Annotated in this window: 53 protein-coding genes (1 of these 53 only partly in view); 30 read left to right on the forward strand and 23 right to left on the reverse strand. The window is 60.3% G+C overall.

Annotated features, from left to right (window positions below; all coding sequences use genetic code 11):
- Both HX823_RS13180 and HX823_RS13185 read left to right on the forward strand, forming a co-directional pair.
- Positions 1 to 199: the end of a glutathione peroxidase gene (locus HX823_RS13180; protein ID WP_017735027.1), read on the forward strand. 284 nt of this gene lie to the left of the window's left edge; 199 of the gene's 483 nt are visible here — the last part of the coding sequence; its start codon lies off the left edge, out of view; its stop codon occupies positions 197 to 199.
- Between the two features lie 132 nt (positions 200 to 331).
- A complete protein-coding gene (locus tag HX823_RS13185) occupies positions 332 to 1,435 on the forward strand; it encodes an NADH:flavin oxidoreductase (protein WP_177075130.1) in 1,104 nt (367 codons plus the stop codon).
- Between the two features lie 334 nt (positions 1,436 to 1,769).
- Here HX823_RS13185 and HX823_RS13190 read toward each other — a convergent pair whose 3' ends face one another.
- Together HX823_RS13190 and cysZ are read right to left on the reverse strand one after the other, a co-directional pair.
- Positions 1,770 to 2,948, reverse strand: coding sequence for a glycosyltransferase family 1 protein (locus HX823_RS13190; protein WP_177075154.1), 1,179 nt, complete (start codon positions 2,946 to 2,948; stop codon positions 1,770 to 1,772).
- Positions 2,949 to 3,020: 72 nt separating this feature from the next.
- The gene (gene cysZ / locus HX823_RS13195) at positions 3,021 to 3,770 is read right to left on the reverse strand and encodes a sulfate transporter CysZ (RefSeq protein WP_177075131.1); all 750 of its coding nucleotides are present in this window, start codon (positions 3,768 to 3,770) and stop codon (positions 3,021 to 3,023) included.
- Positions 3,771 to 4,053: 283 nt separating this feature from the next.
- Between cysZ and trxB the strand changes: the two genes are divergently transcribed.
- Positions 4,054 to 5,016 (forward strand): thioredoxin-disulfide reductase, encoded by a 963-nt coding sequence (gene trxB / locus HX823_RS13200; protein WP_010206474.1) that lies wholly within the window; start codon positions 4,054 to 4,056, stop codon positions 5,014 to 5,016.
- A gap of 55 nt (positions 5,017 to 5,071) precedes the next feature.
- Here the strand turns inward: trxB and HX823_RS13205 are convergent, their stop codons facing one another.
- Genes HX823_RS13205 through HX823_RS13230 form a run of 6 tightly spaced genes read right to left on the reverse strand, consistent with a single transcriptional unit; the run spans position 5,072 to position 8,000 of the window.
- A complete protein-coding gene (locus tag HX823_RS13205) occupies positions 5,072 to 5,410 on the reverse strand; it encodes a HopJ type III effector protein (RefSeq protein ID WP_016971057.1) in 339 nt (112 codons plus the stop codon).
- Positions 5,403 to 5,699 (reverse strand): DUF1244 domain-containing protein, encoded by a 297-nt coding sequence (locus HX823_RS13210; protein WP_038842191.1) that lies wholly within the window; start codon positions 5,697 to 5,699, stop codon positions 5,403 to 5,405. The genes HX823_RS13205 and HX823_RS13210 overlap by 8 nt, the downstream gene beginning before the upstream one ends.
- Before the next feature lie 23 nt (positions 5,700 to 5,722).
- Positions 5,723 to 6,094 (reverse strand): dihydroneopterin triphosphate 2'-epimerase, encoded by a 372-nt coding sequence (folX, locus tag HX823_RS13215; protein ID WP_177075132.1) that lies wholly within the window; start codon positions 6,092 to 6,094, stop codon positions 5,723 to 5,725.
- A gap of 2 nt (positions 6,095 to 6,096) precedes the next feature.
- Positions 6,097 to 6,651: a GTP cyclohydrolase I FolE gene (folE, locus tag HX823_RS13220; RefSeq protein WP_033896195.1), complete on the reverse strand. Its 555-nt coding sequence runs from the start codon at positions 6,649 to 6,651 to the stop codon at positions 6,097 to 6,099.
- 20 nt (positions 6,652 to 6,671) lie between these two features.
- Complete coding sequence (gene folM, locus HX823_RS13225; RefSeq protein ID WP_177075133.1) at positions 6,672 to 7,382, reverse strand: dihydromonapterin reductase; 711 nt, start codon at positions 7,380 to 7,382, stop codon at positions 6,672 to 6,674.
- Positions 7,383 to 7,439: 57 nt separating this feature from the next.
- Positions 7,440 to 8,000 carry an antibiotic biosynthesis monooxygenase gene (locus tag HX823_RS13230; RefSeq protein WP_038842197.1) on the reverse strand — a complete coding sequence of 187 codons (561 nt, stop codon included), beginning with the start codon at positions 7,998 to 8,000 and terminating at the stop codon, positions 7,440 to 7,442.
- A gap of 215 nt (positions 8,001 to 8,215) precedes the next feature.
- Between HX823_RS13230 and HX823_RS13235 the strand changes: the two genes are divergently transcribed.
- Positions 8,216 to 9,160 (forward strand): MerR family transcriptional regulator, encoded by a 945-nt coding sequence (locus HX823_RS13235; protein ID WP_177075134.1) that lies wholly within the window; start codon positions 8,216 to 8,218, stop codon positions 9,158 to 9,160.
- Between the two features lie 2 nt (positions 9,161 to 9,162).
- On the opposite strand, the gene HX823_RS13240 is transcribed toward HX823_RS13235, so the two are convergent.
- Both HX823_RS13240 and HX823_RS13245 read right to left on the reverse strand, forming a co-directional pair.
- On the reverse strand, positions 9,163 to 9,768 hold the full coding sequence (locus HX823_RS13240; protein ID WP_038842201.1) for a hypothetical protein: 606 nt from the start codon (positions 9,766 to 9,768) through the stop codon (positions 9,163 to 9,165).
- A gap of 58 nt (positions 9,769 to 9,826) precedes the next feature.
- On the reverse strand, positions 9,827 to 10,294 hold the full coding sequence (locus HX823_RS13245; protein WP_177075135.1) for a PAS domain-containing protein: 468 nt from the start codon (positions 10,292 to 10,294) through the stop codon (positions 9,827 to 9,829).
- 138 nt (positions 10,295 to 10,432) lie between these two features.
- On the opposite strand from HX823_RS13245, the gene HX823_RS13250 reads away from it, so the two are divergent.
- Entirely contained in the window at positions 10,433 to 10,888 is a 456-nt protein-coding gene (locus HX823_RS13250; RefSeq protein WP_038842206.1) for a flavodoxin, read from the forward strand.
- On the opposite strand, the gene HX823_RS13255 is transcribed toward HX823_RS13250, so the two are convergent.
- On the reverse strand, positions 10,869 to 11,765 hold the full coding sequence (locus HX823_RS13255; RefSeq protein WP_033896202.1) for a LysR family transcriptional regulator: 897 nt from the start codon (positions 11,763 to 11,765) through the stop codon (positions 10,869 to 10,871). The two genes, HX823_RS13250 and HX823_RS13255, sit on opposite strands and share 20 nt — an antisense overlap.
- Positions 11,766 to 11,863: 98 nt before the next feature.
- On the opposite strand from HX823_RS13255, the gene HX823_RS13260 reads away from it, so the two are divergent.
- From HX823_RS13260 to HX823_RS13295, 8 genes are all read left to right on the forward strand, one after another.
- The gene (locus tag HX823_RS13260; RefSeq protein ID WP_038842210.1) at positions 11,864 to 12,235 is read left to right on the forward strand and encodes a CidA/LrgA family protein; all 372 of its coding nucleotides are present in this window, start codon (positions 11,864 to 11,866) and stop codon (positions 12,233 to 12,235) included.
- Positions 12,225 to 12,911, forward strand: a complete 687-nt coding sequence (locus tag HX823_RS13265; RefSeq protein ID WP_038842213.1) for an LrgB family protein — start codon at positions 12,225 to 12,227, stop codon at positions 12,909 to 12,911. Before HX823_RS13260 ends, HX823_RS13265 begins: the two co-directional genes overlap by 11 nt.
- A 150-nt stretch (positions 12,912 to 13,061) precedes the next feature.
- Positions 13,062 to 13,844 carry a class II aldolase/adducin family protein gene (locus tag HX823_RS13270; RefSeq protein ID WP_038842216.1) on the forward strand — a complete coding sequence of 261 codons (783 nt, stop codon included), beginning with the start codon at positions 13,062 to 13,064 and terminating at the stop codon, positions 13,842 to 13,844.
- Positions 13,844 to 14,746: an alpha/beta fold hydrolase gene (locus HX823_RS13275; RefSeq protein ID WP_177075136.1), complete on the forward strand. Its 903-nt coding sequence runs from the start codon at positions 13,844 to 13,846 to the stop codon at positions 14,744 to 14,746. Before HX823_RS13270 ends, HX823_RS13275 begins: the two co-directional genes overlap by 1 nt.
- Positions 14,747 to 14,863: 117 nt before the next feature.
- Complete coding sequence (locus tag HX823_RS13280) at positions 14,864 to 15,775, forward strand: SDR family oxidoreductase (protein WP_038842221.1); 912 nt, start codon at positions 14,864 to 14,866, stop codon at positions 15,773 to 15,775.
- A 484-nt stretch (positions 15,776 to 16,259) separates the two neighbouring features.
- The gene (locus HX823_RS13285; protein ID WP_177075137.1) at positions 16,260 to 18,050 is read left to right on the forward strand and encodes a DUF1302 domain-containing protein; all 1,791 of its coding nucleotides are present in this window, start codon (positions 16,260 to 16,262) and stop codon (positions 18,048 to 18,050) included.
- Between the two features lie 26 nt (positions 18,051 to 18,076).
- Positions 18,077 to 19,435, forward strand: a complete 1,359-nt coding sequence (locus HX823_RS13290) for a DUF1329 domain-containing protein (protein ID WP_038842226.1) — start codon at positions 18,077 to 18,079, stop codon at positions 19,433 to 19,435.
- Between the two features lie 223 nt (positions 19,436 to 19,658).
- Entirely contained in the window at positions 19,659 to 22,160 is a 2,502-nt protein-coding gene (locus tag HX823_RS13295) for a LuxR C-terminal-related transcriptional regulator (protein WP_177075138.1), read from the forward strand.
- Here HX823_RS13295 and HX823_RS13300 read toward each other — a convergent pair.
- Positions 22,157 to 23,032 carry a helix-turn-helix domain-containing protein gene (locus HX823_RS13300; protein WP_038842230.1) on the reverse strand — a complete coding sequence of 292 codons (876 nt, stop codon included), beginning with the start codon at positions 23,030 to 23,032 and terminating at the stop codon, positions 22,157 to 22,159. The two genes, HX823_RS13295 and HX823_RS13300, sit on opposite strands and share 4 nt — an antisense overlap.
- A gap of 138 nt (positions 23,033 to 23,170) precedes the next feature.
- On the opposite strand from HX823_RS13300, the gene HX823_RS13305 reads away from it, so the two are divergent.
- Complete coding sequence (locus HX823_RS13305; RefSeq protein WP_177075139.1) at positions 23,171 to 24,073, forward strand: DMT family transporter; 903 nt, start codon at positions 23,171 to 23,173, stop codon at positions 24,071 to 24,073.
- A 110-nt stretch (positions 24,074 to 24,183) separates the two neighbouring features.
- On the opposite strand, the gene norR is transcribed toward HX823_RS13305, so the two are convergent.
- Positions 24,184 to 25,707, reverse strand: a complete 1,524-nt coding sequence (norR, locus tag HX823_RS13310; RefSeq protein ID WP_177075140.1) for a nitric oxide reductase transcriptional regulator NorR — start codon at positions 25,705 to 25,707, stop codon at positions 24,184 to 24,186.
- Positions 25,708 to 25,854: 147 nt separating this feature from the next.
- Here norR and hmpA point away from each other — a divergent pair, with 147 nt between their 5' ends.
- The 10 genes from hmpA (at position 25,855) to HX823_RS13360 (ending at position 36,825) form a co-directional block, all read left to right on the forward strand.
- A complete protein-coding gene (hmpA, locus tag HX823_RS13315) occupies positions 25,855 to 27,036 on the forward strand; it encodes an NO-inducible flavohemoprotein (protein ID WP_038842236.1) in 1,182 nt (393 codons plus the stop codon).
- Between the two features lie 211 nt (positions 27,037 to 27,247).
- Positions 27,248 to 27,754, forward strand: coding sequence for a disulfide bond formation protein B (locus HX823_RS13320; protein WP_033896215.1), 507 nt, complete (start codon positions 27,248 to 27,250; stop codon positions 27,752 to 27,754).
- A 791-nt stretch (positions 27,755 to 28,545) separates the two neighbouring features.
- Positions 28,546 to 29,487 carry a ubiquinol oxidase subunit II gene (cyoA, locus tag HX823_RS13325; protein WP_028617882.1) on the forward strand — a complete coding sequence of 314 codons (942 nt, stop codon included), beginning with the start codon at positions 28,546 to 28,548 and terminating at the stop codon, positions 29,485 to 29,487.
- A 3-nt stretch (positions 29,488 to 29,490) separates the two neighbouring features.
- On the forward strand, positions 29,491 to 31,509 hold the full coding sequence (gene cyoB / locus HX823_RS13330; RefSeq protein ID WP_033896216.1) for a cytochrome o ubiquinol oxidase subunit I: 2,019 nt from the start codon (positions 29,491 to 29,493) through the stop codon (positions 31,507 to 31,509).
- Between the two features lie 3 nt (positions 31,510 to 31,512).
- Positions 31,513 to 32,139 carry a cytochrome o ubiquinol oxidase subunit III gene (locus HX823_RS13335; RefSeq protein WP_010206435.1) on the forward strand — a complete coding sequence of 209 codons (627 nt, stop codon included), beginning with the start codon at positions 31,513 to 31,515 and terminating at the stop codon, positions 32,137 to 32,139.
- A complete protein-coding gene (gene cyoD, locus HX823_RS13340; RefSeq protein WP_010206434.1) occupies positions 32,139 to 32,480 on the forward strand; it encodes a cytochrome o ubiquinol oxidase subunit IV in 342 nt (113 codons plus the stop codon). Before HX823_RS13335 ends, cyoD begins: the two co-directional genes overlap by 1 nt.
- An 11-nt stretch (positions 32,481 to 32,491) precedes the next feature.
- Positions 32,492 to 33,379, forward strand: a complete 888-nt coding sequence (gene cyoE / locus HX823_RS13345) for a heme o synthase (RefSeq protein ID WP_003194050.1) — start codon at positions 32,492 to 32,494, stop codon at positions 33,377 to 33,379.
- A gap of 145 nt (positions 33,380 to 33,524) precedes the next feature.
- Positions 33,525 to 34,616 carry a pyridoxal phosphate-dependent aminotransferase gene (locus HX823_RS13350; RefSeq protein ID WP_177075141.1) on the forward strand — a complete coding sequence of 364 codons (1,092 nt, stop codon included), beginning with the start codon at positions 33,525 to 33,527 and terminating at the stop codon, positions 34,614 to 34,616.
- Positions 34,617 to 34,758: 142 nt separating this feature from the next.
- Positions 34,759 to 35,451 carry a LuxR family transcriptional regulator gene (locus HX823_RS13355; protein WP_033896218.1) on the forward strand — a complete coding sequence of 231 codons (693 nt, stop codon included), beginning with the start codon at positions 34,759 to 34,761 and terminating at the stop codon, positions 35,449 to 35,451.
- 174 nt (positions 35,452 to 35,625) lie between these two features.
- On the forward strand, positions 35,626 to 36,825 hold the full coding sequence (locus HX823_RS13360) for an MFS transporter (protein WP_177075142.1): 1,200 nt from the start codon (positions 35,626 to 35,628) through the stop codon (positions 36,823 to 36,825).
- A gap of 46 nt (positions 36,826 to 36,871) precedes the next feature.
- Here the strand turns inward: HX823_RS13360 and HX823_RS13365 are convergent, their stop codons facing one another.
- Positions 36,872 to 37,594, reverse strand: a complete 723-nt coding sequence (locus HX823_RS13365; protein WP_038846720.1) for a hypothetical protein — start codon at positions 37,592 to 37,594, stop codon at positions 36,872 to 36,874.
- Positions 37,595 to 37,694: 100 nt separating this feature from the next.
- Positions 37,695 to 37,982: a type II toxin-antitoxin system Phd/YefM family antitoxin gene (locus HX823_RS13370; protein ID WP_177075143.1), complete on the reverse strand. Its 288-nt coding sequence runs from the start codon at positions 37,980 to 37,982 to the stop codon at positions 37,695 to 37,697.
- A gap of 230 nt (positions 37,983 to 38,212) precedes the next feature.
- Here HX823_RS13370 and HX823_RS13375 point away from each other — a divergent pair, with 230 nt between their 5' ends.
- Positions 38,213 to 40,237: a c-type cytochrome gene (locus HX823_RS13375; RefSeq protein ID WP_177075144.1), complete on the forward strand. Its 2,025-nt coding sequence runs from the start codon at positions 38,213 to 38,215 to the stop codon at positions 40,235 to 40,237.
- Here HX823_RS13375 and HX823_RS13380 read toward each other — a convergent pair.
- Positions 40,234 to 41,484: an aspartate aminotransferase family protein gene (locus HX823_RS13380; RefSeq protein ID WP_177075145.1), complete on the reverse strand. Its 1,251-nt coding sequence runs from the start codon at positions 41,482 to 41,484 to the stop codon at positions 40,234 to 40,236. The genes HX823_RS13375 and HX823_RS13380 overlap by 4 nt on opposite strands.
- Before the next feature lie 83 nt (positions 41,485 to 41,567).
- Positions 41,568 to 42,467: a LysR substrate-binding domain-containing protein gene (locus HX823_RS13385; protein WP_177075146.1), complete on the reverse strand. Its 900-nt coding sequence runs from the start codon at positions 42,465 to 42,467 to the stop codon at positions 41,568 to 41,570.
- A 144-nt stretch (positions 42,468 to 42,611) separates the two neighbouring features.
- On the opposite strand from HX823_RS13385, the gene HX823_RS13390 reads away from it, so the two are divergent.
- Positions 42,612 to 43,640, forward strand: coding sequence for an amino acid ABC transporter substrate-binding protein (locus tag HX823_RS13390; protein WP_177075147.1), 1,029 nt, complete (start codon positions 42,612 to 42,614; stop codon positions 43,638 to 43,640).
- Positions 43,641 to 43,652: 12 nt separating this feature from the next.
- Here HX823_RS13390 and HX823_RS13395 read toward each other — a convergent pair whose 3' ends face one another.
- From HX823_RS13395 to HX823_RS13405, 3 genes are all read right to left on the reverse strand, one after another.
- Complete coding sequence (locus HX823_RS13395; protein ID WP_038846705.1) at positions 43,653 to 44,666, reverse strand: diguanylate cyclase domain-containing protein; 1,014 nt, start codon at positions 44,664 to 44,666, stop codon at positions 43,653 to 43,655.
- Positions 44,667 to 44,806: 140 nt separating this feature from the next.
- The gene (locus HX823_RS13400; RefSeq protein ID WP_038846703.1) at positions 44,807 to 46,690 is read right to left on the reverse strand and encodes an alkaline phosphatase D family protein; all 1,884 of its coding nucleotides are present in this window, start codon (positions 46,688 to 46,690) and stop codon (positions 44,807 to 44,809) included.
- Between the two features lie 449 nt (positions 46,691 to 47,139).
- Positions 47,140 to 47,928, reverse strand: a complete 789-nt coding sequence (locus HX823_RS13405; RefSeq protein ID WP_177075148.1) for a VacJ family lipoprotein — start codon at positions 47,926 to 47,928, stop codon at positions 47,140 to 47,142.
- A gap of 164 nt (positions 47,929 to 48,092) precedes the next feature.
- On the opposite strand from HX823_RS13405, the gene HX823_RS13410 reads away from it, so the two are divergent.
- Positions 48,093 to 48,803, forward strand: coding sequence for a response regulator (locus tag HX823_RS13410; RefSeq protein WP_177075149.1), 711 nt, complete (start codon positions 48,093 to 48,095; stop codon positions 48,801 to 48,803).
- Positions 48,800 to 50,116, forward strand: a complete 1,317-nt coding sequence (locus tag HX823_RS13415; RefSeq protein ID WP_177075150.1) for a cell wall metabolism sensor histidine kinase WalK — start codon at positions 48,800 to 48,802, stop codon at positions 50,114 to 50,116. Before HX823_RS13410 ends, HX823_RS13415 begins: the two co-directional genes overlap by 4 nt.
- A gap of 115 nt (positions 50,117 to 50,231) precedes the next feature.
- Here HX823_RS13415 and HX823_RS13420 read toward each other — a convergent pair whose 3' ends face one another.
- From HX823_RS13420 to HX823_RS13430, 3 genes are all read right to left on the reverse strand, one after another.
- Positions 50,232 to 52,475 carry an ATP-binding protein gene (locus HX823_RS13420; protein ID WP_177075151.1) on the reverse strand — a complete coding sequence of 748 codons (2,244 nt, stop codon included), beginning with the start codon at positions 52,473 to 52,475 and terminating at the stop codon, positions 50,232 to 50,234.
- Positions 52,472 to 53,086 carry a biliverdin-producing heme oxygenase gene (locus HX823_RS13425; RefSeq protein ID WP_177075152.1) on the reverse strand — a complete coding sequence of 205 codons (615 nt, stop codon included), beginning with the start codon at positions 53,084 to 53,086 and terminating at the stop codon, positions 52,472 to 52,474. Before HX823_RS13425 ends, HX823_RS13420 begins: the two co-directional genes overlap by 4 nt.
- 195 nt (positions 53,087 to 53,281) lie before the next feature.
- Positions 53,282 to 53,662 (reverse strand): response regulator, encoded by a 381-nt coding sequence (locus HX823_RS13430; RefSeq protein WP_038841617.1) that lies wholly within the window; start codon positions 53,660 to 53,662, stop codon positions 53,282 to 53,284.
- 200 nt (positions 53,663 to 53,862) lie between these two features.
- On the opposite strand from HX823_RS13430, the gene HX823_RS13435 reads away from it, so the two are divergent.
- Complete coding sequence (locus HX823_RS13435) at positions 53,863 to 54,240, forward strand: cytochrome c family protein (protein ID WP_038841615.1); 378 nt, start codon at positions 53,863 to 53,865, stop codon at positions 54,238 to 54,240.
- 78 nt (positions 54,241 to 54,318) lie between these two features.
- Positions 54,319 to 54,878 (forward strand): hypothetical protein (locus tag HX823_RS13440; RefSeq protein WP_177075153.1); only part of this gene is annotated, 560 nt, incomplete at its 3' end.

Genomic DNA, 54,878 nt, shown 5'->3' on the forward strand with positions numbered 1-54,878 from the left:
GCTTGACGTGAACGGCCCGGATCGTCATCAGCTCTACCGCTTGCTGGCGGGGGAGGGTGCGGAGTTTCCTGGGGACATCACCTGGAATTTCGAGAAATTCCTGCTGGGCAAGGATGGGCGAGTGCTTGCACGTTTCTCCCCGCGCACTGCACCGGATGATCCGACGATCGTCCAGGCCATCGAAAAAGCCTTGAGCTGAGCAACCCTTCTGCAGGAGCCCGGCGGGCTCCTGCACTTTTACCCCTTAATCACCCAGATCAATAGTGCTACCCAGCACGCTGCGCTCCCCATATTATCCACATCATAAACCCCGTCTTCCGTGGAGTGCCCCATGCCCGTCCAAGCCTTGTTCAAACCCTTCCAGCTCGGTGCGTTGCAGCTGTCGACCCGCGTCGTCATGGCACCGATGACGCGCTCGTTCTCCCCGGGTGGCGTACCCAATTCGAAAGTCATCGAGTACTACCGCCGCCGCGCCGCTGCCGGTGTGGGCCTGATCATCACCGAAGGCACCGTGGTCGGCCACCAAGCCTCCAATGGCTACCCCAACGTCCCGCACTTTTACGGTGAGGCCGCTTTGGCTGGCTGGAAGAAAGTCGTCGACGCGGTACACGCCGAGGGCGGCAAGATCGTCCCGCAGCTGTGGCATGTGGGTAGCGTGCGTCGCATCGGCACCGAGCCGGATGCCAGCGTGCCAGCCTACGGTCCGATGGAAAAACTCAAGGATGGCAACGTGGTCGTGCACGGCATGACCCATCAAGACATCAAGGAGGTAATCAACGCCTTCGCCCAAGCGGCCAAGGATGCCCAGCGCATCGGCATGGACGGCGTTGAAATCCACGGCGCCCACGGCTATCTGGTCGACCAGTTCTTCTGGGAAGGCAGTAACCAGCGCACTGACGAATACGGCGGCAGCCTGGCCAACCGCTCGCGTTTTGCCATCGAGTTGATCCAGGCCACCCGCGCCGCAGTCGGCCCGGACTTTCCGATCATTTTCCGGTTCTCCCAATGGAAGCAGCAGGATTACACCGCGCGTCTGGTGCAGACCCCCGAGGCGCTGGGCGAATTCCTCAAGCCGTTATCTGACGCGGGTGTGGATATTTTCCACTGCTCCACGCGCCGTTTCTGGGAGCCCGAATTCGAAGGGTCCGACCTCAACTTGGCCGGCTGGACCCGTCAGCTCACCGGCAAGCCGACCATCACCGTGGGCAGCGTCGGCCTGGATGGCGAGTTCCTGCAGTTCATGGTCAACACCGACAAGGTCGCGCAACCGGCCAGCCTGGAGAAGCTGCTGGAGCGCCTGAATAATGACGAGTTCGACTTGGTGGCGGTAGGTCGTGCACTGCTGGTCGACCCGGATTGGGCGTTGAGGGTGCGCGAAGGCCGCGAGGGCGACATCCTGCCCTTCAGTCGTGAGGCGTTGACGACTCTGGTGTGAGTGGCTGGACTCCCTGTGATGACACAGGGAGTTTTATGGCGTTAGGCGTCAGTACTGCGGGCCTTTGTACAGTTCTTTTGCGTGATCGGTTTTGTTCGGGTCTTTATGCCCTGGTTAACCGTAGACAGGCGGTTCTGCTCGAGATTTATCCAACCATTGTTGCTGACGCGTCCATTCGGCGTTTGGCATGTTGACGCCATTGCGTACACCCATTCCGTAAGTTGACATATACCGTATCTCCATTATTGAAAGCCCTGCTCAGATAACAGGTATCAATAATTGGTATTTCGCTTTAAGCAGTTCCTGACTTAAATATAAGGAAAGACTTAGGGTTTCATCGTACGTAAGGCTGTGTAGGAAGCGCAAAGTTTTCGCCGCATACGCCCCGTAATTGACGTTCGAACTGCTCGATGATCGCCGGCCAACCCTGGCGACTCGCATGCTGGCGTGCATTCAGGCGCATGCGACGCAGGCTTTCGGCATCCTCCAGCAGCCAGTTGGCCGCCTCGCAAAACGCGTTCTCATCCCCCGGCATCGCTGATACGCCGTTGTAGCCATGGCGAATATGCTGGCTCGCCGCTGCCTGATCGTAGGCCACCACACCCAACCCCGACGCCATCGCCTCCAGCACCACATTGCCGAAGGTTTCGGTCAGGCTGGGGAACAGGAACACATCGCCTGACGCGTAGTGCCGCGCCAGTTCCTCACCGCGCAAGGTGCCGCAGAAGATCGCCTCCGGCAGCTCTTTCTCCATCGTCGCGCGTTGCGGACCGTCACCGACGATGATCAGTTTCATCTGACGCAGAGGATAGGTGTCCTGCAAGGTCTCGAAGCAGCGCTTGAGCAACCCCAGGTTTTTCTCATGGGCCAGCCGGCCCACATAGAGCACGGCGGTTTGCTCACTGTTCAGCGCCCAGCTTTCCCGCAATGCATTGTCGCGTTTGGCTGGGTGGAACAACTGGCTGTCCACTCCGCGCGCCAACATCCCCAGACGCTCGAAATGCTTGCGCTCCAGCTCCAGGCGCTGGCTGGCGCTGGGCACCAGGGTCAGGGTCGAGCGGTTATGGAACCAGCGCAGGTAGTGAGTGACCATCCGGCTCAGCAGGCTCAAGCCGTATTGGTTCGAGTACTGCTGGAAGTTGGTGTGAAAGCCGCTGACCACGCTGATCCCCAGGCGACGTGCGGCGCGCAGCGCGGACAAACCTAGCGGCCCTTCCGTGGCGATGTACAGCACGTCCGGGCGCTGACGGGTCCAGCGACGCAGCAATTTGTGCATCGACGACTGTCCCCATTGCAGGCCCGGATAACCCGGCAGCGGCCAGCCACGGCACAGCAACAGGGCGTCGTCGCTGGGGCGGCTCTGATCGACGCCCTGGCGCGGGCGCACCAGCTCGACTTGATGGCCACGGGCACGCAAACCCTCGCACAGGCGACCAAGGGTATTGGCCACCCCGTTGATCTCTGGCGGGAAGGTTTCGGTAATGAGGGTGATGTGAAGCGAGGCTGTCGTCATGACCCACAGTGTCGCCGTGGGCCATGTCGTCATTGTGTCATCGAGATGATGGATTTATGACTGGGTCACTTTTTACTGCTGTGCCATTGCCTCGGCACCTTGTTCACGCACCCAGAACAACGTGGCGCCGGCCACCGCTGCCGGCATCATCAACAGGTTGACCACCGGCACCAGCAGCACCAGGTAGACAATCCCACCGAAGCTCATGCTCTGCCAGCGTTTCTGGCGCAGCCAGGCGAGCATCTCGTTCCAGCCCAGCTTGTGGTTATCCGCCGGGTAGTCGATGTACTGGATCGCCATCATCCACACGCCGAACAGCAGCCACAGCGGGGCAGCGATCAGGTTGACCACGGGTATGAACGACAGGATAAACAGGCCGATGGCCCGTGGCAGGAAGTAGCCCAGCTTGCGCATCTCGCGGGCCAGGGTGCGCGGGACCATAGCGATCAACTCGCCCCAGCTGAAGGCCGGGAAATCATCGGTGCCGCGTACCACCACTTCCACTTTCTCCGAGAGAAAACCGTTGAAGGGCGCGGCGATGATGTTGGCGAGCATGGTGAAAGTGAAAAACACCATCAACACCACCAGCACGACAAACAGGGGCCAGAGCAGGTAGTTCAGGAAGCTCAGCCAGCTCGGGAGCGTCGGCATCAAATGATCGACCCACAGGCTGAACTGATGACCGGCGAAATAGATCAAGCCGACGAACAGCACAATGTTGATCACCAGCGGCAGCAGCACAAACAGGCGCAGGCCGGGGCTCAACACCAGTTTGAGGCCTTCACGCAGGTATTGCGGGCCGGAAAGAGCAGGGGCGGGCATGGAGAACTCCGAACAAAGTGACGAACGCGCCGACCTTACCGGCTTTGTTTAACAGGCGAAAGCGGCGACATCAGTGGTAACAAAGGTGTTGATCAACAGCGGTGACTGCATAGAGACCACCTATGAGCTGGATTGTTATTCCGTATTTCCTTAATCTTGCCCCCCTCGATACGCTGCACCCATTATTTTTCAGGGTCTGCGAGTTGAAGCCTTCCCCAAGTGCTTCGTGGTCCCTTTTTTATTCCAGCTGCCCTGTAGTCCGGGTGGTCGATAGGAGTGAGTCATGTCTGATACCCGTCATTCGCGAGTGATTATCCTGGGTTCCGGCCCTGCCGGTTACAGCGCTGCGGTCTACGCTGCCCGGGCCAACCTCAAGCCGCTGCTGATCACTGGCATGCAGGCGGGTGGTCAACTGACCACCACCACCGAAGTCGACAACTGGCCGGGCGACGTCCACGGCCTGACCGGCCCGGTGCTGATGGAACGCATGAAAGAACACGCTGAACGTTTCGAAACCGAGATCGTGTTTGACCACATCAATCAGGTCGACTTCTCCAAAAAGCCTTACAGCCTGACCGGCGACAGCGGCGTGTACACCTGTGACGCGCTGATCATCGCTACCGGCGCCAGCGCCCGCTACCTGGGCCTGCCGTCGGAAGAAGCGTTCATGGGCAAGGGCGTTTCCGCCTGCGCGACCTGCGATGGTTTCTTCTACCGCAACAAGCCAGTCGCCGTAGTCGGTGGCGGCAACACCGCCGTGGAAGAAGCACTGTACCTGGCCAACATCGCCAGCACCGTGACTCTGGTTCACCGCCGCGAGACCTTCCGCGCCGAGAAGATCCTGATCGACAAACTGCATGCCCGTGTCGCTGAAGGCAAGATCATCCTCAAGCTCAACGCCACCCTGGACGAAGTGCTGGGCGACAACATGGGCGTGACCGGTGCCCGCCTGAAGAACAACGACGGCAGCTTCGACGAGCTGAAAGTCGACGGTGTGTTCATCGCTATCGGCCACACCCCGAACACTTCGTTGTTCGAGGGCGTGCTGGAAGCCAAAGACGGTTACCTGGTGGTGCAGGGCGGCCGTGAAGGCAACGCAACTGCTACCAACATCGAAGGTATCTTCGCTGCCGGTGACGTGGCAGACCACGTCTACCGCCAGGCCATTACCTCGGCCGGCGCTGGTTGCATGGCGGCACTGGATGCCGAGCGTTACCTCGATGGTTTGAAGGACGCTTCGTTCTAAATCGTTGAAACAAAAAACCGGCTGAGAGGCCGGTTTTTTTATGAGCAGGATTTGATCAGCGACGGGTCAGTGGCTGTGCGCTGAACTTCACCCCGGCCAAACCATGGGCAATCAGCGCACGAATGTTGCCGTGATCGCTGCCCTCAGGCGTCGCCACTACCGAGCGGTAATGCTCGCCAAACGCCAGCAGTGCTTCCTGATCGCTCAGACCTTCCAGCAGCGCCAGGCCCAGGGTCTTGCACGATCCTTCGTTCTGCCCAGCGGCATTTTCCACGTCGCCATTGGTAAAGGCTTGCGGCTGGTAGTCATAACCGGCAGCGACAAATGCAAGGGTGTCGGCAAAAACATGTTCGCCACTGTTGAGGCTGGCGCGCAGGGTGTTCAGATCAGTCATGGGTTTTTCCTTTGGCGAACGCCGCCTGTTGGTCGGCGTTGGCTTCTTTCTGGTATTGGGCTTTCCACTCGGCGTACGGCATGCCGTACACCACTTCACGGGCGTCATCGAGGCTCAGCTCGATCTGGCGCTCGTCGGCCTCGGCCTTGTACCACTTGGACAAGCAGTTACGGCAAAAGCCCGAGAGGTTCATCAGGTCGATGTTCTGCACATCCTTGCGGCTGTCCAGGTGCGCCACCAGCCGACGGAAGGCGGCGGCTTCGAGTTCGAGGCGTTGTTGATCGTTCATAGGGCTCACTGACAATTCAGGGGTTAACGGCTGGCCGCCAGGGTAATCGAAACCGACTCGGCAAAGCGCAGCGCGTGGGGCTTGTCCACTTCGACTTCGGCGTACAGCACCGAGTCATTGCTCATCACCAGGTCCAGCAGCTCCTGGGTCAGGCGCTCCAGCAGGGCAAAGCGGTTGCCCTCGACGTGGGCGATGATCGCCTTGGTGATGGTGCGGTAGTTCAGCGCATGGTCAATGTCGTTGTCGCGCACGGCGTCCTGGGCGGCATACAGGATGGTCAGGTTGATCAGCACATCCTGCTTGTTGAGGATTTCGTCCTCGTTGATGCCGATGTAGGTGCGCAGGCACAGGTCCTTGACCCGGATGCGCGCCATGCCTGGTTGAAGTTGTGGCATTGCTACTTGCTCCGTCCGATCAGTTGCAGGAACTCCATGCGCGTGGTGTTCGACTCGCGGAACGCGCCGAGCATCACCGAGGTGTTCATGGTTGAATTCTGTTTTTCCACGCCGCGCATCATCATGCACATGTGCTGGGCTTCGATCACCACGGCCACGCCAGCAGCCTGGGTCACGTCCTGGATCGCGTCGGCGATTTGGCGGGTGAGGTTTTCCTGGATCTGCAGGCGCCGGGCGAACATGTCGACGATGCGCGCCAGCTTGGACAGGCCCAGCACCTTGCCGGTGGGGATATAGGCCACATGGGCCTTGCCGATGAAGGGCAGCAGGTGGTGTTCGCACAGCGAGTACAACTCGATGTCCTTGAGGATCACCATCTCGTCATTGTCGGAGGTAAATAGCGCACCGTTGACGATCGTTTCCAGGCTCTGCTCGTAGCCGTGACACAGGTACTGCATGGCCTTGGCGGCGCGCTTGGGGGTGTCGAGCAGGCCTTCGCGCTCCGGGTCTTCGCCCAGGCCTTTGAGGATCTCGCGGTAGTGATGGGGCAGGGTCATACAACATCCTCACAAACGGCTTACTTGATATGCCGCCCGCCGTTGACGGTCAGGGTGGTACCGGTGACATAGGGGTTATCCAGCAGGTAACGCACGCTCTGGTAGATCACCTCGGGCCCAGGCTCGATGCCCAGTGCCGACTTGGCCAGTACCTTGGCGCGGTAGGCGGCGTCGTCGCCGTCATTGAACATCACCATCGCCGGAGCAATGCCATTGACCTTGATCTGCGGCGCGAACTGCGCGGCAAACGACAACGTGAGGCTGTCGAGGCCGGCCTTGGTGGCGCAATAGGCGATGTGCTGGCGGCTGCCCTTGCGCACCACGTCATCGCTGATGTGCACGATGTCGGCCGGCGTCGAGCGTTGCAGCAAGGGTGAACAATGCAGGTTGATCAGGTACGGCGCAAGCATGTGCACGCTGAACATGTCGGTAAAGGCGCGGCTTTCGTCGTCGGGCGTTTCCGCGATCCAGGCCGAGGCGTTGTGGATGATCGCGCGCAGGCGTTGGGTATGGTTGTTCAGTTCAGCGATAAACGCCAGGACGCCGGCCTCGCTGGAGAAGTCGGCAAACACCCCGATCGCCCCGCGTTCGCGCAGGGCCTGCACGCCAGGCCGTTCGCTGCGGTAGCTGAAAATCACCGGGTGGCCGTCGTCCAGCAGGCGCTGGGCGCAATGCAGGCCGACCCTCTGGCCGGCGCCGGTGATCAGGATCGGGGCGTTTGTCGCAGTCATGGGAGGCTCGAGTCGCTGGCAGATTGAAACTATACCAGCGACCGAGCGCCCCTGTACTCAAGCAGCGGCTTCGCTGGCCTTGCGTGGGGTCGGAACAGGATGCAGCCAATTGGCCAACAGATGGGTCGACAGCGGGATGAACCAATACACCATCAGAGGTGTAAGGGCCATGGTGCTGACCAGTACTCGCGGCGCCAGGTCGAGATCGCTGAGCAGGGGCCCCAGGACAAAATTGAACAGCAGCGACACCGGGAAAAACGCCAGCCAGATCGCCACCGCCTGCTTCCAACGCGGAGGGCGCGCGCCGACCGCACCGAACCAGCCATCGATACCGCGTACGCGGTGCTCGGACGGGTTGGCAAACAGCTCGCTGCCACGGCTCAACCAGGTACTGCGCGAGGCCGAAAATTCCCAGGCATGCAGGGTCTTTTCATCGGCGAAGCGGAAAATGATCTGGAATTCATCATCGTTGGGCGGCGGCGCGAGGACACCTGAACCCAGGTAGCCGGGAAAGTCCGTGGCCAATTGCTCGCCTTCGCGCAGCCAGGCCATCAGTTCTTCGTAGCGACCCTTGGCCACGCGGCGCGCAACCATCAGGGTGACGGGAGAGGTAGACATTGTGTATCTCCAAATAAGCGAGTGCGCTGGGCCGGGTAGGCGGCACACAAACGAGGCTGCGGGGTGTTGCAGCGACGTAGAAAAAACAGGCAAGGATTATTCCTGTTTTAGCCAAATACACCAGATACTTTGGTCGGTTCGTCGTTCAGCTTGTGTCGATCCGCTGAAAAAGCGTTAAATGGGATCCAAATCGACACGGATGTTTTTGACCTCTGATGCCCGAAACTATTGCTCCTCAACGCGAAACGACTTCCGACAACGGCAGCGTTTGCGGCGATCTTTTCCCTATCCGCGAAGTCGCTCGGCTGACCGGCGTCAACCCAGTCACCTTACGTGCCTGGGAACGACGCTATGGTCTTATCCAGCCCACTCGCACCGAAAGTGGGCATCGGTTGTACTCGCGTGACGATATTGACACCGTGCACCAGATTCTCGATTGGATCGAACGTGGCGTCGCCGTGAGCAAGGTGGGCAGGATTCTCGCGCGCGACGAGCTGCTCAGCGAACCAGGCGTCGGCCCTGGCGTGGAGTGGGAGCAGTGGCAAAGGCAACTGCGCCACGCCATCAGCGCATTCGATGACCGCCAGTTGGACCGACTGTACGGGCAGATCTTTGCCGCCTACCCCCTCGCCGTGGTGTTCCAGGACATCCTCATGCCGCTCTGGCAGGTGTTGTTACGGCACCAGGGACGCTTCGGCCAGGCCAGCGAGTGGCTATTCTTCGATAATTTCCTGCGCTCGCGTACCGCACAACGTTTGCAGATGGCCGCCGCCGCACCGCTGCCTCGGGTGTTGCTCGCGGCCGTTGCGGGGGAATGCCGCGAGCTGGAGTTGCTGGTCGCGGGCTTGCTGATGTCGGGGGAGAAACAGGCGGTCAAGATTTTGGGCGTGGGCCAGCCATTCGATGAGTTGACCCTGATCTGTGAAAAGACCCAGCCCCAAGCCTTGGTGCTGTTTTCCAATCGCGCCCCCGGCAGTGAGTTGCCGTTGCGGCTCAGGCGTCTGGCGCTGACCCTGAATTGCCCGCTGCTGTTGGCCGGCGATGCAGCGGACTTGGCGCAGGAAAGCCTCGCCGGTTCATCAATCGGCTGCCTGGGTAATGAAGGCCGGTTGATGCAGCGCCGCTTGCAGCAATTTCTGGGCGGTGGCCTGGATACCTGATTTCAGGCGTGGACTTCAGGATGGGCCAGTCGGTGCTGTTGCAGGATGAACTGGCGCAGGCGCTCGGTTTCATCGGCGTCGCTCTGGCTCAGACGGTAGGCGAACAGCCCGCGTGCGGTTTCCCGTTCGAACGCTCCGCGCAACGCAATGCGTTCGTAACCCGAAGGGCTGAACCACAGGGAAAAGGTCTTCGGCGGCTTGATCCGTCCCCTAATCTCGACCAGCACCCCCTTGAATGACACCTCATGCACCCACAGGGCACCTGGGGTGCCCCTGACATTCTCCAGCGCCACCGGCGTTTCAAGTGCCAGGCGCCACGGCCGGATCATCGGACCGTCTTCGAAAATACTCGGTACGCCCAGACGCAGATGAACGGCGTGAAACTCATCTTCCACCAGGTGCAGTGGGAAGGTCAGTTGCTGGTTGTCGAACTGCGCCTGGATGGTGACGTGGTCGTGAGCGGCCAGTCGCGTGAGCAAATCGCGAATTTGCGCACCACCGTTGACCGTCAGGCTCGACGACGCATCCCGCAGATTCAACTGCGGGTTGTGTTGCATGGTCTGGATAAAGTCCAGCTCGTCCTGTGTCAGGAGTGCGTCGCGTTGCATGAGGCTTGCTCGGTGGGTAGGTATTAAATTGCCATTATCCTCTTAATGACCGTTTTTTCTAATTATTGTTAGCTCCACTCGTCGTTTTGAGTGTGGCCAGTTCGGCCTTGAGTTCGGCCACCTGGGCTTCCAATTGAGCCACGCGCTGTTGGGTCTTGACCTGAACCGTCACGTCCTTTTGCACGCCGACGAAATACGTCTGTTTGTCCGCGGGGTTGTAAGTGGTGGATAACGACAATTCATTCCAGAAAGGCGTGCCGTCCTTGCGGTAGTTACGCAGGGTCTCTCGGCAGTTGACGCCGGCCCTGAGCGCTTCACGAATGGCGATCAGGCCCGATTGGTCACGGTCACCGGATTGCAGGAAACGGCAATCCTGATAGAGGATTTCGTCGCGGCTGTAGCCGGTCATCCGCTCGAAAGCCGGGTTGACGTAGATCAGCGGCAAGTCCTTGCCTTCCCGTTCAGCGATTACGATGCCGTCATTTGAAGCGTCGATGACCATTTGCATCAATTGAGCATTAATCATGCAGGGGAATCCATCCATTTGAGGTGTCGCAAGTCTAAGGCAGCGCAGCCATCTTTCCAGTGGGTCGCGACGTTTTTTTGAAGGGGCGGGTTGAGCTGCTAATATCCCACGCTTTCGCTCAACTACAGGATCAGATTGATGAAAGTCGCCATCCTTTCCGGCTCGGTCTACGGCACCGCTGAAGAAGTCGCCCGTCACGCTGCCGGTATCCTCAAGGCTGCCGGCTTCGAGGCCTGGCACAACCCTCGCGCGACGCTAGCGGATGTGCAGGCGTTCGGCCCCGAAGCATTTTTGGCGGTAACGTCCACAACCGGCATGGGTGAATTGCCCGATAACCTGCAGCCCCTGTATTCGATGATCCGTGACCAACTGCCCGCCGCCTGGCGTGGCCTGCCCGGTGCGGTGATCGGCCTGGGCGACGCCAGCTATGGCGATACCTTCTGCGGCGGTGGCGAGCAAATGCGCGAGCTGTTTGGAGAGTTGGGTGTGCGTGAAGTGCTGCCGATGCTGCGCCTGGACGCCAGCGAAAGCGTGACCCCCGAAGCTGACGCCGAACCCTGGCTGGCCGAGTTGGTCACTGCACTGCGCGGCTGACCGGAAATTCCCGCAGCAACGCCAGCCAGGCCTGGGCGGCTTTCGACAGATAGGCGCCCGCACGCCAGGTAAACGCGATGTCCCAGCGCAGGTCGTCGGGCGCCTTGAGCGTCAGGCGCACCACGCCCGGTCGCACCAACCCACGGGCAACCACGCTGGGCAACAGCACCACGCCCTGGCCGGCCGCGACCAGGGCGGCGAGGAAGTCTGCCTGGCCGCTACGGCCGATTTCCCTCGGAGTGAAACCCACCTGCTGGCAGGCCTGGATCAGCCGATCATTGAGCACAAAGCTGCGCTGGTACATCAGGAACGGCGTGTCCGCCAGTTCCTCCAGGCGTACCTGGGCGTTCTGCGCCAGCGGGTGATCCATCGGCAGCAGGGCGTCGAGCGGCTCATCGCAGAAGGCTTGCCGGGCGAAGGCCGGATCACTGGAATTCAGGCAGCCGCCCACATCCAGCTCACCATTGAGAATTGCCTGTTCGATCGTGCGGCTGCCGCCTTCCAGCAGTTGAATGGTCACCTTTGGGTAGCGCCTGCGGTACTCGGCAAACAGTCCCGCAAACAAGGTATCCCCCGCCAATAGCGGCAGGCCCAGGCGCAACTCGCCGCGGGCCAGTTGCTGCATGTCATCCAGCTCACTCAGCAATTCCGTCTGCAAGCGCAGCATGGCTTCAGCCCGTTGCAGCACCACCTCGCCGGCAGCGGTCAGGCGGATGTGTGAGCCGGTGCGCTCCAACAGCGGTGTGCCCAGGCTTTGTTCCAGTTGCGCCACCTGTTTACTGACGGCGGATTGACTGATGTGCAGGGTTTTTCCCGCTTGGGTAAAACCGCCTCGGTGAATCACTTCGACAAAGCTGCGCAGCTGTTTGAATTCCATGATCAGGATTCCCATTTGGAATAGTCGGCAGTCTAACAATTCGCTGTGGGGATGGGGTGCGCGTCTCTAAAATGGAGGCCTGCGAGGAACCAAAGCCCATGAAGCGTTTCACCCGTCTGTTGATTGAATTGATCGTGCTGTTGGCTATTTATCTGCTCGGTTGCCAACTAGCCGTGTGGCTGGCGTGGCCGATTCCTGGCGGCGTAGTGGGCCTGGGCCTGTTGTTGGCAAGCTTCGCTAGCGGGCTGGTGAAACCGGCGGCCCTGCAATTGGGCGCCGGTGTGTTGATGGCTGAAATGTTGCTGTTCTTCATTCCTGCGCTGATGAGCCTGCTGGACTACGGCGGCCTGTTGCGCAATGACGGCTGGCGCATCCTGCTGGTGATTGGCTTCAGCACCTTGGCGGTGATGCTGGTGACCGCGTTCACCGTCGAACTGGTGTGCCGCTGGAGGCTGCGCCATGAAGCTTGAGCTGATGCCGGTGTTCTGGCTCGCCTTGACCTTGGGTGCGTACATTTTCAGCCGCTGGATCTACCGTCGCACCGGGCGTTACCTGTTGTCGCCGCTGATCCTGGTGCCGGTACTCTTGCTGGCCGTGGCGGTGCCGATGAACACCGCCTACGCCGAATACTCCGCCGACACCCATTGGTTGATGCTGGTGCTGGGCCCGGTGACCGTGGCCTTCGCGGTGCCGATCTGGCAGCAGCGCACGTTGCTGGCGCGTTACTGGTCGGCCTTGTTGCTGGGCATGATCGCCGGCAGCGTGGCCTCCATCGCCACCTCATTCGGCTTGGCCAAAGCGCTGGCGTTGGACACCTCGGTGACGATGTCCCTGGTGCCACGCTCCATCACCACACCGTTCGCCATGCCCGTGTCGTCCGACTTGGGTGGCGTGCCGGAACTGACGGCCGTGTTCGTGATGTTCACCGGCGTGTTCGGCGCCATGCTCGGCGGCGTGCTGCTCAAGTGGTTGCCATTGCGCACACCCTTGGCGCGCGGCGCGTTGTTCGGCGTGGGCGCCCATGGTGCGGGCGTGAGCCGAGCACACGAAGTGGGCGGTGAAGAGGGCTCCGTCGCGGGCCTGGTGATGGTGCTGACGGGGCTGCTCAACCTGTTCGCCGCGCCTTTATTGGCGGCACTTCTCTGACGTCGCGTGTACGCATTTAAACTATTCTCAACACTGACTCGTACGGTCATCAAGCTGGCTGCCAAGGCAACTACGGCGGCCACGGCGTCTGACTAGACTGGCCCATCACTCAAAAAAACAATAAGAAAATGCGCCAAGGAGGTCGTTGCCGTGAGCCTAGCCCCCGTTCCATCGCCACAGAATGTCAAAGATCAGGTCAGCGCTGCCGAATGGCAGACCCGTGTCGACCTGGCTGCCTGCTATCGCCTGGTGGCGATGCATGGTTGGGATGACCTGATCTTCACCCACATCTCGGCCAAGGTGCCGGGCACTGATGATTTCCTGATCAACCCCTACGGCCTCATGTTCCACGAGATCACCGCGTCGAGCCTGGTCAAGGTCGACCAAGCCGGCAACAAGCTGATGGACAGCCCCTACGAGATCAATCCGGCGGGGTACACCATCCACAGCGCCATCCACGAAGTGCGCCACGACGTAGCCTGCGTGCTGCACACCCACACCGCTGCCGGTGTTGCGGTGGCGGCGCAGAAGCAAGGCGTGTTGCCGATCAGCCAGCAATCGATATTCGTGCTGTCGAGCCTGGCCTATCACGCCTACGAAGGCGTGGCGCTGAATCACGAAGAGAAGGCCCGCCTGCAGGCCGATCTGGGCGACAACAATTTCCTGATGCTGCACAACCATGGCCTGCTGACCTGCGGCAGTACCATCGCCGACACCTTCCTGATGATGTTCACCTTCCAGCGCGCCTGCGATATCCAGGTGCTGGCGCAAAACGGTGGTGCTGAATTGATCAACATCGGCCCCCAGATTCTCGCTGGTGCCAAGGCGATGGTGGCGGCTGTCACAAAGAGCGCACAAGGTATGGGGGGCGCGCTGGCCTGGCCGGCGTTGCTGCGTAAGCTGGACACTCAAGACCCTGGGTATAGAAGCTGATGCCACTCGCCGAGATCCCGCTGAGAGCCTGGCGCAAACGCAGCCAGACGTTCGACTTCCACGGCCGCGCCATCCGTTATTGGGTGGCGGGGCAGGGCGAACCGTTGCTGCTGATCCATGGCTTTCCCACGGCCAGCTGGGACTGGCACTACCTGTGGCAGCCCCTGGCCCAGCGCAACCTGGTGATTGCCTGCGACATGCTCGGTTTCGGCGACTCGGCCAAGCCGGTGGACCACGGTTATTGCCTGCTGGAACAGGCGGATTTGCAACAGGCACTGCTGGAACATCTGCGCGTGGAGCAGCCGGTGCATGTGCTGGCCCACGACTACGGTGACAGTGTCGCCCAGGAACTGCTGGCCCGGCACTACGAGGGTCGCTTTCAGATGGCCAGCTGCGTGTTTCTCAACGGCGGGCTGTTTCCCGAAACCCATCGACCGGCATTGGTGCAAAAACTCTTGCTCAGCCCGCTGGGCTGGATGATCGGCCGTGCTTTTGGGCGCAATGCCCTGGCAAACAGTTTCAGCCAGATCTTTGGCCCCAACACCCGCCCCAGCGAAAGTGCGCTGGATGATTTCTGGAGCCTGATCGACTGCCATGACGGCACGCGCATCCTGCACAAACTCATTGCCTACATCCCTCAACGCCGGCGCATGCGTGAGCGTTGGGTGGCGGCGATGCAACAGGATGAAGTGCCGCTGCGGGTGATCGATGGCGAGCTCGACCCGATCTCCGGCACTCATATGGTGGAGCGTTATCGCGAATTGGTGCCCCACGCCGACACGGTACTGCTGGCCAATATCGGCCACTACCCGCAGATCGAGGCGCCGGTTCAGGTGCTCAAGCACTACCTGGCGTTCCGTGATCGGATTGGGCAACCGGCACCACGATTGGCCTATTCCTGAGCTGACGATTATCCCCCAGCCTTATCGAGCACCATTCAGCCCTGGCCGGCTTTATTGTGACCAAAGCCCCCGTGCCTGACACTCGACCCATTCCCATTGTCGCCTTTGGAGTTCGGTATGAGTCAGTCAGTGCAGTTCCAGGATAAGGTCGTGATCGTCACCGGTGCCGGCGGCGGGTTGGGCCGGGCCCATGCGCTGCTGTTCGCCAAACATGGCGCCAAGGTGCTGGTCAACGATCTGGGCGGTTCCACCCAGGGCGAAGGCGCCAATGCTTCGGCTGCTGACCGTGTGGTGGCGCAGATCCGCGAGGCCGGTGGCATCGCCGAAGCCAACCATGACTCTGTCACCGACGGTGACAAGATCGTGCAGAACGCCCTCGACGCCTTTGGCCGTATCGACGTGGTGGTCAACAACGCTGGCATCCTGCGCGACAAGACCTTCCACAAAATGGACGACAGCGACTGGGACCTGGTTTATCGGGTGCATGTCGAAGGCGCCTACAAAGTCACCCGCGCCGCCTGGCCCCATCTGCGCGAGCAAGGTTACGGGCGGGTGATCTTCACTGCATCCACCTCGGGCATCTACGGCAACTTCGGCCAGTCCAACTACGGCATGGCCAAGCTCGGCCTGTATGGGCTGACGCGCACCCTGGCGCTGGAGGGCCGCAAGAACAACATCCTGGTCAACGCCATCGCCCCAACCGGTGGCACGCGCATGACCGAAGGCTTGATCCCGCCGCAGGTGTTCGAGCGCCTCAAGCCGGAGTTGGTCAGCCCATTGGTGGTGTACCTGGGCAGCGAGGCCTGCGAGGAAACCTCGGGGCTGTTTGAAGTGGGCGGCGGCTGGATCGGCAAGACCCGCTGGGAGCGTAGCCTGGGCGTGGGCTTTGATCCGCAAGCGGGCTTCTCGCCCGATGACGTGGCGGCGCATTGGCAGCAGATCTGCGACTTCGAGGGGGCGGCTCACCCCAAGGACAACATCGAGGCGTTGAAGGAGATGATGGCCAATTTGCAGAAATTCAGCCTGTGATCGTTGCTTGAAAAAGCTTGAATGCTACGGGGCGCTGAGGGCGCCCTGTTTTATTCCAGGCATAAAAAAGGCCGCTGCATAGGCAGCGGCCGAAGTAAGACGTTGGATCAAGGAGCGACAAATCAACGTCAGTGAACACCGGTAACAGACTGAAAACAGGCATCAATCCATTTGAATCTGGCTTTTCTTCCGGTTGTGGAAGCGGGCCGTTTGCCCTGAAAGCCCGGCAAGAATAGCCGCTTGTAACAAAATGAGTAATGCCGATTCGTGACAAGGACTGTTGCGTAATCAGCAACAGTTGCGCGGTCCTCCATACATTCCCCTGATAACCCACCATCCACCCAATGCATGCCTGTGCCCGAAGCCCAGGCCAGAGCGCCCTGTCATCCTTTCGAGCGACAACACGAATCCCTCCTTGGTGCGCTTATCGCTCCTGATGGGCGGCAGTAGGGTGGGGCCTTCTGTCACTCACCGGGGAAGACGCATGACAAGAACAACAATGCGCGCCATCTTCAGGCCACAGGCGCTGGCCGCTGCGGTTGCGTTGGGGTGCTGTGCCCAGGCACAGGCTGTTTCGTTCAACATTGGCGAGATCGAAGGGCAATTCGATTCCTCGCTGTCGGTGGGCGCGAGCTGGGGCATGCGCGACGCCGATAAAAAGCTGGTGGGCACGGTCAACGGCGGCACTGGCCAGGCGTCTACCGGGGATGATGGGCGCTTGAACTTCAAGAAGGGCGAGACCTTCTCCAAGATCTTCAAGGGTATTCACGACCTGGAACTCAAGTACGGCGACAGTGGCGTATTCGTGCGGGGTAAGTACTGGTACGACTTCGAGTTGCAGGACGAAGACCGCGAGTTCAAGCAGATCAGCAATCACCACCGTGATGAGGGCGCACGTTCCTCCGGCTACGAATTGCTCGATGCCTTCGTCTATCACAACTATTCGATTGGCGACCAACCGGGCAACGTGCGCCTCGGCAAGCAAGTGGTCAGCTGGGGTGAAAGTACCTTTATCGGTAACTCCATCAACAGCATCAACCCCATCGACGTCTCAGCCTTCCGCCGCCCCGGTGCGGAAATCAAGGAAGGGCTGATTCCGGTGAACATGCTGTTCGCCTCCCAGAGCTTGACCAACCAACTGACAGTGGAAGGTTTTTACCAACTGAACTGGGAAAATACCGTACTGGATAATTGCGGCACATTCTTTGGCGGGGATGTGGCGGCCCACGGCTGTAATGACAACTACACGGTGGGTAACCCGGCGATTGCGCCGTTGCAGCCGGTGGCCGCCGCGTTTGGGCAAGGCTTTCAAGTGACCCGTGAAGGTGTGATCGTGCAGCGTGCACGGGATCGTGATGCCCGTGACAGTGGTCAGTTCGGTACGGCGTTGCGCTGGCTGGGAGATGACACCGAGTACGGTCTGTACTTCATGAACTACCACAGCCGCACGCCGACGGTGGGCACGATCACCAACAACTCCAACGCAACGACGATGGATTCCATCCGTAACCTTGCTAACTTCCTGCGGCCTGGCACAGGTGATGGGCTGGTCACCAGCACGATGCTCGGTCGTGGCCAGTATTACCTCGACTACCCGGAAGACATCCGCCTGTTCGGTGCGAGCTTTTCCACCACCTTGCCTACCGGCACGGCGTGGACCGGCGAGATCAGCTACCGCCCCAATGCCCCGGTGCAACTCAACACCACCGACCTGACCCTGGCGCTGGTCAACCCGACCTCCGGCCAACTGGCCTCGCCAATCCGCAGCAACTTTGGCGACGACAACAAAGGCTACCGCCGCAAGGAAATCACCCAGATCCAAAGCACCATGACCCAGTTCTTCGACCAGGTGCTGGGGGCCGAACGCCTGACGCTGGTAGGCGAGGCTGCGTACGTGCATGTCGGTGGGCTGGAGGACAAATCCAAACTGCGCTACGGCCGCGACTCGGTCTACGGTGCCTATGGTTTTCAAGGCGACACCGACGGTTTCGTCACCGCCAATTCCTGGGGCTACCGTGCGCGGGCGATCCTTGACTACAACAACGCGATTTTCGGGGTGAACCTCAAGCCCAACCTGTCCTGGTCCCATGACGTGGCCGGCTACGGCCCCAATGGCCTGTTCAACAAAGGCGCCAAGGCCATCAGCATCGGTGTGGACGCGGACTACCGCAGTACCTACACCGCCAGCCTGAGCTATACGGACTTTTTCGGCGGCGACTACAACACCCTGACCGACCGCGACTTCCTCGCCCTCAGCTTCGGCGCGAACTTCTGACCTGGCTTAAAGAAGGACAAGCATCCATGCGTAAGACAATTGCAGTGTTGGCCCTCAGCCTGTTGGCCACCCACGTGATGGCAGCGGTATCGCCGGAGGAGGCGGCCAAGCTCGGCACCACCTTGACCCCGGTAGGCGCCGAAAAAGCCGGCAACGCCGACGGCTCGATCCCGGCCTGGACCGGTGGCATCCCGAAGAACGCCGGCGCTGTGGACAGCAAGGGCTTCCTGGCCGACCCGTTCGCCAGTGAAAAGCCGCTGTTCGTGATCACCGCGGCCACCGTCGACAAGTACAAGGACAAACTCTCCGACGGCCAGGTGGCGATGTTCAAACGTTACCCCGAGACCTACAAGATCCCGGTGTATCCAACCCACCGCACGGTCAACCTGCCACCGGAGATCTACGAATCGATCAAGCGCAGCGCGCTGAACGTCAAGCCGATCAACGACGGCAATGGACTGGAAGGATTCACCGGTAACCGCTACTACGCGTTCCCGATTCCGAAGAATGGCGTGGAAGTGCTGTGGAACCACATCACCCGTTACCACGGTGGCAATTTGCGCCGCATCATCACCCAGGCCACGCCGCAGACCAACGGCAGCTACACGCCGATCCGCTTCGAAGAAGAAGTTGCAGTGCCGCAACTGATCCCCGACATGGACCCGGCCAAGGCGGCCAACGTGCTGACCTTCTTCAAACAGTCGGTTACGGCGCCGGCGCGCCTGGCGGGCAACGTGCTGCTGGTGCATGAAACCCTCGACCAAGTGAAGGAGCCGCGCCTGGCGTGGATCTACAACGCCGGCCAGCGTCGCGTGCGCCGCGCGCCGCAAGTGGCGTATGACGGGCCGGGCACCGCCTCCGACGGCCTGCGCACCTCGGACAACTTCGACATGTTCTCCGGCGCCCCGGACCGCTACGACTGGAAGCTGGTGGGCAAGAAAGAGATGTACATCCCCTACAACAGCTACAAGCTCGACCAGCCGACACTCAAGTACGACGACATCATCAAGGCCGGCCACATTAACCAGGACCTGACCCGCTATGAGCTGCACCGTGTGTGGGAAGTGGTCGGCACGGTCAAGCCGAGTGAGCGGCACATCTACGCCAAGCGCCACATGTACATCGATGAAGACAGCTGGCAGGTGGCACTGGTGGATCACTACGATGGCCGTGGCCAACTGTGGCGTGTCGCCGAAGGTCATGCGCAGTTCTATTACGACCACCAGACCCCGGCCTACACCGTGGAAACCCTCTACGACATCATCGCCGGGCGCTACATCGCGCTGGGTATGAAGAACGAGGAGAAGAGCAGCTTTGTGTTCGGTTTCGCGGCCAAGGCGGCCGATTACACCCCGGCAGCGTTGAGGGCCGAAGGGGTTCGCTGAGCCGTGATGTGAAATGCTGTTCCCATGTGGGAGCTGGCTTGCCTGCGATAGCGGTGGTGAATTCACTACTGCCATCGCAGGCAAGCCCGCTCCCACATTGGGTTGTGGATACCTTGAGTTTTATGGCTGGAAATCACCCCGCTGAATACTTCTTCAACAACCGCCGACCACAGGACTAGGGTAGGCGCCACGTTGCATAACAATAAAAAAGCAGGATGCAGCAATGACCGCCATGACACGCTGCCTGGACCGTCCTGGATTCATGCCTCGGCTGTCCGCCCATCATTTGTTGCGCCCACGCCTGGCCGAGCCCTTGCTGGCGGCGCAGGTCAGGGTCAAGTTGCTGTGCGCGCCCGGCGGCAGTGGCAAGAGCGCGCTGCTCGCCGAGTGCGCGTTGCAGGCACCCAAGGATTGCCCGGTGTACTGGTTGCCGCTCAATGGCGTTGCCCTGAGCCCCCTTGATCTTTGCCAGCGCCTGGCGCAGAACCTGGGTTTGCCGTTCACCGATGAGGCGACCCTGCTGTCGGACCTTGCGCGTTGGCAGGCTCCTGCCTGGCTGTTCCTTGATGACTTCTGCCGCTTGCCCGCGCCGGACACCGACGCCTTGCTGGATCGCCTGCTCACCGCCAGCAGCCCGGCCCTGACCTGGTGGCTGGGCGCGCGGCGTCGCCCGCAGTGCAATTGGCCGAGGTTGCTGCTGGACGATGAGCTGCTGGAGTTTGGCGCAGACTTGGCGTTCAGCCCTGCCGAGGTCCAGCAATTGCTCATTCATGCCCCAGGGCAGTCTGTCGACAGCGTGTTGCAGTTCAGTGCCGGCTGGTGTGCCGGTACGCGCATCGCTTTGCTGGGGGACGGCCACCCGGAAAAGACCTTGCTCGATTACCTGCAACACGAGCTGTTCAGCACATTGCCGCTCGAACTGGCCGAAGCCTGGCGCGTGTTGGCTCATCTGCCGCGCTTCAACGCAGGGTTGTGCGAGCACCTGTTCGGCTTTGGCGACGGTGATCAGTACCTGCATGATTTGCAGGCCCTCGGCGCGTTTATCCAGCCTTGGGAAGACACCGAGTGGCTGCAGGTCTTTCCACCCCTCGCCGATTTGCTGCGTGACGAGCCCTGGCCAGCCAAGCGTTCATGGCACCGCCGCGCCTGCCAATGGTTCACCGCCAAACAGGACTGGCAGGCCGCGTTTGAACAAGCCTTGCTCGCCGAAGAATATGAAGTGGCGGTGAGCCTGTTGCAGCACTTCAGTTTTGAAGACCTGTTCCGCCAGCAGAACGCGATGCTGCTGTTGCGCCTGCATGAACAGCAGGGTGATGAGCTGATGCTCGGCTCGGCGCAATTGGTCGGGTTGCTGACGGCGGCGTTGCTGTTCGCCGGGCGCTTCGAGCAGGCCGCGCAATGCATCCATCAACTGGCACGCTTTGCGCCGCAACCAACGGCGGCGCAGCAGCGCTACCTGCTGGCGCGTTGGCAGGCGCAATGGGGCTGGCTGCTGCATCTGGGCGGTGATGCCGAGCGCTCTCGCGAGCATTTTCTGGAGGCGCTGCAAGCTTTGCCCGACAGCGCCTGGACGTCGCGGTTGATGTGCCTTTCGGGCCTGACCCAGCAAGCCTTGCTGCGCGGTGAACTGGATGTCGCCCTAGCCCTGAGTCGCGAAGCCTTGTGCCTGGCCCGTGCCCACGGCTCGTTGCTGCTCGAAGCCTTGTTGGAGCTGGACCACGCGCAACTGCTGGAGCAGCGTGGCGCCCCTTATCGGGCGCAAAGCCTGCTGGAAAATGTGCAGGCGATGTTGCTCAAGCAGCGCCTCAAGGCCGGGCCCTTGGTCGGGCGCATTGCCCTGCGGCGCGGGCACCTGGCGTTGCGTCAGGGGCAAGACAGCCTGGCCGCCGAGTGTTTCGAGGCGGGCTTGAAGATGTGCCTGCACAGCCAGGACAAACGCGTGCTCTACGGGTTCCTCGGCCTGGCGTTGCTGGCCGCCAACCGTGGCGATTACGCCCAGGCCTTTGTGCAACTGCGCGACGCTGAGCGGCTGATGCAGCAACGCCAGGTGCCCGACACGGTGTACCGCGCGGTGTTGCTGCTGGTCAGCGGGCATTTCTGGTTGCAGCAGGGGCGTGCCGAACTGACGGTGGAAGCGGTGCGCCGTGTCCTTCGCCACTTCCGTGGCCCCCAGGCCAGGCAGGCGCCACCCGCCACCTTGGAGCTGGTGCCACGCCTGGAGTACCTGCTGGTGCTGGCGGAAGTGAAGCTGGGTTGCGCCGATCAGCCAGTGGCGCGGCTCACGGCCTTGCTGGACACCACCCGCCAACGCGGCATGCTTTGCCTGGAAACCGAGCTGCACCTGGTGCTGGGCGAAGTGGCCTGGCAAATCGGTGATTCCACGCTGGCGCGCCGCTCGCTGCAAACCGGGCTGGCGCTGGCGGCACGTTGCCAGGTGCAGCAGGCGATTCGCGAGCTGCGCTTGCGCTCGCCGGGGTTATTGAGCGAGCTGGGCATGGAGCCGCAAACGCCAGGGGCGGGTGCAGTAGAAAGCCCACTCAGCCAGCGCGAACTGGAAGTGCTGCAGTTGATCGCCCTGGGCAATTCCAACCTGGAAATCGCCGACCGGCTGTTTATCTCCCTGCATACGGTCAAGACCCACGCGCGGCGTATCCACAGCAAGCTCGGCGTGGAGCGGCGCACGCAAGCGGTGGCCAAGGCCAAGACGTTGGGGTTGATGACCTAGGCGCAGAACGCCTGGCGGTATTCGCCGGGGGTGGCGCCCATGGCTTGGCGGAAGCGATGGGTGAAGTGGCTGGCGCTGGAAAAACCGCACATCAAGGCGATTTCACTCAAGGGCAGGGCGCCACTGCGCAAGAGGGCCTGGGCGCGGGTCAGTCGGCGTGCCAACACGTACTGATGGGGCGGCAGGCCGAAGCTTTGTCGGAACATCCGCGCGAAGTGGTATTCCGACAGCGCGCACATCCCGGCCAGTTGGCCCAGGCTGATCGGGTCTTCCAGGTGCTGGTCGATGTACTCAACCAACAGCCGTCGCTGATACGCCGCCAGCCCGCCTTTCAACCGCAGCCCCTCGCGGGCGCCGACCTGGCTGAGCAAGGTGTGGCTGAGCATTTCGTGGGCCAGGCTGCTGGTCAGCAGGCGCTCGGCGGGTTCGTGCCAGTTCAGCGCGATCAACTGGTGAAAGCGCCGGGCCTGGCTGGCGTCTTCCAGAAAAGTGCTTTCGCGCAATTGCAGGGTGCGCGGTTCGCGGTCGAGCAGAGTGACGCAGCCCAGGGCAAACTGCTCCGGGCTGAAGTACACGTGGGCCAGGCGGATTTCGCCGTTGATCACCCAGGCCGACTGATGCTCGGCGGGCAGGATGCACAGCTTGTCGGGCCCGCCCTTGGTGCCGGGCTGGTCGCGCCGAAAGGTGCCGGTGCCGCCGCCGATGTAGCAGGACAAGGTGTGATGGCTGGGCGCCTGGTAATCCTGGGCATCGTGATGGTTGCTCCACAAGGCTGCAGACAAGCCGTCACCGAGCTCGGCGCAGGCTTCGAGGCGTGCATTGGGCGAGCGGTTAAGGGCTTGAAAGACTTGCAGGGATTCCAGATCAGGCATGGTTCGTACTCTCCGACGCCTTGCATCCTACTCCGCGCGGCGCGTGCTGTGCGCCCACCGCCCGACAAAAGCGCAAGATTGTGCAAGAGCGCGGCATGGATCGCGGGCCACACTGTGGCTCAATCGATGGAGCCCGCTATGAACCTTTCCCTGTATTTACTCACCGTGCTGATCTGGGGCACCACCTGGATCGCCCTCAAATGGCAACTGGGCGTGGTGGCGATTCCCGTGTCCATCGTCTATCGCTTCGGCCTGGCGGCGCTGGTGTTGTTTGCGCTGTTGCTGGTCAGCCGCAAGTTGCAGGTGATGAACCGGCGCGGGCATTTGATCTGTCTGGCCCAGGGGCTGTGTCTGTTTTGCGTGAACTTCATGTGCTTCCTGACGGCCAGCCAATGGATCCCCAGCGGGTTGGTGGCGGTGGTGTTCTCCACTGCGACGCTGTGGAACGCGCTGAATGCCCGGGTGTTTTTCGGCCAGCGGGTGGCGCGCAATGTGTTGATGGGCGGCGGCTTGGGCTTGCTGGGCTTGGGCCTGTTGTTCTGGCCGGAACTGGTAGGGCATACCGCCAGCCCGCAGACCTTGCTCGGATTGGGGTTGGCGTTGCTGGGCACGATGTGTTTCTCGGCGGGCAATATGCTGTCGAGTCTGCAACAGAAGGCCGGTCTGAGGCCGCTGACGACCAATGCCTGGGGCATGTTGTATGGTTCGTTGATGCTGGCGACCTATTGCGTGTTGCGCGGGATTCCGTTTGAGATGGACTGGAGTGCGCGCTACATCGGCGCCCTGTGGTACCTGGTGATCCCGGGTTCGGTGATCGGCTTTACCGCCTACCTGACCCTGGTCGGGCGCATGGGGCCGGAGCGCGCGGCGTATTGCACCGTGTTGTTCCCGGTGGTGGCGCTGAATGTGTCGGCGTTTGCCGAGGGCTACCAGTGGTCCGCGCCGGCGTTGGCGGGGTTGGTCCTTGTGATGCTGGGCAATGTGTTGGTGTTTCGTAAGGCGAAGCGTGTGAACCCTGTCTTTAAGGCGCGACAAATCTAAATGTGGGAGCGGGCTTGCTCGCGAAAGCGGTGGATCAGTCGATACCTTTGGTGACTGACAGACCGCATTCGCGAGCAAGCCCGCTCCCACATTTGACCGAGTTGTTTGGGTTATTTCATTCCAAGGCGCTTGGCCATCCGGCCGAGGTTGGCGCGGTCCAGGCCGAGTTCGCGGGCGGCGCTGGCCCAGTTGTGCTGGTGGCGCTCCAGGCAGGCACTGATGACCTGGCGTTGGTAGTGCTCGGTGGCTTGACGCAGGTCGCCGGTCACGACGGGTATCACGTCGGTGTGTGCTTCGATCACGGGTGCGCTGACGTCGGGCAGGTCCAGGTCCTGGGCATTCAAGCTGAGAATCTTCGGACGCTCGCGACAGTTTCCCAAGGCTTTCAGCGCGCTGCGCCCGATCAAATGTTCCAGCTCCCGTACATTCCCCGGCCAGTTATAGGCCAGCAGCGCCGCCTGGGCGTCGCTGGTCAGGCGCAGGCTGCCCAGGCCCATGCGTGAGCGGTTCTGTTCCAGGAAGAAACCGGCCAGCAGCAACACATCGCGCCCGCGTTCGCGCAGCGCCGGCACTTGCAGCGGGTAGACGCTGAGGCGGTGATAGAAGTCGGCGCGGTAGCGGCCATTGCGCACTTCGTCAGCGAGGTCGCGGTTGGTGGCGGCGATCAGGCGCACATCCACTTGGTGTTCCTTGTCCGAGCCCAGGCGTTGCAACTGACCGCTTTGCAGCACCCGCAGCAGTTTTGCTTGCACGGTCAGTGACAGTTCGCCCACTTCGTCGAGGAACAGCGTGCCGCCGTTGGCCAGTTCGAACTTGCCACGACGCTCGTTCAGCGCGCCGGTAAAGGCGCCGCGCACATGACCGAACAGCTCGCTCTCCACCAGGGTTTCCGGCAGGGCGGCGCAGTTGAGGCTGATCAGCGGTTTATCCGCGCGCGTCGAAGCGGCATGGATGGCCTGGGCCACCAGTTCTTTGCCAACTCCGGTTTCGCCGGTGATCAGCACAGTGAGGTCACTGCCGCCCACCAGCTTGATCTCTTCTACCAGGCGCTTGTGGGGTTTGCTCTGGCCGATCATCTCCTTGTGCTGCTGGCCGCTGGCCTCGCGGTAGATTTCGGCGCGCAGGGTCAGGCGTTCAATGCGTTCGGCCACGTTGACGGTAGCCGCGGCGAGGCTGGCGAAGGCTTGCAGAGCGTCCAGTTCCACGCGCTCGAAGCGCTCGGTGTCGAGGGCGTCCAGGGTCAGCAGGCCCCAGGGCTGATCGTCGACGAACAGCGGGCAGCCCATGCAATCGTGCACTTCCAGATGCCCGTGCAACCCATCCACCAATCCGTCATAAGGGTCGGGCAATTCGCTGTCACTGTCGAAACGCGTTGGGCCGGGGCTGCTCAGCAGCACGGCGAAGCGTGGGTGATCGCTGACCTTGAAGCGCCGGCCCAGGGTGTCGGCGCTCAGGCCGTCGACGGCCAGCGGCACCAGCCATTCGCCGTCCAGGCGCAACAGCGCGGCGGCGTCACAGGGCAGCAGGGCGCGCATGGCTTGTAACAGGCGACGGTAACGCTCGCCTTCGGGCAGTTCGCGGGACAGGTCAGCGACCAGGGGCAGCAGGGTAGTGAGCAGCGATTGCGCAGTCATAATGACTCCTTGTAGTCCTTGTGACTATACGTTGTAGGAAGTCATACTGACTACAACTTAAATAAATCATTGAAATTTAACGTTTTATTAGTTGGCACGAATACTGAGTAGATAAAGTCAATCAGTAAAGAAGCCCAGGAGGCTCCCATGCTTAGTGCCCAAGACCGTGCCATCGTCAAATCCACCGTGCCCCTGCTGGAAAGCGGTGGCGAAGCGCTGATCACCCATTTCTACCGCATGATGCTTTCCGAGTACCCGCAAGTTCGCCCGCTGTTCAACCAGGCCCACCAGGCCAGCGGCGACCAACCCCGCGCCTTGGCCAATGGCGTGTTGATGTATGCGCGGCATATCGACCAGTTGGACCAACTGGGCGACTTGGTGGCCAAGATCATTAACAAGCACGTGGCCCTGCAGATCCTGCCGGAGCATTACCCGATCGTCGGCGCCTGCCTGCTGCGTGCGATCTCCGAAGTGCTGGGCAGCGAGATTGCGACCCCTGAAGTGATGAGTGCCTGGGGCGCGGCCTACGGCCAATTGGCGGATATCCTGATTGGCGCCGAAGCGGCGATCTATGAAGAGAAGGCCCAGGCGCCCGGTGGCTGGCGCGGTGCGCGGCCGTTCATCGTGGTCAAGCGCGTGGTGGAGAGTGACGAAATCATCTCCTTCTACTTTGCCCCGGTAGATAACGGCCCGATTCTCGCCGCCGCGCCAGGCCAATACATCGGCATGAAATTGGTGCTCGATGGCGAGGAAGTGCGCCGCAACTATTCGCTGTCGGCCCTGACCGATTCGGGCCTGTACCGCATCAGTGTCAAGCGCGAAGCCGGCGGGCGCGTGTCCAACTACCTGCACGACCAACTGCATGTCGGCGCGACCATCGATCTGTTCACGCCTTCGGGTGAGTTCACCCTGGCGGCCAGCGACAAACCGCTGGTGCTGATCAGCGGCGGGGTCGGCATTACGCCAACCTTGCCGATGCTCGAAGCCGCCCTGGCTACCCAGCGCCCGGTGCACTTCATCCACTGCGCGCGTAACGGTGGGGTGCATGCGTTCCGTGATTGGGTCGATGCGTTGGCAGCACAGCATCCGCAGCTCAAGCGCTTCTACTGCTACTCCGAAGATGATGGCGTGAGCCCGGCGGCGGACAAGGTGGGTTTGCTCAGCCAGGAACAGCTTGCGGCGTGGTTGCCTGAACAGCGCGATATCGACGCCTACTTCCTTGGCCCTAAAGGCTTCATGGGCGCGATCAAGCGCCACCTCAAGGCCTTGGGCGTGCCAGAGAAGCAAAGCCGCTACGAGTTCTTCGGCCCGGCTGCGGCGCTGGAATAACACGGTCAAAAATGTGGGGGCGGGCTTGCTCGCGAATGCAGTGTGTCAGTCGATGCATGAGTGACTGACACAACGCTTTCGCGGGCAAGCCCGCTCCCACATTTTGTTTTGCATTTCCCAAGATTAATCCCCCGTTAACCCCCCTCTGTTTAAACCACTCCCTGTGTGTAAACTTGCGGCCATTGGCACAACCAAACAAAGGGAACCGGAAATGAGTGACGAATTGCGTTTAGGCAGGGAGCGGCGCTTTCTGGTGTTGCTGGGCATCATCTGCCTGGCGCTGATCGGCGGTGCGCTTTACATGCAGGTGGTATTGGGCGAGGCGCCATGCCCGCTGTGCATCCTGCAACGCTACGCCTTGCTGTTGATCGCGATCTTCGCGTTCATCGGCGCAGCCATGCGCACCAAAGGGGCGCTCACGTTTTTCGAAGGGCTGGTGATCCTCAGCGCCCTCGGCGGTGTGGCCGCAGCCGGTCACCACGTGTACACCCAGTTCTTCCCCCAGGTCAGCTGCGGCATCGATGTGCTGCAACCGATCGTCGATGACCTGCCACTGGCCAAAGTGTTCCCCTTGGGCTTCCAGGTCGATGGCTTCTGCAGCACCCCGTATCCGCCCGTGCTGGGCCTGTCCCTGGCGCAGTGGGCGCTGGTCGCGTTCGTGCTGACGGTGATCCTGGTGCCGTTGGGCATTTACCGGAATCGCCAGCGCAAATCCTGAGCCCATTCGTGAAACGCCCCGGTCCTTCTTGAGCGAAGGCCGGGGCGTTTTTGCGTGTAGGGATTTGTGAACAGAGCGTGACGCCGGACAACTTTGGGTGTGCGCAGTGTGCGACATGTTGTCACACGGAAGCTGCCGCAGGACGTTTCTGACCCGCCGAACGGCCGCTTAAATTTGCATAAAACGGCCAAGATGTGCTGTCAGTTCGTGGTTCTGACGTGGCCACGGACCTCGCGCCGCGCCAGCAATTGGGTGATGTCCGAATGCCTTGTTTTATGGGGGCTTGCATCGGTTTGGCATGCCCTTACAGCGCGTAAGGACTGTGGCGGATTGCCCTATAACACGGCAATTTTTGTGGTTTTTGTTGAGAATCTAACGCGATAAGATCGCGAACCTTTGCAATATTGGTGAAGGATTATTGCTGTAATCGATAAAAATTATTTCTTTATAAGACATGGTTTATACATCGCTAGCTAACTACAATCGCCCGCACTGAATGTCCGGTGCTGTTCAATATTTGAGCACTGGAGCGGTCGAGGGGCAGATGGACGGCTCTGTGCGACCCCAAGGTTCCGACAGCCTTTCAACTATCCGCACCAAATGGAATTGGTCTGTAACAAGGCCTTTAACCACGAAATCGAATAAGAACTCACCGCAGGTCCGTGAAACGCCACAGATGGCGTGATGGGCAGGCTCTTATTCAATCGAAGAGAAATGCCAACCCTTGGCAGGGTGAAGTGTTGGCGATCAAAACCCAACTGCATTGCGCAAGCTGCTTTAGAGGTCGTGAGATGAGTAAAAACAGGTACCCCCGATTACTAGGCTTTTTGCCGCTGCTGGGCATGATGTTAATGCTGGGAGGCTGCAAGTGGACCTTGATGGACCCAAAAGGACAGATCGGTCTGGATCAACGAAACCTGATCATCACCGCCACCCTGCTGATGTTGTTGGTTGTGGTGCCTGTGATCATCATGACCTTCGCCTTCGCCTGGAAATACCGCGCGTCGAACACCAGCGCCACCTACGCGCCGAAGTGGTCGCACTCCACCAAGATTGAAATCGCAGTGTGGCTGGTGCCGATCCTCATCATCATCGCCCTGGGTTACATCACCTATAAGTCGACCCACGAGTTGGACCCGTACCGTCCGCTGGAATCCGACGTCAAGCCGATCAACATCGAAGTGGTCGCGCTGGACTGGAAGTGGCTGTTCATCTACCCGGACCTGGGTATCGCCACCGTCAACGAAATCCAGTTCCCGGAGAACACTCCGCTGAACTTCCGGATCACCTCCGACGCCGTGATGAACTCGTTCTTCATCCCAGCCCTGGGCGGTCAGATCTACGCGATGGCAGGCATGCAGACTCGCCTGCACCTGATCGCCAACGAAAAAGCTGAAATGGAAGGCATCTCCGCAAACTACAGCGGCGCTGGCTTCACCGGCATGAAATTCAAAGCGATCTCGACGAGCCAGGAAGGTTTCAACGCCTGGGTAGCCGAAGTCAAGGCCGCACCTAAACAGCTTGATCAAGCTGAATACGACGCCCTGACCAAACCAAGCCAGAACAACCCAGTCGCTCTGTACTCCGCGTATGAGCCGGACCTGTTTCAGAAAATCGTCGACAAGTACGAAGGTATGAAGCCAGGCAAGCCGGTCAAGCACGAGAAGAAAGAAGTGGCCGCGGTTGAAGGTTCTGACACGGGCTCGCATTCAACTGCTGGGGCAGAGGAGTAAACGATGTTTGGTAAATTAAGTTGGGATGCGGTCCCGTTCCACGAGCCGATCGTAATGGTGACCATCGCCATGATCGCGCTGGGTGGTCTGGCACTGTTTGCAGCAATTACGTATTACAAGAAGTGGACCTACCTGTGGACCGAGTGGTTGACGTCTGTCGACCACAAGAAAATCGGTGTCATGTACGTCATCGTTGCCATGGTCATGCTGCTGCGTGGTTTTGCCGACGCCATCATGATGCGTACCCAGTTGGCCATGGCCACCGAGGGTTCGCCTGGCTACCTGCCGCCTGAACACTATGACCAGATCTTCACCGCCCACGGTGTGATCATGATCATCTTCATGGCGATGCCATTCTTTACCGGCCTGATGAACCTGGCCTTGCCGCTGCAGATCGGTGCCCGTGACGTTGCCTACCCGTTCCTGAACTCCCTGAGCTTCTGGCTGCTGGTCTCCGGCGTTGTGCTGATCAACCTGTCCCTGGGCGTCGGCGAATTCGCCAAGACCGGTTGGGTTGCGTATCCGCCATTGTCGGGCCTGCAATACAGCCCTGGCGTAGGTGTGGACTACTACATCTGGGCGCTACAGTTATCAGGACTCGGGACGACATTGACGGGGGTCAACTTCCTGGCCACCGTCCTGAAAATGCGCGCCCCTGGCATGAAACTGATGGACATGCCGATCTTCACCTGGACCTGCACCTGGGCCAACGTCCTGATCGTGGCTTCGTTCCCGATCCTGGCCGCTACCATGGCGCTGCTGTCGCTTGACCGTTACCTGGATTTCCACATTTTCACCAATGAACTTGGTGGCAATCCAATGATGTACGTGAACCTGTTCTGGGCATGGGGTCACCCTGAGGTGTACATCCTGATCCTGCCAGCGTTCGGTATCTTCTCCGAAGTGATCTCGACCTTTACCGGCAAGCGCCTGTTCGGTCACCACTCGATGGTTTACGCATCGGGCGCGATCTCTGTACTGGGCTTCATGGTATGGCTGCACCACTTCTTCACCATGGGTTCGGGGGCCAGCGTCAACGCCTTCTTCGGCCTGGCGACGATGCTGATTTCCATCCCGACGGGGGTGAAGCTATTCAACTGGCTGTTCACCATCTACCACGGTCGTCTGCGCATGACCAGCCAGGTCCTGTGGACCCTGGGCTTCATGGTGACCTTCGCCATCGGCGGCATGACCGGCGTACTGCTGGCCATCCCGGGTGCTGACTTCGTCCTGCACAACAGCCTGTTCGTGATCGCTCACTTCCACAACGTGATCATCGGTGGTGCGGTATTCGGTTACATCGCTGGTTTCAGCTTCTACTTCCCGAAAGCGTTCGGCTTCAAGCTGCACGAAGGTTGGGGCAAGGCTGCGTTCTGGTTCTGGATCTCGGGCTTCTTCGTCGCGTTCATGCCGCTCTATGCACTGGGCTTCATGGGCATGACCCGTCGTCTGAACGCCACCACCAACCCTGAGTGGGTGCCGTACCTGTACGTTGCCATGTTCGGTGCAATCATGATCGCTGTAGGTATCGCCTGCCAGTTGATCCAACTGTACGTGAGCATCCGTGACCGTAAGCAGAACGCTTGCGACTCCGGCGACCCATGGAATGGCCACACCCTGGAATGGTCGACTTCGTCGCCACCGCCGTTCTACAACTTCGCCGTGATCCCTACTGCGAACACCATTGATGCGTTCACCGAAGCCAAGGAAGACGGTACTGCGTACCAGCGTCCTAAGCACTACGAGCCGATCCACATGCCAAACAACACCGCCACTGGCGTGGTGATGGGTGCGCTGTTGACCGTGTTCGGTTTCGCGATGATCTGGCACATCTGGTGGCTGGCAATCGTGGGCCTGGTTGGCACTATCGGTTACTTCATCGTTCACGCCGCGCGTGACGATCAAGGCTACATGGTGCCGGTCGAGACGATCGAACGCATCGAAGCCGAGCAACACGCTCGCCTGGTAGCCGAGAAGAAGATCCCGGCCAACCGTGTAGAAACCTCGTTGGAACAGGCTTAAACCATGTCGAACTTAGTGACCAATGCTGGACACGCCCATGTCGATGACCATGGGCACGATGACCATCACCACGACTCGGGGCCGATGACCGTTTTCGGTTTCTGGCTCTACCTGATGACCGACTGCATCTTGTTTGCGTCGATCTTCGCGGTGTACGCGGTACTGGTAAACAACGTAGCGGGTGGCCCGTCGGGCCACGACATCTTCGAACTGCCTTACGTGCTCGGCGAAACCGCCTTGCTGTTGTTCAGTTCGATCACCTACGGCTTCGCCATGTTGGCCTTCTACAAGGGCAACAAGAAAGGCGTACTGAGCTGGTTGGCACTGACCTTCCTGTTCGGCCTGGGCTTCATCGGCATGGAGATCAACGAGTTCCACCTGCTGATCTCCGAAGGCTACGGCCCGCACCGTTCCGGCTTCCTGTCCGCGTTCTTCACGCTGGTAGGCACCCACGGTCTGCACGTAACGGCTGGCCTGCTGTGGATGGCGGTGATGATGTATCAGGTCAATAAACACGGCCTGACCAACACCAACAAGACTCGACTGAGCTGCCTGAGCCTGTTCTGGCACTTCCTGGACGTGGTCTGGATCTGCGTCTTCACCGTTGTTTACCTGATGGGGACTCTGTAATGGCTAATGCACACTCCCATGACCATGACAGCCATGATGCAAGCCACGGCAGCGTCAAGTCGTACGCCATCGGCTTCATCCTGTCGGTAATCCTGACGCTCATCCCGTTCGGTCTGGTGATGTACCCGACCCTGCCTAAGTCGATCACCTTGATGATCGTGCTGGCATTCGCGGTGATTCAGGTTCTGGTTCACTTGGTGTACTTCCTGCACCTGGACCGCTCCAAAGAGCAACGCGATAACGTGATTGCGTTCGTGTTCGCAGGGTTGGTAATCCTGCTGCTGGTTGGCCTGTCGATATGGATCATGTTCAGCATCCATACGTTCATGATGGCGAAGTGAGGTAAGACCCGATGTCGCTTAAGCACTTTATCCAAATCACCAAACCGGGGATCATTTTCGGTAACGTGCTTTCTGTGGCGGGCGGTTTCTTCCTGGCCTCCAAGGGACATGTCGATCTGGCCATCTTCCTGGCTGCAATGATCGGCACTTCCCTGGTGGTAGCTTCCGGATGCGTGTTCAACAACTGCATCGACCGTGACATCGATATCAAGATGGAGCGCACCAAGAATCGCGTGCTGGTGCAGGGCCTTATCTCCCTGAAACTGGCACTGATCTACGCGACCGTCCTGGGTGTTGCCGGTGTGGCGTTGTTGTACAAGGTGGCCAACCCCCTGGCGGCGCTGTTTGCCGTGATCGGTTTTGTCATCTACGTCGGCCTCTACAGCCTGTACCTCAAGCGCAAGTCGGTTCACGGCACGCTGGTGGGCAGTCTGTCGGGGGCGATGCCGCCGGTGATTGGTTATGTGGCTGTAACCAATAGCTTCGACATGGCCGCGCTGACGCTACTGGTGATGTTCAGCCTGTGGCAGATGCCGCATTCCTACGCCATCGCGATTTTCCGCTTCAATGACTACCTGGCCGCGTCAATTCCGGTTCTTCCGGTTAAACGTGGCATCCAGGTCGCCAAGAAACACATCCTGCTGTACATCCTGGCCTTCCTCGTGGCGACCTTGATGTTGACCTTCAGTGGCTACGCCGGCATGAGCTACCTTGCCGTCGCCGCCGCCATGGGCATGTACTGGTTGTACATGGCCTGGACCGGCTACAAGGCGGTGGATGACACCGTCTGGGCACGCAAGCTGTTCGTGTTCTCGATCTTCACCATCACCGCGCTCAGCGTGATGATGTCCCTGGATTTCCAAGTGCCGAAAGAGCTGTTGCTGACCTACGCTCACTGAGTGGTCCCGCAGTGAAAAAGCCCCGCCTTCGAGAGAAGCGCGGGGCTTTTTCTTGGGCGGTGGTTTAAATCCCTGGGTATTTTTATCGTCATACCCTTGAGTACGAGCTGTGCGAATCCATCCCTCGCCAACAAGGAGTTGCCACATGGTCAGCGTTAGTCGTCGGTCCCTTCTCGCTGTAAGTGCTGCCCTGCCATTGCTGGGGCGGCTGGATTGGGCGATGGCAGCGCCGCCGCCGGCAAAGTCTGACAAGGTACGCCTCAACTACAACGAAAGCCCCTACGGCCCCTCAGGTGCTGCGCGTGAAGCGATGCAGCGAGGCATCGCCACCTCCGGACGCTATCCTTACGGACATATGTACAGGTTGGCCGGGCTGTTTGCCCAGCAGCAGGGTATTGCCGAAGAACAGGTGGCAGTGTTTGCAGGCTCCATGGCCGCGTTGCGTTATGCCGTACTCGCATTCACCACCGAAACCCGCGGCCTGGTGATGGCCACACCGTCTTATGAAGTGCCGCGCCAGGCCGCCGAGTCGAACAAGGCGCCGGTGAAGGAAGTCAGCCTGGATGCCGACCATGCCCACGACATTCCGGCCATGCTCACCGCCGATCCGCAGGCCGGCATGCTCTACCTGTGCAACCCCAACAACCCCACTGGCACTATTACACCGACCGAGGCCATCCGCCACGCGTTGGCGAACAAGCCCAAAGGCAGCGTGTTGGTGGTGGACGAGGCTTACATCGACTTCGCTGACGTGCCCAGTGTCGTCAGTTGGACCAAGGACCACGACGACCTGCTGGTACTGCGCACCTTCTCGAAAATCTACGGCATGGCTGGCGCCCGCCTGGGCTTGGCCATCGGGCATCCAGCGTTGCTGGAGCGACTGGCCGTGTTTGGTGGCGACAACGTACCGGCCGGCACCACCCTGCTCGGTGGCCTGGCCAGCCTGGAGGACGTGAAGCTGTTGCCCCAACGCAAGGCGCTCAACAATCAACTGCGTGATGAAACCGTAGCCTGGTTGAAGGTGCGCGGATTCACCTGCACCGCCTCCCAGGCCAATTGCTTCATGATCGACGTGAAGCAACCGGCGGAGCAGGTGATCGAAAAGCTGGCGGCGCAGGGCGTGCTGATCGGACGAGTGTTTAAAGGCTGGCCGCAGTGGGTGCGGGTGACGGTGGGTAACAAGCCGGAAATGCAGCGTTTTCGCGAGGTGTTCGCGCAGCAGATCGTGAGTATTTAAGCCCCTGAGACCTGTTTCATTCTCGTCCTTTACGGCGTATTTTTTACGCGATGAGTCGACGTTGTCTCAAGCGCTTCGGGAGAGAAGCCTTCAGCTCAGGTCGCCGGGCTCATTCCGTAGTCAACGATCAAGGACGATACCTATGCGACGCAATGCCCAACCCCACGATGCGCCCGAATCCGTGCGGCAATTACTCGACGTCGAACTGAGCCGGCGCGGGCTGGGACATTTCGAGGTCTACCAGTGCGGGCCGACGCTAGATGAAGCAGAGATCATTTCCAACTACCCCGAAGCCTTGGAGCAGTCCGACACCGCCGATGATTTTTATCGGCGCGACCGGCTGGTCTCCCTCACCCGCAAACGCATCAAGCCGTTTTTCTGGAGTGACGAAAACCTGCTCAAACCTGCCGCCGACGCGGTGCCTGTGCCGGGCCCGTGCAAGCCGGTGGGCGAAGGCGCCAGTTTCATCGTGCATGGCAATCAGGGCTTCTACTCGGTGCTTAACCTTTGCAGCTTTGGTGAAGGCCAGCAGTTTCGCGAGACAGTGCTGGCGAACCAGAGTGAGCTGCAGATGTTGTTGGTGTCGGTCTATGACGAGGCCCTGGAAAACCGCCCGCCCGTCGAGCGGCCTAACGTGCTGACTCCCCGGGAGACTGAAGTGTTGTCCTGGTCGAGCCTGGGCAAGACCTACAACGAGGTGGCGCTCCTGACCAGCATGACGTCCCATACGGTCAAATTCCACATGACCAACATTTTCGCCAAGCTGGACGTCACCAACGGCAAGTCAGCGGTTCGCAGGGCCTTGGAACTGGGTTACATACGTTCCCCGTCATAAGCCCCGAACGGGTCCGGCGCTGCTGTCTACCTGTCCATATAGGCAGCTTGTTGGCCGGCCAGAGGTGCATTACGTTTCCCCGCTATTGAGTCCGATGCCGGATGAGCCGGCATCGTCATGGCGAGGGAGCGGTTCCATGAAACGTTGCGAAACCGGTTGCAAGGTGTCCCGATGATGGGCACTTACCGAGCCTTGCGCAGCCTGAATGCTCGGCTGCAGTCACTGTTCATGATCACCTTGGTGTTCCGTATGGGGACCCTCGCGTTTCCCTTCTATGCGGCGTACCTGATTCAGCAACACGCCGTATCGTCGGGCACTGCGGGGCTGTTGGTGGGGTTGTACGGTGCCGGAGCGTTATGCACCGACCTGGTTATCGGCGCGGTCATCAAGCGTTTCTCGGCGCATCGGGTGATCCTGGCTTCACTGCTGTTCAATGCGTTGCTGCTGCTGATCATCCCTTCGGTGGACAACACCCTTGCACTCTTGCTGCTGTCTTTTCTCTGGGGCGCCTGTTACGAAGCGTTCACGCCCGCGACTTACTCCGAGACGGTTGCTCACAGCTCGCTGGATGCTCGCAAAGTGGCGTTTTCCTGTAACCGCCTGGCAATCAATATCGGGATGGCCATCGGGCCCTTGCTGGGAAGCCTGGTGTTCCTGCGCAATGCGGATGCGGTGTTCTACATCAACGCGGGCCTGTCGCTGTTGGCCTTCGGTGCGTGCCTGGTGTTCGGGCGAGCAGTACCCACGACGTCGGGCCTGCCCGTTGCCGGCAAAGGCGAGGGGTTGCCCGAGGTGGCGGCCCATGAACGCTCGCGGCTGCTGGTGATATTGCTGGCGGCACTGCCGGTGCATGTGGCTTACGCCTTGCCCCCCACGTTTCTGTCGGCCTTCATCATCCATTACACCTCGCTGCCTACCTACTACGTGGGCATCATCTTCTTCATCAATGCGCTGTTAGTGATTGTGTTCGAAGTGCCGATCAACCTGCGTATGGCGCATGTGTCCAGTAGCCGCTCGCTGGTCGCAGGGTTCCTGCTGGCGGGCGTCGGCTTCTTCCTGATGGGATTCGGGCAGGTGGGGGCATTGTTGATGGTGGCCACGGTGCTGTGGAGCCTTGGCGAGATGATCGTGTTCCCCGGCATTACCCACTACATCAGCAGCATTTCCAGCCGTGGCACGGTGGACCGCAACCTTGGCTACTACTCGGCAGGCGTGAATATCGGCGTCATGATCGCGCCGTCGCTGGCGTTCATGCTGGTGTCACGGCCGTCCTTGCCGTCGCCATGGTTGTTGGCAGGTTTTACCTTGTTGCTGTTCGCCGTCGCCGTTGGAGTGATGAAAACCTCGACGGTGCTTTGGAACAAGCAGGCCTGAGGGGGACGAGGCGCACTGCATTGCGCGGACGCCTCGTTGCACTAGGTCATGACTGGGCGCTGATGGCGTAGCCGTCGAAGGCGCTTTGTTGCTGCAACGCGGTCACGATGCTCTTGCGGGTGACCGGTTGCTCGGTGCCGCTGTTGTCGACGAAGGTTTCACTTTCCAGCTCCGCTTCGCTGCCTTCACCCACGAATGCAAAGCCCAGGAACTCGAACGCTTCACGGTCGACGTTCGGCTTGGAGCGCGGCGTGCGCAGCGGCAAGGTGACGCTGATGCCATCCTTGCTGATCACAAACACTTCGGCTTCTTTCTTGGGCCGTGAAGCCTTGCTCTTGCCGGCGCTCGGGTTGCTGATGGCCTGGTGGCTCTGGTTCAGCACTTTCAACGCAAGGCCGTACACAAGCTCCTGGAACTCGGGATCGTCCTTGAAGCTGGACAGGATGCGGCTGATCGAGAATTGGCTGCTCAGGTCTTCCAGGGCGGCGTTGTCAGCGGCCTCGGCGTCCTTGAGTTGTTTGAGCTGGCCCATCAGGTCGTAGGCCTTGTCGTCGTCGAAAGCATCGTGGGCCTGACGGATGGCCACGCGCAGTTCGCGGATCTGGTCGCTTTCCTTGGACGTGTGGAAAGCGTCCAGCACCATCTCGCTGATGATCTTGGCCGCAGGCAGATGCTGTGAAAGATTGATGGCGTTTTCGTATTCAGCTTTGGCGTGCAAGGCGACTACGGATTCTTCGGGGGCGGATTGTTCGGTGTAAGAATCGGACATTGAAATTTCACTACTTCAGTAAACGAGGACAAAAAAGCGTCGGGCATTTTCAGGGGGCAGGGAGGTCAGGTCAAGGTGAGGTTCCGGCGGGTAAATTCATTCAGTAGTCGGCTCTGCCCTTGGGGGACGCGGGTATTTTTATTCTTAAATCAACTACTTTGGCTTTGCGGGCCAGTAGGGTGTTGGCTGAGCGGATGAGGCGTTTGGCATTTTCTGGCGAGCGCAGCAGATAGCCTGTCTCTTCAAGCGCATTGAACTCTGACAACGAAATCATCACCACAGGCTCACCTTTTTTCCGGATTACCAGCAGTGTGATGCGATCTTCGTTGACCCGATTCATCGTTTCGGAAAGATGGGCGCGGGCGTTGGCGTAGGTGACGGTCTCCATGGTGGTGTCCTCGTTCGATGGCTGAAACCTACAGAATTATGCACGGGTCTTCAAAGGACATCTTATCAACGGTCAAGTGCCTGTTGTTGCCATCCGTTTCGCCCTGACCCATATCAACACCCCTGTTCGCTAAACCCGTTACAACGTCCTGGCCTGATAAACCCATAAAAACGACCACTGACCTGCGCCAAGGGGACCGCCCCACGCCAGGTTATTAAAGGACTAATGCGATGGCGCTTTCCCTTTCCCGCCTGGCCTTGCTGGGGGCGACGCTCTGCTTGTCTCTTCCCCTGCACGCCAACGTTGCCGACGCTTCGCTGATCGAACACGGCAAATACGTCGCGCAACTGGGCGACTGCATCGCCTGTCACACCGCCAAGCAGGGCAAGGTGATGGCCGGCGGCCTGGAACTGAGCACGCCGATGGGCACGATCTTTTCGAGCAACATCACGCCGGACCGCGAAACCGGCATTGGCGCCTACACCTTCGAGCAGTTTGACCGCGTCATGCGCGAAGGCGTGACGCCGACGGGGATGAACCTGTACCCGGCGATGCCGTATCCCTCCTACGCCAAGATGAGCGAAACCGACATGCGCGCCCTGTTTGCGTACCTGATGCAAGGCGTCCAGCCGCTGCAGCAGGCCAATCTTGAGGCGGACATGGGCTTCCCGTTCAACCAGCGCTGGGGCCTGGCATTGTGGAATTTCGCCTTCCTCGATAAACAACCCTTCACGCCGGATCCGGCACGCGACGAACAGCTCAATCGTGGCGCCTACCTGGTCCAGGGCCTGGGCCACTGTGGCTCCTGCCACACGCCACGGGGCATCGCGTTCCAGGAAAAAGCCCTGAGCGACGAAGGCTCCAGCGGCCAGCATTACCTGGCCGGAGAAACCGTCGAGCATTGGCGTGCCCTGAGCCTGCGCAACCTGTGGACGGTGGAAGACACCGTGCAACTGCTCAAGACCGGGCAGAACCGCTTTGCCACGGTCGCCGGCAACATGGCCGATGTGATTCACCACAGCACCCAACACTTCAGCGATGATGACCTGACCGCCATCGCTAGCTATCTGAAGTCGCTGCCGCCCGGCAAGGACGACCTGCCCATGCCGTCCGTGGCCCTGGCGCCTGCCACGCCACCGGCGGATCTGTTCACCAGCCGTGGCGGCCTCGGGTACATGCAGTTCTGCAGCGACTGCCACCGCAGCGATGGTGCGGGCGTGAAAGGTCTGTTCCCACCCCTGGCCGGCAACCCGAGCATTGCGTCCAGCAACCCGACGTCACTGTTGCACATCACCCTGACGGGCTGGGAAACCGCACAAACGGCGACGCACCCACGGGTCTACACCATGCCGGGTTTCGCCCGTTTGAAGGATCAGGAAATCGCCGAAATCCTCAGCTTCGTGCGCACCCGCTGGGGTAACGAAGGCACGCCGATCAGCGCTGTCCAGGTGAAGAAACTGCGCGACCAACTCAACCCAGCTACCACCGATTCGTCGGCCTTCGAAACCCCGCGCCTGGCCGAGTTGCTTGCGGCGCTCAACGCCGACCAGGTGGTTCGAGGTATGCGCCTGCACCTGCAAACCAAAGAGCTGCTGCCCGACAACGTCGGCAATTCACTCAATTGCAGCAGTTGCCATCTCAACGCTGGCACGGTGGCGGATGGCTCGCCGTTTGTGGGCGTCTCGGCGTTTTTCCCCAGCTATGCACCGCGCGCGGGCAAGGTGGTGACCCTGGAAGAGCGCATCAATGGTTGCTTGCGCCGCTCGATGAATGGCAAACCCCTGCCGCCGCAATCGGCGGACATGCAAGCGATGGTTGCCTACTTCGACTGGATGAAAAACAACACCCGCCCCGAAGACAAGGTGGCCGGGCGCGGCGTGGGCAAGGTCGACCCGGCGATCAAGCCGGACCTGGCCAATGGCAAACAGGTCTACGCCAAGCAATGCGCGGTGTGCCATGGCGACAACGGCCAGGGCCTGGCACGGGCCGATGGCGAACTGATCTACCCGCCGCTGTGGGGCGATCAATCGTTCAACATCGGTGCTGGCATGGCCCGCACCTACACGGCGGCGGCGTTCGTCAAACGTAACATGCCGATTGGCTTCCATGAGAAATTCCCGTTGGGGCAGGGCGGTTTGTCGGACCAGGACGCGGTAGACGTGGCGGCGTATTTCTCCGGCCAACCGCGCCCGGATTTCCCGGACAAGGTCAAGGACTGGCCGAACGGCGGTAAACCTGTCGATGCGCGTTACTAGTCCAACTGTTTGAGGCAGGCCTCGAGAATGTCCAGGCCTTCCTCCAGCACCGCAAGCTCAATGGTCAGCGGTGCCAGCAGGCGGATAATGTGCCGCGACTTGCCGCTGGGCATCAGCAGCAAGCCGGCGTCCCGCGCCAGGCCGAGTAGTTGGGCCAGCTGTTTCGGCGCGGGTGTGCCGTCGGCGTTGGCCAGTTCGATACCGCGCATGGAACCAACGCCCGTCAGGCGGCCGAGGTAGGGTGTGAGGCCTTGTGCACGCCAGGCCTCATAACGGCTGACGATGGCTTCTTCCTGCTGTGAGCCCCAGGTTTTCAGGTGTTCATCGGTCATTGCATCCAGCGTTGCCAGCGCTGCTGCACAGGCGATGGGATTGCCGGAGTACGTGCCGCCCAGGCCACCTTTTGGCAGATTGTCCATCAACGCTTTGCGCCCCACGACGGCGCCCAGCGGTACACCGCCGGCGATGCTTTTACCCAGCAGGATCAAGTCCGGCTCGATCCCCAGGCGCGAGAAAGCAAAACGCTCGCCGGTACGGCCAAAGCCCGATTGGATTTCATCGGCAATCAGCAGGATGTTGTTCTCGTCGCAAAAGCGCCGCAGCGCCTGGGCGAATTCGATGTGCAGCGCCAGGAACCCGCCTTCGCCCTGCACCGGCTCGATGATGAAGCAGGCCACGTCGTTGACGTCGATTTCAACGCTGAACAGGCGGTCCATGGCCTTCAGCGCCTCGGCGCAGGTCACGCCGTTATCGGCGCTGGGGTAAGGCAGGTGATACACAGGGCCGGGTAGTACCCCGACCTTTTGTTTGTAGGGCGCGACCTTGCCATTCAGGTTGAGCGTGGCCAGAGTACGGCCGTGAAAGGCGCCATCAAACGCGATCACCGCGGTACGGCCGGTGGCGCCGCGCACGATCTTCAGCGCGTTTTCCGCCGCCTCCGCGCCGCTGTTGGTGAGCATGCCGCTGACGGGGTAGTCCACCGGGATAAATGCGGTAAGACGATCCATCAGCTCGATGTAAGGCGCGTGAGGTGCTGCGTTGAACGCGTAGTGGGTCAGCTTAGTCGCCTGGTCACGAATGGCTTCGACCACGCCGGGGTGGCAATGACCGAGGTTGAGCACACCAATGCCGCCGACAAAATCGATATAGCGTTTGCCCGAGGTGTCCCAGACCTCGGCGTTTTTGCCGTGGCTGAGGCTGATGGGGTGAACGATGGAAATCGACTGGCTGATGGTTTCGCGGCTCATGAATCGGGGACTCGGCAGTGACGGGCTTGTTTTTATCTAAGCCGGGCGCCCGCCCTTGCCGCAAACGAAATAAAGTCGCCGGGTCATGACTGAAAGTCGGGATGTGTGCCGACGTACTCCACCATCCAGTTGAGGAAGGCTTTCACCTTGGGAATCTCGCCGGCATGTTCGGCATGGGCGATGAAGTGCGCGCCGCTGCTGGGCATCGCATAGTGCCAGGGAATCATCAGGCTGCCCTGGGCCAATTCATCCGCCACCAGATACTGCGGCACCAGCGCCACGCCATAGCCTGATTGTGCTGCGCGGATGCACATGTAGAACGTGTCGAAACGCGGCCCATGGTAGCTGTTTTGCGAATGCAGGCCCTGTTCCAGGAACCATTCGTGCCAGGCTTCCGGGCGCGAGGTGCATTGCAGCAAGGTGTGGCGCGACGAGGCATCGCTGCCGTCGGCGACGAATCCAGGTGCACACACCGGCACCACCGCTTCACGGAACAGCTCGATGCAGGTCGCCCCCGGCCATGAGCCCTGGCCGAAGAAAAACGCGATATCGGCCTTGGCCTGCAACACGTCGAAAGGCTCCAGCTCGTTGCGCACGTCCAAATGAATATTCGGATGTTTCGCCGCAAAGTCCTTCAGCTTGGGCACCAGCCAGCGGTCACCGAAGGTGGGCTGGGTGGCGATGCGCAGCACCTCGGTCTCGCCACCGTAGGTGAGGATGTAGCGGCTGGAGATATCCACTTGGGTGAGGATCTTGTGTACTTCGGCCAGGTACAGCGAGCCCGCTGGCGACAGGTACAAACGCTGGCGCACCCGTTCGAAAAGATTATGGCAAAGCATCTCTTCCAGCTGCGCCACCTGCTTGCTCACCGCACTCTGGGTCAGGTGCAGCTCTTCGGCGGCGCGAGTGAAACTCAAATGGCGGGCGGCGGCTTCGAAGCATTGCAAGGCCGTCATCGAAGGGGTCAAGCGTTTTGAAATCATGCACTTCATTCCAAATCGGAAGGAGCCTTTGCCTAAAGGTCGTTTGTAGCAGTGGCGCAAAGCCGTTGATACTGCCCGGCAGCACTATAAACCGGCGCGGGCTGTGGAGCGCCGAATAATAAGGAATGACAGGGAGCGCCTTGCATGAACCCATTCAAAACTACTTTGGCCGCCATCGGTGCCACTGCCGTGCTGGGCTTGGCGAGCACCGCCCAGGCTGGCGCGACATTGGACGCCATCCAGAAAAAAGGCTTTATCCAGTGTGGCGTCAGTGACGGGCTGCCGGGCTTCGGCGTACCGGACAGCAAGGGCAAGATGACCGGTATCGATGTGGACGTGTGCCACGCCGTGGCAGCGGCTGTTTTCGGCGATGCGTCGAAAGTGAAATTCACCCAGTTGACCGCCAAGGAACGCTTCACCGCGCTGCAATCCGGTGAAATCGACCTGATCTCACGCAACACCACCTGGACCAGTTCCCGTGATTCGGGCATGGGCCTGGTGTTCACCGGCGTGACCTACTACGACGGCATCGGCTTCCTGGTGAACAACAAACTGGGCGTCACCGCAGCCAAGCAACTGGACGGCGCCACCGTGTGCATCCAGGCCGGCACCACCACCGAACTCAACGTGTCCGATTACTTCCGCACCCATGGCATGAAGTACACGCCGATCACCTTCGACACCGCTGATGAAAGCGCCAAGGGCCTTGAAGCCGGGCGTTGCGACGTGCTGACTACCGACCAGTCGGGCCTCTACGCCCAGCGCATCAAGATGGCCCACCCGGATGAGTTCGTGGTGTTGCCGGAAGTGATTTCCAAGGAACCGCTGGGGCCGTTGGTGCGCAAAGGCGATGACGAGTGGTTCAGTATCGTCAAATGGACCCTGTTCGCGATGCTCAATGCCGAGGAAATGGGCATCACCTCGCAGAACGTCGAAGAGCAGGCCAAGACCACCAAGAACCCGGATGTCGCGCGGTTGCTGGGGGCGGACGGCGAATACGGCAAGGACCTGAAACTGCGCAAGGATTGGGTGGTGCAGATCGTCAAGCAGGTGGGTAATTACGGCGAAGTGTTCGAGCGCAACATCGGCCAGGGCAGTGTGCTGAAGATCAAGCGCGGGCTTAATGCGCTGTGGAACAACGGCGGCATCCAGTACGCGCCGCCGGTTCGCTGACACACTGGGGTGTCATTCGGACACCCCATCTTTCCCCGCTGCCTTGGCGCGATACAACGCTTGATCGGCGCGCGCGATCAGGGCAGTGGGAGGCTCATCGGTTTGACGCTCGGCCACGCCCAGGCTCAAGGTGACCTTGAAGTCGTCCCGGTGCGGGCTGTTTTTCAACTTCAAACGGATACTAGCCGCCATTGATTTTGCGATCGCCAATGAGGTTTTGGGCAAGACCAGCACAAATTCATCGCCGCCCCATCGGGCCAGCAGGTCGCCTGGGCGGATACAGCTTTGCAGGCATTCAACCACCTGCACCAGCGTCTGATCGCCCACACCGTGGCCGTATCGGTCATTGATGGACTTGAAGTCATCGACGTCCATCGCGATCAGCGCCAACGGCAGGCGAAAGCGCTGGGCGCGCTCGCACTCTTCCTGTAGTACTTTTTCCAGACGGTAACGATTGGCGACCAGGGTCAAGGCATCCCTTTCGGCCAGGGAGCGATTTTCATCCAACTGTAGTTGCAACTGCTGATTGACCCGCGACAGCTCGCGCGTGCGTTCGGCCACCAGCGCTTCAAGGGACTGATTACGCCGTTCCAACTGCTCGACGGAGCATTTGCGCAGATGAATATCACGATGGGCACCGACCATGCGCGCGACCGAGCCATCCGCATTGCGCGCAATCACGTAGCCGCGGTCTTCGATCCACAGGTAGCTGCCATCTTTTTTACGGCAACGGTACTCGGCCTGGTAGTGGGGGGCGCGACGGTGGATGTAGTCGTCGAACACCTTCATCACGTCGGGGTAGTCATCCGGGTGGATCACGTTCTCCCAGGTGAACACGCTGTTCTCCAGTGCATGGCGATGATAGCCAAGCATTTCGTACCAGCCGGGGTTGCGGTAGACGAACCCGGTATTGGCGTTCCAGTCCCAGATCCCGTCGCTGACCAGCTCCAGGACGGTGTGCAGCATGTCGGCGTTGAAGTGAGAGAAATCCTGCTTTAACGGATTATTGTCGGAGGTATCGTTCATCTGCGCATCCCTTGCGTAGGCAGGCATCTGAAGCCTGCCACTGTTGTCGCCGATACTCCGTGGCTGGGGCTACTGTACAACGGGGGCTGGAGGCTTTGAATAGGGTAGATGTACGGCTTATGATTGATGGCTATAGGCTATTATTTTGGGGCCGTCATCCTCGTCGGCACCTTTCCGTCCGCATTGTGCTGGTAAATCGCTTCAGGCTGACCTCTTTCATTGAAAAACACCTGGCCGATACCCGCCGAATTCCATAACCGTTCGCCCGCTTCGGCATGCTCAGGAATATGTGGCACCACCTGCATGGTGCGGCGGCGCGTGAACCAGTTGAGGGGCGAGCGGGGTGAGTAGAGCCAGCGGTTGAGGCGGTCGAACCACTCCAGTAATCGTGGTGGAAATTCGTTCTTGATGCCGCTGCTGGTGATCTGCCAGATCCTGGGGCCGGCGTTGCGATGGCGGATCAGCACTTCGTAGACGAACGAGTAGTGCACGTCACCGGAGAGGATCACGTAGTTACCTGGCGTGCGTGAGTGGCGGAAGATATTGAGGATCACCTGTGCAGCGCCGCGATGGGCCATCCAGTTTTCCGCGTCCACCAGCAAGGGGTGGCCGCACCAACTGAAGACTTTCTGCACCGTCTCGATCAGCTTGACGCCAAAGATCGGCGCGGGCGAGACGATGATGGCCGAGGGGTGGTCCAGTAGCTCCTGTTGCAGTTCGCTCAAGGCTTCCCAGTCCAGCAGGCCTGAAGGTTGCTTGAGGGTGAACTCGCTGCGCCAGCGGCGGGTTCGGGTATCGAGCACCACCAGGGCAGGGGTGGTAGGCAATACGTAGTGCCAGCGTTGAAATTTCAGCAGTGTTTCGAGCAGTTCATCCTGCGCAGCGGCGTCCAGATGGTTGGCTTGAGGCTGAGCAGTGAGCGCCTGGGTCTGGCTGACCAGTTCGCCGAATGCATCCGGTTGGTTGCCCCAGCCTTGGCACAGCAGGTAAGCCAGCAGGGCGTTGCCGATGATGCGTTTGGAAAAGGGATGGCCGTAGGCGGTCTCTTCCCATTGGGCGCTGAGGTTCCAGTCATCGGTGATGTCGTGATCATCAAAGATCATCAAGGTGGACAGGTGGGCAAAGACACGCGCGACGCCTGGCAGGCCGTCGCGGAATCGATCTATTTGTATTTGTTCGCGGGCGTAACGCTGCTGTCGTTCTGCATTCAGATGCGGCGGTTGAGGCGTGATCAGCGTCCAGGGCGTTGGAGACCACACCAGCAAGTACATCGCGATGACCTCGGCAAAGGTCACCAGGTGGTTGTCGGCGGTGCTGCTGGTGAAGATCGGCTTTTTCACACCGCCAAAGAAGCGTTCGCGCAGGGTTTCGTTGCTGTCCAGCGCAGGCAGCAAGTCGGCGCGATGGTAGTAACTGGCGCTGTGTCCATAGAGGCTGGCGCTGTCATCGACCACCGCGCCCTCCAGGTACTCATCGAACAAACCCAGGCGCGCAATCAATGCATGGATTGCCCGCAACATCGGCCCGGCCACATCATCGGCGTAGACCTGGTCGCCACTCATCATCAGCAGGGCCGGGCGGTCGCTCGGGCTTTGGGCATCGGCCAACAGGCGGTCGACACACAGCAGGCCCTCATCGGCGCTGTGGTGGGGTTTGCGGCAGGAGCCATGGACCAATTGATGGATGCGGCTGTGCAAAACGAAACTCGGGAGTTGGGCGTTGGCGTACAGCAGGTGCGGTGCCCAGTCGGCGATGCCGGTGTTGTCAAACCGCAGGTCGTAGCTGATCGCCATGTCCAGGGGCAGCGCTTCGTCCAACGGCACATCAATCAGGTGGATAAAAGCATGGCGACCCACGCGTACGACTTGACACTCGTCTGGCGAGATCACCCGTGTTTGCGTAGGCAATGCCAGCGTCAATTCCAGTGCTCGACTCCCTACCAGCCACAACACCAGGCGCCGTGGTTCAAGGCGTCGCAACAGTGGGCCGGCCAATACGGCGGGCAGTGTGTCGGTGTTCGGCATGCAGATGAGGTTTCCAGGCTGGATTGAACCGGCAAGATTAATCCAGTGAATGTCATGGTTTTGTTAAGTGAGAGTACGAAGGGCCGTGCACTGCCCTTCGTCTAATGCGGTTTAAAGCAGATTGCCTCTACCGAGGCTGTCTAGCCCACCTCCGGTTTTACGGCGCCGATCATTACCGGCCGCGCTTTCAGGATCAGCGACGCTCTGTTGAGTATGTGTTGCGTCAATGCTGCGCTTCCTGCGCTGGGGCTCTGCATCATCCTGCTGCAGTGGGGGGTATTGAAAGTTGCCCAGTGAGTGATTGATTGCGCTAAGCATGGATGTTTCCTTCTATAGGAGTAGAGGATTACTTCGCCTTTCGCAGCGAAGTGAGGCCAAACCTATAGAGGGTGAGAAGGACCGGCTATAAACGCGCTGCTGCAAGATATGACTGGCGTTGGCGCCTTTTTTCAAAAGTCGTCAGAGGCGCCATTCGCGCAACTGTCTAGGCCGGGAGATGTAGCGCCTTGCTTGCCCTCCCGCACAAACGCCGCCCGATTTTCCGCTACCACATTACGCAACGCGCTGTAGTAATCCGGCAGCTTCTGCAGGCTGTCGGTAAGCGGCAAGAGCGATGCCCGTGTATCGACCGTACCGCCGACCAGGCTGAGGGTGCCCAGGGTCTGTACCGTATCGCTGTCGCCCAGCGGCGAGACCAGGAAGCTCAAGACCTTGCCCGCGGCGTCCCGGCTATTGCTGGTGCCCAACAAGGGCAATTCAACAATGGGGCCGCTGCCCATGCCCCACACGCCGAATGTCTGGCCGAAGTCCGCTGTGTGGCGCGGGATACCCAGGCGGTCGGATACATCGAACAGCCCCACCACGCCTATCGTCGTGTTCACGGCAAAACGCCCCAGGGTATTGACCGAACGTCGCGGGTTGCCTTGCAGCAGATCATTGATAAACACCTTCGGCTCGCTGAAGTTGCTCGCGAAGTTATGCACACCCTGCTGGAAAAAATCCGGCAGGTAACGGTAGCCGCGAGCCACGGGAGCCAGGGCGTAGTCGTCCACCGCACGGTTGAAGGCAAACACCCCCCGGTTGACCGGTTCGGCCGGGTCATACACCGGGTAGTTCACCTGTGCACATTGCGTGGTGGGCGTTACGGGCGCCGGGCTCGCACAGCCCGTCAGGTAAGACACAGTCAACAACAGCACGGCCTGGCGAGCCAGATGCTGGGGGTAGGTCAGCGAGCGCATGGGCACAGTCTCCGCAAAAGGGAGGCCGATGCTGGCATTGCGGCCTTGCGCAAAGATGTCTGGTTTATTGCGCGGTTGACGTTTTATTGCAGGGTTGAAATATATGACGGGCCGCGCCGAATGGTTTTAGATGACACCTTGTCCCAGCCCAGTGAAGACCGTCGGTGAGCAACCTGTTGATCGTGGACGATGACCTTGAAGTCCTCGCCCTGCTGAAGAAATTTTTCCTGCAACACGGCTATACGGTCGAGACCGTGGCCAGTGGCATCCAACTGTGGGCGGCCATGGAGCGCCAGCCCGCCGACCTGATCATCCTCGACCTGATGCTCCCCGGCGACAACGGCCTACTGCTGTGCCAGCGCCTGCGCCAGCAATACGCCACGCCAGTGATCATGCTCACCGCTATGGGTGAACTCAGCGACCGTGTGGTGGGCCTGGAAATGGGCGCCGATGATTACCTGAGCAAGCCTTTCGACGCGCGTGAATTGCTGGCCCGAGTGCGCGCGGTGTTGCGCCGGGCGGGGGAGAGCCGGCCGCCCTTGGGCGATGCCGCGCGCCCGCTGATCCGTTTTGCCGGCTGGCAACTGGACCTCACGCGCCGCGAATTGCGCTCGCCCGATCAGGTGATGATCCCATTGTCATCCGGCGAGTTCGACCTGCTGCTGGTGTTTGTCGAACACCCCCAACGGGTGCTCAGTCGCGAGCAATTGCTGAACCTGGCGCGTGGCCACAGTCATGATGCATTCGACCGCAGCATTGACGTGCAAGTGAGCCGCCTGCGCCGCAAGCTGGAATTCGATACCAAGCGCCCGGCGATGATTCGCACGGTGCGCAACGGTGGATACCAATTCACCGCCAGCGTGACCCGATCATGAGGCGGCCACGTGATACCGTCGCCCGCTGGATCGCCTTGACCATCCTGATTGCGATGTTGACTGCATTGGCGTTCAACGCCTTGTTTGTGCAATTGGCCGGTGTGTGGGCCCGACCCCCACTGACTGAAATCGGGTTGCTGGAAAGGATTGCCGTGGTGGTGCGCGTGGTCGAGGCCTGCGAACCGTCGCAACGTCCACATCTGGCCCAAGCAGTCGGTGACGAAGGGTTCAGCGTGGTGTGGGCCGCCCAGCGCCAGGCCTTGGGGTTGCCCGTTCTGGCCGGCCCCGACTTTCACTCGGGCGAGCAGGCCTTCAAGCACCTGCTCCAGGGCCCACCTCGTCCGATGGAGGCGTATGAACCGTCTGACTGGCCCGACGGCAACGGCCGCTACGCGCTGCTGGTGCAATTGGCTGACCGCTCCTGGCTGATGTTCAGCGCGCCCTCGCGCAGTTGGGGTTTGGATGATGGTGCACGCAGCCTGATCGTGGTGCTGCTGGTGCTGATCTCGACCGCGCTGGTCACCCTGGTCGCGACCCGTCGCCTGGCCCGACCTCTGCAGCACTTCACTCAGGGCGCGCGGCGCTTTGGTGCCGACTTTCGGGCGCCGCCCATTGAGCCGGTCGGCCCGCACGAAATCCGCCAGGCGATCCTCGCCTTCAACAGCATGCAGGCGCAGTTGCGGCATTTCATCCAGGACCGCACCCAAATGCTCGCCGCCATTTCCCACGACTTGCGCGCGCCGCTGACACGCCTGCGGCTGCGCGGTGAGTTCATTGAGGACGCCGATCAACAGCAAAAGCTGTTTCGCGACGTGGACGAAATGCAGGCCATGATCAACACCGCTCTGGAGTTTTTCCGCGATGACGCCCGGCTGGAACAAGCCACCCAACTGGACCTGGCGGAATTACTGCAAACCCTGATCGACGACTACCGTGACCAAGCCATCGAACTGACCTTTTGCGGCCCGCCGCGCCTGGTGTATTTCGGCCGGCCATTGGGCCTCAAGCGCGTGATGACCAACTTGATGGACAACGCGATTCACTACGGCACTGCGCCGCAGATCGAGTTGCAGCAGAAGAATGGAGAGGTGGTGGTTCGCGTACTGGATCGCGGGCCAGGCATTCCCGTTGAGCATCGTGAGCAGGTGTTCCTGCCGTTCTATCGCCTTGAAGGGTCACGCAACAAAAGCACGGGCGGTGTCGGCTTGGGGCTCTCCACCGCTCGGGCGATTGTGCTGGAACATGGCGGCACCTTGACCCTGGCCGAGCGCCAGGGTGGAGGGTTGGAGGCGGTAGTGGTGTTGCCCATTTAAACTGGCAAGCGAGGATCTTGTGGTGAGCGGGGCAAGCCCGCTCACCACAACAAGCCCGCTCACCACCGACGACCGGATTCTCACAGAATAGCAATCAGCCCCCGGAGCCGTTCATTCAGGTATGTGAGTCGTCGATCACCTTCGGCACCGTGAACCGGAACTCACTGCCGCGACCCACCTCACTCTCGGCAACAATCTTGCCGCCATGGGCTTGGACAATGCCTTGCGTGATGTACAGCCCCAGCCCGCTGCCAGTCGGGTTGTTTTCCGTCTGTGTCCAGTAGCGGTCGAACACATGGGGCAGCTGTTCCGGCGCAATACCTTCGCCGGAATCGCGCACCGAGAACACGATTTCTTCGCCATTGCTCATGGCGCTGATACCGATATTGCCTTGGCGCGGGGTGAACTTGATGGCGTTGCCGATCAGGTTCGACAGCACCTGGAACAGGCGCTCCGGGTCGGCATTGATCTGCAGGCCCGGCTCGGCGTTGAACGACAGGTCAATGCCTTTCTCCATCGCCAGGGGCGCCAGCAGCGAGTAGGCCTCATCGAAAATCTGGCTCACATCCAGGATCACCGGCCGTACCACATAGCGCCCGGCCTCGATTTTCGAGGTGTCGAGCAAGTCTTCCAGCAGCACGTTCATGCGCCCGGCGGCTTGTTGCATGGTGTCGATGGCCGAGGAAATCCGCCGCGACGTGTGTGGGCCATCGGAGCTGAAGGCCTTCTGCATCATGCCGCACAGCATGGAGATGACCGTCATCGGGTTGCGCAGGTCGTGGGACACCACTGCCACCAGCTCATCGCGGGCGCGCACGGCTTGTTGCTCGCGCAGCACCTGGCGGGCCAGGTCGTTTTCCAGCGCCGAGCGGCGCAGATCGTTGGCGGCAAAGTGATCGCCATGGCTCCACTTGGTGGAGATGCCGGCCATTTCCACTTTCCAGATTTCAAATGAGGTGCGTGGGCGAAGGCGCAGGCCGGCGTCGGAGTTTTCCAGGTCCAGCGGTTTTTTCGGGTCGCCGCTCCAGTTGATGTTCTCTTTCACTTCCGGGCGGAACCACAGCACGCCGTTATCCACAGGCTTGGGCAGACTCATGGCCAGCACGCCACTGGCTACCTGCTGGAACTCGGCGGCCGGCGGGTAGACCGACGACAGGTTATGGCTGGAGAACACCGGCTCGCCACCTTCTTGCAGCCACTTGTGCAACGCACGGATCTGCGCCGGCTCCGGGCAGTTACCGTAGCGGTGCAGTTGCTTGTCTTCAATGATCGCCACGCCGCCGGACAGGGTCAGGTCCATCAGCACCTGACCTTGCTGTGCCAGGCCGTCGAACACGTTTGCTTCCGAGCGCTTCATCGCCTGATCAAGCAAGGCCAGGGCCTCGACTTTCTCTTCACGCTGACGGCTCAGGTCCAGGGCTTCCATGGCGCTGATTTGCAGCGACAGCACCTGGCCTATGGTCTGGCAGGCCGTGCGCAGGTCATTGGGCACCAGCAACGGCTCACGGTTGCCGCAGCTGATCAGGCCCCACAGTTTGTCGCCCTTCATCAGCGAGATACTCATGGACGACAACACGCCCATGTTCTGCATGTACTGGCAATGAATCGGCGACACGCTGCGCAGGGTGGCGAAGCTCAAGTCCAACGGCTGGCCGGTGTCCGGACGCAGCTTGGGCAGCAGGGGCACAGGCTCGTAGGCCGCGTTCGGGATGATGCGTAGCCAATTGGTGCGATACAGCTCACGGGCTTGCTCCGGGATGTCGGACGCGGGGAAGAACAACCCGTTGAACAGTTCCATGGACGGTGCCGACGCTTCGGCGATCACCTGGCCATGGCCTTCGTCTTCGAAGCGGTAGATGAGCACCCGGTCGTAACCGGTCATGGCCTGGATTTCATTCACGCTGATTTCGTACAGCGCTTGCAGGGTTTTCGCCGACTGCAAACGCTGCAGCATTTTGCCCAGGTCACTGGTGCGACCATTCAGCGCCCGTGGGCGGAAATCCTTGAGCAGCGGCTCGAACTCCAGTACCAGCACCTGCTGATGGCGATGCAGCAGACCTTCGAATTCCGCGCCGTTAAACGTGACGTGCAAGGGCGGCGCATCGAAAAACGTATTGTTTTGCGCCATGTCGGCAACCGCCTTGGCGCGCTCTACGCCTACCAGCGTGTGCAGTGGCTGGCCCAGCAACGCTTCGGCGGCATGGCCGAACAACGTGGCGACGTTGGCGCTGACCTGGATGATGTTCAGGTCCGGCTCCGACAACGTCAGCAGCACACCGTGAGGCTGGATGGCGCCGGGGAAACGGATGGGCTCGTCGGCACAGTTGGCAAGCAGCTCTTCAAAATCTTCGGGTTTCATAGCAGTACCTCCTGGCTGTCGAGCCATTGCTCAAAGCAGCTGAATGTTGATCGGGCAGCGTCCACGGCGCGCTGTCTGGCTGGCGCGTCGAGTGGCTGGTCGCCCAGGTAATCAAGAAAGTCTTTCCAGCGTCGGCCGGTCTCTACCCCGTAGATATTGAGAAACGCACCGCCGTTTTCGGCATTCACGTTCAGGCGCTGGGTCATTTCCCGGCGCAGTACTTGGCCGCCCAGGGTCGCGCCTTCGAGTACATACAAGGCGCCCAGGCAGGCAGCGGGAGTGTCGAACGTGGGGAGTTCAAGGCAACGGGGCAGGGTATCGACAGCTCGGTCATCCAGGCCTAGGGCATTGAGATCACCTAGCAGCGTCGGTGTTTTCACACGCAACGCGCAGTCGTAGCCATTAGGAATCAAGCCACTGGCGTACAGTGCCGACTCGACTGGCCCATAAAAACCGTAATACGCCTGGACCAGGCGCTGATACCAATCGGCATCCAGGCGCTCGGTGAAAAACGGCAGGCGCTTTTCCAGCGCTACATGCAGCAGGGCGGTACCTGTGCGCAACGCCTCCAGCAATGAGGGCGCACCAACGTCATGGGCCTGTGAATGCATTCAATGAGCTCGAGCTGTGGGCCTTTCGGCCATGAATGACGCGTGGAAATGGGCGACGATTCTACACACCTCAAAGCCTTCATCTGTACGCACAAGGCGAAAAGGCTGACCAGCGGATCAGAAAAGTCGCTCCTTGCTTCATTAATGACCGCAGCGCTTGCCGCGAAGTTCGGTTAAAGCGATGTCTCAACGCCATTAATGCATGGACAACCCCTGTTGGGTCAACGCGGTTTGCACGCATTCGATCAAATGTTCGCTGCTCCACGGCTTGGGCAGGAAGCGCACCGATCCCCCTAACTGAGCCGCCAACTTGGTGTTACCCGAGGTGAGCACCACCGGGACGCTCGGCCAACGATGCGCCACTACCCGGCTCAAGTCATAACCATTGAGCAAACCCGGCATTTGGATATCACTGACAATCAAGTCCACCGGGTCATCGCCCCGTTCCAGGTAAATCATCCCTTCATCCGCCGAAGGAAACGACGTCACCACGGCGCCGAAATCCTCCAGTACATCCACCATTAACGATCGAATGATCTCGTCGTCTTCCAACACTAAAATCGATGGCTGAGCCATGATCCTTACTCCACCATCAGGGTTCATTAAGGTGGAGTAGAACACGTCTATATAGGTTCGATTGGATATCTATGGGGCGATGGATGGTCGTTTCAGAGGTGCTATCCGGTAAAGTGCAGGGCTCGCTTCTACGTGCTCAAGGATTGATATGTTTATCCGCAACCCTTTGGTTCCAGAACTGATCTAGAAATGGAGTCCCCATGAAGTACCGTGCTTTGATGACCCTCGCCCTGACCCTCACCACAAGCCCTGCCTTCGCAGCCGGTGACGCCGAGGCCGGCGGCAAGCTCTTCACCAAGACCTGCGGCGGTTGCCACAGCATCGGCGAAGGTGCGCGAGGTGGGTTCGGGCCGGAGCTCAACGGCATCATCGGAAGGCCCGCCGGGACCACCACGGACTATCAGTACTCCGACGCGATGAAAAACTCCGGCGTGGTCTGGACCCGGGACAAACTTGCCGCCTACATCGAGGCGCCGAAGAAAGTGGTGAGTGGCACGCGGATGATCTTCTGGGGCATCAGTGATCAGGAGAAGATTGAAAACATTCTGGCGTACCTTGAGACCTTTCAGCCCAAGTGACCGTGTTGCTGGCGCGGAACATTATGTTTAAAAGCCGGTCCAGTCATCACACCTATTCACTGATAAGGACATCTCACCGTGAAACGAATTGCACTGCTCTCCCTCATTACCCTGGCCCTGTGCGCCTGCCAATCCAACCAACGCGACTCCTCGCCCAGCCTGCTCAAGGACGGCATCCAACTGCGCCAGAAAACCGTGGCCGTGGATGCGGAGCACGCCAAGGTCATCATGAAGGCCACCGGCGGCACCAACCCCGTCGAATTCGCCATCCGCCGCGAAGGCGACCCCGACCAACGCCTGGAAACCCTCGGCACCGTGATGGATACCGGTGAAGGGAAAGTCTTCAACTGGATTGCCAAGGTCAACCAGACGGTGGCGAGTGCGGGCTTCAAGCGGTTTCCACAATTGGAGATTCAGGCTGACCCTGGCAAGAAACTCACCGTGTCCAGCTCGGCGAGAAGCCAGGGCAATGGGATTTACTACAGCTGCGGGCCGGTGATGAACACGTTCAGCCCGGAAAAGGCCAAGGTGTATTTGGTGGAGTTCCAGTTCCGGCTCAACCGTGCGGCGTGTGCGCTGCAGGTGTTTGATATTACGGATCCGGGGAATCGGGTGTTGGTTGGGGGAGAGGGGAGTGA

The sequence above is a fragment of the Pseudomonas sp. P7759 genome, from assembly GCF_013386445.1.
Taxonomy (GTDB): domain Bacteria; phylum Pseudomonadota; class Gammaproteobacteria; order Pseudomonadales; family Pseudomonadaceae; genus Aquipseudomonas; species Aquipseudomonas azotoformans_A.

Excerpts from the sequence above, each read along its gene's own strand:
- HX823_RS13265 (WP_038842213.1), top strand. The coding sequence starts at position 12,225 with ATGAAGCTTGAGCTGATGCCGGTGTTCTGGCTCGCCTTGACCTTGGGT.
- HX823_RS13300 (WP_038842230.1), bottom strand. The coding sequence starts at position 23,032 with ATGCCTGATCTGGAATCCCTGCAAGTCTTTCAAGCCCTTAACCGCTCG.
- HX823_RS13400 (WP_038846703.1), bottom strand. The coding sequence starts at position 46,690 with ATGCCGAACACCGACACACTGCCCGCCGTATTGGCCGGCCCACTGTTG.
- HX823_RS13390 (WP_177075147.1), top strand. The coding sequence starts at position 42,612 with ATGAACCCATTCAAAACTACTTTGGCCGCCATCGGTGCCACTGCCGTG.
- HX823_RS13210 (WP_038842191.1), bottom strand. The coding sequence starts at position 5,699 with ATGAACGATCAACAACGCCTCGAACTCGAAGCCGCCGCCTTCCGTCGG.
- HX823_RS13290 (WP_038842226.1), top strand. The coding sequence starts at position 18,077 with ATGCGTAAGACAATTGCAGTGTTGGCCCTCAGCCTGTTGGCCACCCAC.
- hmpA (WP_038842236.1), top strand. The coding sequence starts at position 25,855 with ATGCTTAGTGCCCAAGACCGTGCCATCGTCAAATCCACCGTGCCCCTG.
- HX823_RS13190 (WP_177075154.1), bottom strand. The coding sequence starts at position 2,948 with ATGACGACAGCCTCGCTTCACATCACCCTCATTACCGAAACCTTCCCG.
- HX823_RS13285 (WP_177075137.1), top strand. The coding sequence starts at position 16,260 with ATGACAAGAACAACAATGCGCGCCATCTTCAGGCCACAGGCGCTGGCC.
- HX823_RS13305 (WP_177075139.1), top strand. The coding sequence starts at position 23,171 with ATGAACCTTTCCCTGTATTTACTCACCGTGCTGATCTGGGGCACCACC.
- HX823_RS13205 (WP_016971057.1), bottom strand. The coding sequence starts at position 5,410 with ATGACTGATCTGAACACCCTGCGCGCCAGCCTCAACAGTGGCGAACAT.
- HX823_RS13380 (WP_177075145.1), bottom strand. The coding sequence starts at position 41,484 with ATGAGCCGCGAAACCATCAGCCAGTCGATTTCCATCGTTCACCCCATC.
- HX823_RS13320 (WP_033896215.1), top strand. The coding sequence starts at position 27,248 with ATGAGTGACGAATTGCGTTTAGGCAGGGAGCGGCGCTTTCTGGTGTTG.
- HX823_RS13385 (WP_177075146.1), bottom strand. The coding sequence starts at position 42,467 with ATGATTTCAAAACGCTTGACCCCTTCGATGACGGCCTTGCAATGCTTC.
- HX823_RS13395 (WP_038846705.1), bottom strand. The coding sequence starts at position 44,666 with ATGAACGATACCTCCGACAATAATCCGTTAAAGCAGGATTTCTCTCAC.
- HX823_RS13275 (WP_177075136.1), top strand. The coding sequence starts at position 13,844 with ATGCCACTCGCCGAGATCCCGCTGAGAGCCTGGCGCAAACGCAGCCAG.
- HX823_RS13355 (WP_033896218.1), top strand. The coding sequence starts at position 34,759 with ATGCGACGCAATGCCCAACCCCACGATGCGCCCGAATCCGTGCGGCAA.
- HX823_RS13250 (WP_038842206.1), top strand. The coding sequence starts at position 10,433 with ATGAAAGTCGCCATCCTTTCCGGCTCGGTCTACGGCACCGCTGAAGAA.
- cysZ (WP_177075131.1), bottom strand. The coding sequence starts at position 3,770 with ATGCCCGCCCCTGCTCTTTCCGGCCCGCAATACCTGCGTGAAGGCCTC.
- folM (WP_177075133.1), bottom strand. The coding sequence starts at position 7,382 with ATGACTGCGACAAACGCCCCGATCCTGATCACCGGCGCCGGCCAGAGG.
- trxB (WP_010206474.1), top strand. The coding sequence starts at position 4,054 with ATGTCTGATACCCGTCATTCGCGAGTGATTATCCTGGGTTCCGGCCCT.
- HX823_RS13295 (WP_177075138.1), top strand. The coding sequence starts at position 19,659 with ATGACCGCCATGACACGCTGCCTGGACCGTCCTGGATTCATGCCTCGG.
- HX823_RS13415 (WP_177075150.1), top strand. The coding sequence starts at position 48,800 with ATGAGGCGGCCACGTGATACCGTCGCCCGCTGGATCGCCTTGACCATC.
- norR (WP_177075140.1), bottom strand. The coding sequence starts at position 25,707 with ATGACTGCGCAATCGCTGCTCACTACCCTGCTGCCCCTGGTCGCTGAC.
- HX823_RS13350 (WP_177075141.1), top strand. The coding sequence starts at position 33,525 with ATGGTCAGCGTTAGTCGTCGGTCCCTTCTCGCTGTAAGTGCTGCCCTG.
- HX823_RS13230 (WP_038842197.1), bottom strand. The coding sequence starts at position 8,000 with ATGTCTACCTCTCCCGTCACCCTGATGGTTGCGCGCCGCGTGGCCAAG.
- HX823_RS13365 (WP_038846720.1), bottom strand. The coding sequence starts at position 37,594 with ATGTCCGATTCTTACACCGAACAATCCGCCCCCGAAGAATCCGTAGTC.
- HX823_RS13335 (WP_010206435.1), top strand. The coding sequence starts at position 31,513 with ATGTCGAACTTAGTGACCAATGCTGGACACGCCCATGTCGATGACCAT.
- HX823_RS13240 (WP_038842201.1), bottom strand. The coding sequence starts at position 9,768 with ATGCAACGCGACGCACTCCTGACACAGGACGAGCTGGACTTTATCCAG.
- HX823_RS13245 (WP_177075135.1), bottom strand. The coding sequence starts at position 10,294 with ATGATTAATGCTCAATTGATGCAAATGGTCATCGACGCTTCAAATGAC.
- HX823_RS13375 (WP_177075144.1), top strand. The coding sequence starts at position 38,213 with ATGGCGCTTTCCCTTTCCCGCCTGGCCTTGCTGGGGGCGACGCTCTGC.
- folE (WP_033896195.1), bottom strand. The coding sequence starts at position 6,651 with ATGACCCTGCCCCATCACTACCGCGAGATCCTCAAAGGCCTGGGCGAA.
- HX823_RS13370 (WP_177075143.1), bottom strand. The coding sequence starts at position 37,982 with ATGGAGACCGTCACCTACGCCAACGCCCGCGCCCATCTTTCCGAAACG.
- HX823_RS13255 (WP_033896202.1), bottom strand. The coding sequence starts at position 11,765 with ATGGAATTCAAACAGCTGCGCAGCTTTGTCGAAGTGATTCACCGAGGC.
- HX823_RS13185 (WP_177075130.1), top strand. The coding sequence starts at position 332 with ATGCCCGTCCAAGCCTTGTTCAAACCCTTCCAGCTCGGTGCGTTGCAG.
- HX823_RS13430 (WP_038841617.1), bottom strand. The coding sequence starts at position 53,662 with ATGGCTCAGCCATCGATTTTAGTGTTGGAAGACGACGAGATCATTCGA.
- HX823_RS13435 (WP_038841615.1), top strand. The coding sequence starts at position 53,863 with ATGAAGTACCGTGCTTTGATGACCCTCGCCCTGACCCTCACCACAAGC.
- HX823_RS13405 (WP_177075148.1), bottom strand. The coding sequence starts at position 47,928 with ATGCGCTCGCTGACCTACCCCCAGCATCTGGCTCGCCAGGCCGTGCTG.
- folX (WP_177075132.1), bottom strand. The coding sequence starts at position 6,094 with ATGCCACAACTTCAACCAGGCATGGCGCGCATCCGGGTCAAGGACCTG.
- HX823_RS13420 (WP_177075151.1), bottom strand. The coding sequence starts at position 52,475 with ATGAAACCCGAAGATTTTGAAGAGCTGCTTGCCAACTGTGCCGACGAG.
- HX823_RS13235 (WP_177075134.1), top strand. The coding sequence starts at position 8,216 with ATGCCCGAAACTATTGCTCCTCAACGCGAAACGACTTCCGACAACGGC.
- HX823_RS13260 (WP_038842210.1), top strand. The coding sequence starts at position 11,864 with ATGAAGCGTTTCACCCGTCTGTTGATTGAATTGATCGTGCTGTTGGCT.
- cyoA (WP_028617882.1), top strand. The coding sequence starts at position 28,546 with ATGAGTAAAAACAGGTACCCCCGATTACTAGGCTTTTTGCCGCTGCTG.
- HX823_RS13360 (WP_177075142.1), top strand. The coding sequence starts at position 35,626 with ATGGGCACTTACCGAGCCTTGCGCAGCCTGAATGCTCGGCTGCAGTCA.
- cyoE (WP_003194050.1), top strand. The coding sequence starts at position 32,492 with ATGTCGCTTAAGCACTTTATCCAAATCACCAAACCGGGGATCATTTTC.
- cyoD (WP_010206434.1), top strand. The coding sequence starts at position 32,139 with ATGGCTAATGCACACTCCCATGACCATGACAGCCATGATGCAAGCCAC.
- HX823_RS13425 (WP_177075152.1), bottom strand. The coding sequence starts at position 53,086 with ATGCATTCACAGGCCCATGACGTTGGTGCGCCCTCATTGCTGGAGGCG.
- HX823_RS13280 (WP_038842221.1), top strand. The coding sequence starts at position 14,864 with ATGAGTCAGTCAGTGCAGTTCCAGGATAAGGTCGTGATCGTCACCGGT.
- cyoB (WP_033896216.1), top strand. The coding sequence starts at position 29,491 with ATGTTTGGTAAATTAAGTTGGGATGCGGTCCCGTTCCACGAGCCGATC.